The sequence below is a fragment of the Marinoscillum pacificum genome (assembly GCF_024714495.1).
Classification (GTDB): domain Bacteria; phylum Bacteroidota; class Bacteroidia; order Cytophagales; family Cyclobacteriaceae; genus Marinoscillum; species Marinoscillum pacificum.
Map to the genome: position 1 here is coordinate 1 of NZ_JAMZMJ010000015.1, position 57,671 is coordinate 57,671.

The 57,671-nt window shown below is 38.9% G+C and carries 29 protein-coding genes (1 of these 29 running past the window's edge); 17 read left to right on the plus strand and 12 right to left on the minus strand.

Annotation, left to right across the window (positions count from 1 at the left end):
- The 3 genes from NXS00_RS22975 to NXS00_RS22985 all read right to left on the minus strand — a co-directional run.
- A partial coding sequence (locus NXS00_RS22975; protein WP_258101631.1) for a lectin-like domain-containing protein occupies nucleotides 1-11,938 on the minus strand: 11,938 nt, incomplete at its 3' end.
- Between the two features lie 339 nt (nucleotides 11,939-12,277).
- Nucleotides 12,278-15,559 carry an FG-GAP-like repeat-containing protein gene (locus NXS00_RS22980; RefSeq protein WP_258101632.1) on the minus strand — a complete coding sequence of 1,094 codons (3,282 nt, stop codon included), beginning with the start codon at nucleotides 15,557-15,559 and terminating at the stop codon, nucleotides 12,278-12,280.
- Between the two features lies 1 nt (nucleotide 15,560).
- Entirely contained in the window at nucleotides 15,561-17,540 is a 1,980-nt protein-coding gene (locus NXS00_RS22985) for a PorP/SprF family type IX secretion system membrane protein (protein WP_258101633.1), read from the minus strand.
- 237 nt (nucleotides 17,541-17,777) lie between these two features.
- Between NXS00_RS22985 and NXS00_RS22990 the strand changes: the two genes are divergently transcribed.
- From NXS00_RS22990 to NXS00_RS23025, 8 genes are all read left to right on the plus strand, one after another.
- Entirely contained in the window at nucleotides 17,778-18,578 is an 801-nt protein-coding gene (locus tag NXS00_RS22990) for an outer membrane beta-barrel protein (protein WP_258101634.1), read from the plus strand.
- 12 nt (nucleotides 18,579-18,590) lie between these two features.
- The gene (locus NXS00_RS22995; RefSeq protein WP_258101635.1) at nucleotides 18,591-19,493 is read left to right on the plus strand and encodes a histone deacetylase family protein; all 903 of its coding nucleotides are present in this window, start codon (nucleotides 18,591-18,593) and stop codon (nucleotides 19,491-19,493) included.
- 221 nt (nucleotides 19,494-19,714) lie between these two features.
- Nucleotides 19,715-22,984: a cyclic nucleotide-binding domain-containing protein gene (locus NXS00_RS23000; protein ID WP_258101636.1), complete on the plus strand. Its 3,270-nt coding sequence runs from the start codon at nucleotides 19,715-19,717 to the stop codon at nucleotides 22,982-22,984.
- A 40-nt stretch (nucleotides 22,985-23,024) separates the two neighbouring features.
- Complete coding sequence (locus tag NXS00_RS23005; RefSeq protein WP_258101637.1) at nucleotides 23,025-24,530, plus strand: DUF4062 domain-containing protein; 1,506 nt, start codon at nucleotides 23,025-23,027, stop codon at nucleotides 24,528-24,530.
- On the plus strand, nucleotides 24,530-27,769 hold the full coding sequence (locus tag NXS00_RS23010; protein ID WP_258101638.1) for a WD40 repeat domain-containing protein: 3,240 nt from the start codon (nucleotides 24,530-24,532) through the stop codon (nucleotides 27,767-27,769). Before NXS00_RS23005 ends, NXS00_RS23010 begins: the two co-directional genes overlap by 1 nt.
- Nucleotides 27,770-27,779: 10 nt before the next feature.
- Nucleotides 27,780-28,886: an outer membrane beta-barrel protein gene (locus NXS00_RS23015; RefSeq protein ID WP_258101639.1), complete on the plus strand. Its 1,107-nt coding sequence runs from the start codon at nucleotides 27,780-27,782 to the stop codon at nucleotides 28,884-28,886.
- A 6-nt stretch (nucleotides 28,887-28,892) separates the two neighbouring features.
- A complete protein-coding gene (locus tag NXS00_RS23020) occupies nucleotides 28,893-30,209 on the plus strand; it encodes a hypothetical protein (protein WP_258101640.1) in 1,317 nt (438 codons plus the stop codon).
- Between the two features lie 104 nt (nucleotides 30,210-30,313).
- On the plus strand, nucleotides 30,314-45,043 hold the full coding sequence (locus NXS00_RS23025) for an Ig-like domain-containing protein (RefSeq protein ID WP_258101641.1): 14,730 nt from the start codon (nucleotides 30,314-30,316) through the stop codon (nucleotides 45,041-45,043).
- A 67-nt stretch (nucleotides 45,044-45,110) separates the two neighbouring features.
- On the opposite strand, the gene NXS00_RS23030 is transcribed toward NXS00_RS23025, so the two are convergent.
- Nucleotides 45,111-45,647, minus strand: a complete 537-nt coding sequence (locus NXS00_RS23030) for a hypothetical protein (RefSeq protein WP_258101642.1) — start codon at nucleotides 45,645-45,647, stop codon at nucleotides 45,111-45,113.
- A 137-nt stretch (nucleotides 45,648-45,784) separates the two neighbouring features.
- A complete protein-coding gene (locus NXS00_RS23035; RefSeq protein WP_258101643.1) occupies nucleotides 45,785-46,000 on the minus strand; it encodes a DUF3820 family protein in 216 nt (71 codons plus the stop codon).
- A 77-nt stretch (nucleotides 46,001-46,077) separates the two neighbouring features.
- Between NXS00_RS23035 and NXS00_RS23040 the strand changes: the two genes are divergently transcribed.
- A complete protein-coding gene (locus tag NXS00_RS23040) occupies nucleotides 46,078-46,872 on the plus strand; it encodes a DUF3108 domain-containing protein (protein ID WP_258101644.1) in 795 nt (264 codons plus the stop codon).
- Here the strand turns inward: NXS00_RS23040 and NXS00_RS23045 are convergent.
- The 3 genes from NXS00_RS23045 to NXS00_RS23055 form a co-directional block, all read right to left on the minus strand.
- Nucleotides 46,864-47,667, minus strand: coding sequence for a PhzF family phenazine biosynthesis protein (locus NXS00_RS23045; protein WP_258101645.1), 804 nt, complete (start codon nucleotides 47,665-47,667; stop codon nucleotides 46,864-46,866). The two genes, NXS00_RS23040 and NXS00_RS23045, sit on opposite strands and share 9 nt — an antisense overlap.
- A 1-nt stretch (nucleotide 47,668) precedes the next feature.
- Nucleotides 47,669-48,196 (minus strand): YdeI/OmpD-associated family protein, encoded by a 528-nt coding sequence (locus NXS00_RS23050; protein ID WP_258101646.1) that lies wholly within the window; start codon nucleotides 48,194-48,196, stop codon nucleotides 47,669-47,671.
- 193 nt (nucleotides 48,197-48,389) lie between these two features.
- Nucleotides 48,390-48,713, minus strand: a complete 324-nt coding sequence (locus tag NXS00_RS23055) for a hypothetical protein (protein WP_258101647.1) — start codon at nucleotides 48,711-48,713, stop codon at nucleotides 48,390-48,392.
- A gap of 61 nt (nucleotides 48,714-48,774) precedes the next feature.
- On the opposite strand from NXS00_RS23055, the gene NXS00_RS23060 reads away from it, so the two are divergent.
- Entirely contained in the window at nucleotides 48,775-49,335 is a 561-nt protein-coding gene (locus tag NXS00_RS23060; RefSeq protein ID WP_258101648.1) for an EF-hand domain-containing protein, read from the plus strand.
- A gap of 5 nt (nucleotides 49,336-49,340) precedes the next feature.
- Here NXS00_RS23060 and NXS00_RS23065 read toward each other — a convergent pair whose 3' ends face one another.
- Nucleotides 49,341-49,679 (minus strand): hypothetical protein, encoded by a 339-nt coding sequence (locus NXS00_RS23065; protein WP_258101649.1) that lies wholly within the window; start codon nucleotides 49,677-49,679, stop codon nucleotides 49,341-49,343.
- A gap of 109 nt (nucleotides 49,680-49,788) precedes the next feature.
- Here NXS00_RS23065 and NXS00_RS23070 point away from each other — a divergent pair, with 109 nt between their 5' ends.
- Nucleotides 49,789-50,640: an SOS response-associated peptidase gene (locus NXS00_RS23070; protein ID WP_258101650.1), complete on the plus strand. Its 852-nt coding sequence runs from the start codon at nucleotides 49,789-49,791 to the stop codon at nucleotides 50,638-50,640.
- Nucleotides 50,641-50,905: 265 nt separating this feature from the next.
- Here NXS00_RS23070 and NXS00_RS23075 read toward each other — a convergent pair whose 3' ends face one another.
- Nucleotides 50,906-51,061, minus strand: coding sequence for a hypothetical protein (locus NXS00_RS23075; protein ID WP_258101651.1), 156 nt, complete (start codon nucleotides 51,059-51,061; stop codon nucleotides 50,906-50,908).
- Nucleotides 51,062-51,182: 121 nt separating this feature from the next.
- Nucleotides 51,183-51,482 carry a DUF3817 domain-containing protein gene (locus tag NXS00_RS23080; protein WP_258101652.1) on the minus strand — a complete coding sequence of 100 codons (300 nt, stop codon included), beginning with the start codon at nucleotides 51,480-51,482 and terminating at the stop codon, nucleotides 51,183-51,185.
- A gap of 118 nt (nucleotides 51,483-51,600) precedes the next feature.
- Here NXS00_RS23080 and NXS00_RS23085 point away from each other — a divergent pair, with 118 nt between their 5' ends.
- Nucleotides 51,601-51,927 (plus strand): ArsR/SmtB family transcription factor, encoded by a 327-nt coding sequence (locus NXS00_RS23085; RefSeq protein ID WP_258101653.1) that lies wholly within the window; start codon nucleotides 51,601-51,603, stop codon nucleotides 51,925-51,927.
- Nucleotides 51,920-52,438 (plus strand): SRPBCC family protein, encoded by a 519-nt coding sequence (locus NXS00_RS23090; RefSeq protein ID WP_258101654.1) that lies wholly within the window; start codon nucleotides 51,920-51,922, stop codon nucleotides 52,436-52,438. Before NXS00_RS23085 ends, NXS00_RS23090 begins: the two co-directional genes overlap by 8 nt.
- Nucleotides 52,439-52,454: 16 nt before the next feature.
- Here NXS00_RS23090 and NXS00_RS23095 read toward each other — a convergent pair whose 3' ends face one another.
- Nucleotides 52,455-52,841 (minus strand): cupin domain-containing protein, encoded by a 387-nt coding sequence (locus NXS00_RS23095; RefSeq protein WP_258101655.1) that lies wholly within the window; start codon nucleotides 52,839-52,841, stop codon nucleotides 52,455-52,457.
- A 311-nt stretch (nucleotides 52,842-53,152) separates the two neighbouring features.
- Here NXS00_RS23095 and NXS00_RS23100 point away from each other — a divergent pair, with 311 nt between their 5' ends.
- The 4 genes in view from NXS00_RS23100 to NXS00_RS23115 are tightly spaced (at most 5 nt apart) and all read left to right on the plus strand, a layout consistent with a single transcriptional unit that may run on beyond the window.
- Nucleotides 53,153-54,172, plus strand: coding sequence for a hypothetical protein (locus NXS00_RS23100; RefSeq protein ID WP_258101656.1), 1,020 nt, complete (start codon nucleotides 53,153-53,155; stop codon nucleotides 54,170-54,172).
- On the plus strand, nucleotides 54,173-55,624 hold the full coding sequence (locus NXS00_RS23105; protein ID WP_258101657.1) for a B12-binding domain-containing radical SAM protein: 1,452 nt from the start codon (nucleotides 54,173-54,175) through the stop codon (nucleotides 55,622-55,624). It begins immediately after the preceding gene.
- Between the two features lie 5 nt (nucleotides 55,625-55,629).
- On the plus strand, nucleotides 55,630-56,421 hold the full coding sequence (locus NXS00_RS23110; protein WP_258101658.1) for a class I SAM-dependent methyltransferase: 792 nt from the start codon (nucleotides 55,630-55,632) through the stop codon (nucleotides 56,419-56,421).
- Nucleotides 56,418-57,671 carry the 5' portion of a B12-binding domain-containing radical SAM protein gene (locus tag NXS00_RS23115; protein ID WP_258101659.1) on the plus strand. 117 nt of this gene lie beyond the right edge of the window, so only the first 1,254 of its 1,371 coding nucleotides appear in the window; the start codon lies at nucleotides 56,418-56,420; its stop codon lies beyond the right edge, outside the window. Before NXS00_RS23110 ends, NXS00_RS23115 begins: the two co-directional genes overlap by 4 nt.

Below are 57,671 nucleotides of genomic sequence, written 5' to 3' on the forward strand. Positions count from 1 at the left end.
CTGTAAGTGCTGTGAATCCAGCTGCCGTAACGATCAAAGTACCATTGTCAGTATTACAGCTAGTATCATCAGTCACATCGAGATCACCAGCAAGGTCAAATGTTGTGAAAGCAGTGTTCACTTGATCTATGATAGAAACAGTTATAGTCGTATCACAGCCATTACCAGCGGTATTGGTGATTTGTACTGTGTAAGATCCTCCAGGGATTTCAGAGAGCACATTGTCGTTGGCAGTGTAAGAAGTAGCAGGATCAGAAGTCGAACTACCATCAAACCAAGCGTAGGAGTAATCAGAGATTGCACCGGCACCGACTAAGTTAACAGTGATTTGCCCGTTGTATTGTCCACCAGCCAGATCAGCATCACAGACTGAGTTGTTAGATGTTCCCGCACCCAATGCAGCCGGAGTGAAGTCAGGTTTAGCTGGAACTTCATCGATGAATAGGGTATAAGGTTGAGTAGCACAACCTGACGTATTATCAACAATTACCACTGTGTAATCATCAGAAGCTAATCCAGTAGCGAAGGTAACCGGACCAGGGCTTGATATATCTAAAGAGTCTGTAGCAGTTTCCAACACAGAAGTACCCACATAGTACTTGATATTGTAGTCATCAGAACCACCGGCACCTGTAAGTGCTGTGAATCCAGCTGCCGTAACGATCAAAGTACCATTGTCAGTATTACAGCTAGTATCATCAGTCACATCGAGATCACCAGCAAGGTCAAATGTTGTGAAAGCAGTGTTCACTTGATCGATGATAGAAACAGTTATTGTCGTATCACAGCCATTACCAGCGGTATTGGTGATTTGTACTGTGTAAGATCCTCCAGGGATTTCAGAGAGCACATTGTCGTTAGCAGTGTAAGAAGTAGCAGGATCAGAAGTCGAACTACCATCAAACCAAGCGTAGGAGTAATCAGAGATTGCACCGGCACCGACTAAGTTAACAGTGATTTGCCCGTTATATTGTCCACCAGCCAGATCAGCATCACAGACTGAGTTGTTAGATGTTCCCGCACCCAATGCAGCCGGAGTGAAGTCAGGTTTAGCTGGAACTTCATCGATGAATAGGGTATAAGGTTGAGTCGCACAACCTGAGGTATTATCAACAATCACTACAGTGTAATCATCAGAAGCTAATCCAGTAGCGAAGGTAACCGGACCAGGGCTTGATATATCTAAAGAGTCTGTAGCAGTTTCCAACACAGAAGTACCCACATAGTACTTGATATTGTAGTCATCAGAACCACCGGCACCTGTAAGTGCAGTGAATCCAGCTGCCGTAACGATTAAAGTACCATTGTCAGCGTTACAGCTAGTATCATCAGTCACATCGAGATCACCAGCAAGGTCAAATGTTGTGAAAGCAGTGTTCACTTGATCGATGATAGAAACAGTTATTGTCGTATCACAGCCATTACCAGCGGTATTGGTGATTTGTACTGTGTAAGATCCTCCAGGGATTTCAGAGAGCACATTGTCGTTAGCAGTGTAAGAAGTAGCAGGATCAGAAGTCGAACTACCATCAAACCAAGCGTAGGAGTAATCAGAGATTGCACCGGCACCGACTAAGTTAACAGTGATTTGCCCGTTGTATTGTCCACCAGCCAGATCAGCATCACAGACTGAGTTGTTAGATGTTCCCGCACCCAATGCAGCCGGAGTGAAGTCAGGTTTAGCTGGAACTTCATCGATGAATAGGGTATAAGGTTGAGTCGCACAACCTGAGGTATTATCAACAATCACTACAGTGTAATCATCAGAAGCTAATCCAGTAGCGAAGGTAACCGGACCAGGGCTTGATATATCTAAAGAGTCTGTAGCAGTTTCCAGTACTGAAGTACCCACATAGTACTTGATATTGTAGTCATCAGAACCACCGGCACCTGTAAGTGCAGTGAATCCAGCTGCCGTAACGATTAAAGTACCATTGTCAGCGTTACAGCTAGTATCATCAGTCACATCGAGATCACCATCCAAATCGAAGTTGGTGAAGTTATCGTTGGTATCACTAATGATTTCTCTTTCTAATGTGGTTTTACATTGGTCAGAGCCTGTAACAACCACGGAATAGATGTCCGGTGGTAAACTAGAAGCGACATTTCCAACAGCATTTATAACTGCGGATCCGTAGATGGTGGTAAGCTCATTACCTGCCGTTGTACTTGTCCCCACATACCATTCATAAGTGTAATCGGAAACATCAGATCCATCATTGGTAGCCACAGTGATTTGACCGTTGTATTCTGAAGCAGGTGATGTTAGAGATGGGTCACAAATGGTATTGTTGTTGGTATTCGTTGCATCTACAATAACGTCAGGACCATCTGTATTGTCTGGTACAACAACTGTAATTTCTTCAGAACTACACCCTGTAAAGTTGTCTTCAATGTAGAAGGTATACTCTCCAGCAGCCAGACTATCAAAGATACCTTCACCATTAGATTCAATAGGAGTACCAAGGTCTGATGATAAGTAACCCGTGAATGTGTATGGATCCATAAAGAACTCTACACCATCTATGAAGTTTCCTACCACCGGGCTACCAGTTGAAGAACTAACTGCCTCGTAAGCAAAACGTGTAAAGAACTGATCAGCAGGAACTACATAGGAGCCTTCATAGATGACCCATCCGTCTTGTGTGCCAGATCCATTAGCAGGCATGTTTCCTGCATCGTTAAACTGTGCCGAACAGAAATTTTCTATGACAGGTAGTAGAGCAATATCCGTTATGTCTGTACTACCTATTTTCAATACCATACAATCTTGATTGCTTCCAGCACTTCTTCTCGCACGGTGCGCAAATCTCCAGGTCATGGTTGTGCCTGGTTGGGTCTCCATATCAAAATAAAGAGCTGAGAAATCGTCAGCATTCAGTTCGGCCCATTGTTCCCCTTCGTAAGCTGAGAAAGTATAGCCATCTGCTGAATACCCATTCTGATATAGTTCGATGACATCAATGTGATCATCTGTAACCCAACCCGGGATGAGGTTTTCGTTGTAATACGCTTGTACAGGGTCATTTTGAGGCCCAGCATAAAATAATCCTCCGGCTCCTGTATTTGGGTTGTTAGTCAAATCCTGCTGTTCGAAACTTCCATTAACGTTTCGGAAATTATAAGATTGTGGATTTCTTAGAGCATTAGAAACATCAATTTCTCCACCTGGGTTAACTGGGTCACACGAGGTTTGAGGAGTAATATCAATATCACCTTCTTCAATCAATAGCGGATTTTCTGAGTCATCAGTGATTGTAAAGTCAACCTCGGCAGAACACCCAGATGCCGTTTCAGTAACAACTACTGTATAATCACCAGGTGTTAAACCTCCCAATTCGTGTAGGTTATCATTCAAATATCTAGCTGAAGACAAAGCAGTACCAGGCAACTCGTTTGCTGCGTCTGTGTTATCACCATAATACCAGGTAAATGTATATCCAGTAAAGGTTCCAGCTCCATCACCATCAGCTATTGCACTACCATTTCCGATGTTACAGCTATTGTTAGGGGTAGGGGAAACTGAAGCACTTGGCTCATCAGGTACATTGTCTACGTAAATTTGAAGATCCTGTGTCAAACATCCTGTGTTATTATCCAAAACTTCAATCATGTAATCTCCAGTACCTAAACCTGTTACCGTATATGGAGCAGTATCATCAGTTGCAAGAGGAGAACCTGAAATGGTTGTTCCTGAATAAACTCTAAGTGTTAAGCTCGATACAGTATTTAATGGAGCTCCCGATACATCAAGAGTAATCGATCCATTTGGTGTTCCTCCACCACAATCCGAGTTAGGTCCGGTGGTAGCTTCAGGAGTATAATTGGTATATGTGGTATTGTCAACATTACCCAGATCGAATTGAAGCTCAACCTCACATGTACTGGTGTTACTTACTAAAACAAGTGTGTAAGTTCCTCCAGGTATGTTTGATAAGATGATTTGTGTTCCACTTGTCGAGATAGCTGTTCCTGATATAGCAGATGTTCCATCATTGGTTAGTTCATCAGAAGCGTCCGTAGAAGCTCCTTCATACCAAGTGAAGGTATAATCACTAGCATTTCCAGCACCAACATTTACGATTAGCTCACCATCATATGTTCCAGAAATCAGACTTGGATCACAAACAGTATTTTCAGTAGAGTTCGTACCATCGAACGTTGCAGTTGGATAGTCAAAGTTATTTCCAATAGAGAAAGGATGACTATCGAACTCACATCCAGTACTAGTATTTCTTGGAATGAAACTGTAGTTGCCAAAATCCAATCCACTTACACCATCTAAAGTGGTTGTTGTCTCTGTTGTAATGAAGTTTCCACCATCGTCATAGAGGTCATACTCGTAATTAGCTAAACTCACGGGTGAAGCATCTTCAGTAATATTGGTTACTTCAAAATATCCATTAGGAGTAGTACAATTCGTAATGTCATTTTCTGTACCTGAAACAACTACATCAGGTTTAGTTTCAAGTAAGTTGATTTGAGATGTACTCGAACATCCATCATTTGGATTTAATAGGTCAGTCACTAAAACAGTGTATAAACCAGGTAAAAGTCCTGTTATTTGATCATTTCCACTATTTAAAGATGTATCAGTTTCTAGCAAAGTACCACTACCTACAGTTCCAGAATACCATTTGAACTCATAAGAGCCACCATCGGCACTAACAACGGTCGCAGTTAATTCGCCATCACCTGAACCACCACTACATGCTGATGGTTGCACATCAATTGTTATTTCAGGATCTACAGCAGAGACATCATTTCCGACAGTGAAAGTTTCTGTGTCAGATACACAACCAGTTACACTGTGAGTTACAGTCAATGTGTAATCTCCAGGTCCAACGTTACAGATGAATGGATCATTGCCACCAACAGGGTTATTGCTTTCATCCACCCAGCTAAAATTGTATTCTCCAAAGTTTGGTTGTAAGAAAACTGCTTGGTTATTATTGGAACCTCCAGTAGAGGATGTGAAACCAGCAATAACCATAGTTTCACCCCCAAAGACATTATTGACAATATCTCCTGTGTATGTAAATCGGTTACTTCCTTCTACCCATAATTCTATTGTTTGAGTAGCACCTGGGAGAATAATGATTGAGACATCCAAGGTGTCCCCATCTTCTACATTTGTTTTTGAAGCATGAATTTGAGGTAAGGAAGTCATAGCCATTCCCAACTCAGTTTCATTTACAGCACCATCAAAGAATAGGTTAGTGTGATCATAACTAGGATCGATACTACCGTTATCGTAAGTATCAAACTCTATAGAAACGGCTGGTTCAATATTGTCAAATTTTTCAGCACCGGACCTGTTTTGGAAATTTCCAACACCTAAGTCCTGTCCAACTTGTCCTCTTGCTGTGTAGCCTCTTGGGTCTCTATGCATGGTGAAAGCGATACCATCAGCACCATCGGCATCTTTGCTTCCTAATAATATTCTGAAGTCAAGTCGTACTGGTTGAGTTAAATCGATGGAGTCACCAAGCCAGATTCTTCCGAATTGGTTATTTGTTTCAGTTGTTAATTGGAAACCATTGGTACCTACTTCAGTAGCATCATTCAAAACTTCCGTATTACATGAGGAGAATGCTTGCCAAATTTCGTCATTTGCTCTACCATTCAATACAGCACCATTCAAGTCAATTGCCGCAACAACAGATCCATTATAGTCTGAACTACAAGTAGTATTGTCATTGACTTCAGAATCAGCTCTAACAATAATTGGGTTTGCAGGAATATTGTCAACAAAGTACGTGTAAGTGTTTGAACACCCATTAGCAATACTTGTTACCCGAACCGTATAGTTAAGGTCTCCTTCCAACTCAAAAGCAGTTGCTTCTGTGCTACTTGTAACTGTATTACTTGATAATTGTGTGCCACTTACACCTGTTCCAATGAACCATTCATAAGTGTAGTCATTGGCAGCACCTACAGTAGGCGCCACCCTAATTTCACCATCATATGCACCAGCTAATGCTTCATCACAAACATGATTGTCTTCTAGCCCAATAAGATTAAGTACCGGTAATACAGGAGAATATGGCACTGTTACTGTTAGAGGATTTGAAGAACACCCGTTAGGTGCTTGAACCACTACAGTATACTGGCCATTAGTGATGCTCGAAATGTGATCTGTGTCTTCTCCTGAAGGTGTTGTTCCATTGGAAGTGCCATCGTTTGTAATGTCTTGACCACTAGTATCTCCACCTTCATACCATGTGAAAGTGTAGCCTTCAGCAACAGGGTCAGCAACTGAATTCCCATCAAAAGTGACATCAACTAGAACAGCTCCTGTAGGGCCGGCAGAGCCTGTGATGTCACATGAAGTGTTCGGAGTTATTGTGTTAGTTGCAAGAGATGGAAGAATCGGGTCCGTACCAATGGTGATTGACTCAATCACACTACACCCGGTAATGTCGTCTGTTATACGGACATAATACGTCGTTCCACCAGCAAGTACAGGATCGGTTTCATTTTGATTTCCACTGGTATTAGTTGATGAAGCAATAGGGGAGGTCGTGAAGTCAGTAGAACTTGTAGACCATTCAAAGGTAAAGTCTGTTACGGTTGTGTCTGAATTAATTAAGACTGCTGCATCAGCTATACCGTTTGCACCAGATGCGCCACAGCCATTCTGAGGAGCAACTTCACGAATAACCACATCATGATATTCAGGATCATCAACGATAGTGCGTGTTGCTGGCGCTGATGGACATCCTGTAGAGTCCAAGGTAACAACTACCGTGTATTGACCATCAACTGATGGACTGGTTGCAGATAGACCGGTTAACTCAAACGATGTTTCTGATGCTATTAAACTGTCAGGATGGGCAACACTTCCTCTATACCATGCATAAGTGTAATTGCTGGTGTCGCTAGGCATTGTTACTTGAATGAAGCCATCACCTCCAACACAATTGGTGTTGTTAACTTTAAGAATACTTGAAATCACTGGAGCCACTGTATTCTGACCTACATTGACGTCTTCGATGGCAAGACATGTTAACTCATTGTTGTATACTTCAATTCTATAATTTCCAGCATCTAATCCTGTAAAAGTATGTCCAACACTACCGTCATTCACAGTCACATCACTTCCTATTTGAGTGGTTGAATTATGACCATCATAAATTCTGTAGGTATAACCTGTTGCAGGCTCAGCACCGTTACTAGAACTCGTAACTGCGATTGTACCATTACCAACGCCAGAACATCCAGTACTTTCTGTAATGGAAGTCGTAATATTCGGATTATCTGGTATGTACGCCAGGCTAAGTGATGCGGGGCTGGTAAAACAATCAGTACCATCTTGCTTCGCAATTACAGTATAGAATCCTTCTGGTAGACTTGAAAATATACCTGTAGTATTTTGAGCAATTAGACTATCTGTTGAATAACCTAAATACAAATAGTACTCATAAGTTTCTGAGATTGGATCCACTTTACCAATTAGGTTAATTTCTCCATTTGGATTGTTTGGATCACAACTTGTGTTATTCACCATGTCTGTAATAGGACAAGTGATTCCAGATTCACCCACATAGACTTCACCTGCAGCACCTCCTGGAGGTAAGTCAACAAATCCATTAACTACTAGCGCATCGTTGCTAACATCTTGAACCACATCCCCATCTAATGCTGGGCTATTAGGCATGTTGTTAAAGTCGTAGTAGATAACCAGATCATCTTCGTTTCCAGTTAATTCTGAACACATGGTGGCTATTACTTCTGAAGAACTAAGGGCTCTATTGTAAATACGGAATTCATCAATTTTTCCTTCGAATTTCTTAGATCCTAGATTTCCATCACGGCCTAAATACATCGTTGTACCAGGATTGATGATTCCATCTCCAGTACCAACATATTGAGTAGTTCCAAGCAATACACCATTGGCATAAATAGCCATATCTCCTGGGATTCCATCACCGTTAACATCTCCTTCAGACCATGTTCCGGTTACCTGAGTCCAGCCTGTTGGCTTATAGGCAGTGTTGATTCTACCTCTACTTCCATCATTTTCAGTTTTCAATACAAAGGCCAAACCATCGTGGTTATCAGACCAGAGTAATACCTGAGATTCTCCAAGACCACCACTTGAGAAGATTCTGTGGTCATCAGCATAGTTTTCATTAGACAACTCTACCCAGTAGGATACAGTGAACTCATGCCAGCCAGCAATTGTCTGAGGGATCCCGATAAATCCTTTATCTTCTATGTCAGCTGCATCGCCTGCTTCTACTGGTACAATAAAGTTGAAAGCTGGTTCTTGATAATCATCTTCTAAATCGAAGGTGATTAATTTAGTACAACCGCCTTGCTTAGCTCTTACTGTATAGGTTCCTCCAGGTAAGTTACTTGCAGTTGATCCATCAGAAGAGATGGTTACACCATTAATTGCACCTGGTAATTTGTTGTTTGAAACAACTCCTGAACCAGCCCACCATTCAATAGTATATCCTGAAACGCTTCCGTTTCCATCTCCATCTACTACAGCTATACCATTGGCATTGGAACATGAGGTGTTGGCCGTCAATGACTGGACAGTTGGGTTTGGTTGGCCTGAATTATCTTCTACAGTAACAACCACCGGTGATGAAATACAGTTGGTTGAATTGTCACGAACTCGAACAGTATAATCCCCAACATCAAGACCTGTTACCGTAGCGGTAGTATAGTCAGGAGTTGGTTTGATACTCGCTCCTTCATACCACATAAAGGAATAGCCTGTTGTTGTTCCACCGAAATCTGCAGAAACAGATCCAGTGCCACCACAAGTGGTGATGTGAGTAACATTTGTGTTGATATCATTTATGTCTGGAGTAATTGCATCTGAAGTCACAGTACCAGAGTTCGCAGATTCACAACCGGTGAGGTTGTCGTAAATGGTAACATAATAATCACCACCTTCAAGGTTTAATAATGTGTCACCAGTACCAATTACAATTCCGCCTGGATCTGAAGCAAAGTTCCAGGTAAAGCTGTAACCATCTTCTTCGAATAAGCTATCCGCAGGGTTTCCGCTTCCATCTACTGTAGTGTAAGCAAATGCTCCGATTTCTCCATCAGGAGATGCACAACTCTGCACCTCAGATATTTCATATACCCAAACATCGAAGGTCGGAGTTGCCGAGTCAATCGTAATCTCTAAAGTGTCAGAATAACAATTGGATGGAGGATAAAAGCCAACCACAGTATACGTTCCCGCATCCATAGTTGAGAAGGTACTTCCACTGTTTAAGACGGTAGAGAAGTCATTCTGATTGTACCAATAGAATTCATATCCATCAGCATCTGTAAATGTCTTGGTTACATCAGGAGCTGTTCCTGTTACTCTTACGTTATCAAAGCCCATTACCTCATCGTTGTTGTTGGTAAGAATTTTGGCTTTTAATACTAAAGTGGATCCGTTAAGACCAGATGCTGTAGCCTGAACAAAACTAAAGTCGCCGTATTGATCTCCATCGGATAACAACACATCACTTCCACCGTCAAGGCTGTACCAAAAACGAATTCTATCTCTTAGGTCAGAATCCAGACCATCACAGTTATCAGTTGATAGTAAATCGACAGAAATGGCGATGTTCGTGTGGTTACTGATGTCTATGCTTTCAGAAATCCAATCAACTGGCCCAGCTTCTAAGCTTGCTCCGGTATTGTCACCAATGAATGCTTGGTCACCAAAAGTGGTTCCAACGCCATAAAAGTCAGGAGTGAAGCCTAATGTATTCGTAGAACTCCATTCAGTGGTTCCAGAGGCATCGCTTGTAGCACCTACCGATTGTGAAGCAAAATCTTCAATCCAAATATTTTCAATTCCTCCAAAAACGGTTCCGTCAAAATATGCTTCAGCTTGTCCATTATTAGGTTTCGAAGGATCACACTTCTCATTGTCACTAACTTTATTCACCGTAAGGCTGAAAGGATTGTAAGTGACAGGTATTGAACTAATATTGTTGGTAAAATTACATTCGAGGACACCTGCTCGATCTCCAACGACAACCGGTGGAGTGGATCCAAAATCATTTAATGAAACGTATAAATCAAAAGCCCCTCCTGATCCTAAAACTTCCAAAGTAACAGACTGAGATGCTCCAACTGCTAAATTTGTTAGTTCATAAATTTGTGTATTTAACTGTGTTGATCCATCAACTGTAGGATCACCATCATAGAATGTAATTGGTAAATCACCGGAAATATTAATGTCACCAGTGTTAGATAATGTGAATGTTACATCCAGAGATGTGCCCGGACAGTCTGTAACTGTGGCATTTGTAATGTTCACAAGATTCAGATCAGGCTGTTCGTAATTTGGCACACCTGTCGCGTCAATCACAGGAGATTGACTCAAGAAATTGTTATATGGTGTTGAGCCAGAGCTAAAAGTAGCAGTTTGACTAATTTGTGTAGCAGGGATGCTAAGGTCATCATTAACATTTACATTGTAATATCCATGCTGGTTCCAAACCGGTCTGGATGGTTGCCATATATCACCATCAGCTTCATAGACTCTTACATGGGAGTATTGGGTATTCGTCCAGTTGCTTCCACTGATGCTTGTAGAATTGCTAAATGTACAGGTAACACAGATTTCAGTAAGGCCATCGCCATCCACATCAGCAACAACAGGGTATTCTTCAGATGTTCTAGAAACACAAGCTTGTTTTTGTGTGGAAATGGTAGGTGAATTTGGAGATCCAGAAGGAGTAGAAACAACGAACATTGATGTCTCGTCACGTACAATTACTTCACTGGATCCGTCGCCATTAAAGTCAAAAAGGGTACACCCTGTGAACCCTGAAGTACTCTCTTGTACACCAACTGACCATTGAAAATCCATATTTTCATCGAGCGCATAGAGTTGCGCTCCTGACACGAAGACGGCATTCATCTGTCCGTCATTGTCAATATCTCCGATACTTATTCTGCCGACACCTCTGTCCCAGTTGTTGCCAGGGTCCTGGTAGTAATTCACAGCATCATTAGTGACATCCCACATGAACACAGTGGTTTGTGGATTTCCACCAGCATTTTCGATTGCTCCGGATAAAATAACATCGACAGAACCATCCAGGTTATAGTCTCCCGCAGACACGGTAGTTCTGTAATACCTAAATGAATAATCAGATTCACCTAGCCCGTTAAGGATGGTGTTTAAGTCTTTTTGTAATGTTAGAACTCCTGAGGAGGTATTTACTGCATAGACTTTACTGCCTGTTACCAGCTCTAAACCACTACAATCCGCACAGAAAGCATCTGGTAATATATCGACAGCTAGTGTCCCGAAAGCTACTTCGTAATACCAATCGAAACTTCCACCCGTACCTTGCACGATAAGGGCACCAGTTCGCGCATTTCTTATTTCGTTTCTATAGTATAATTCAGGAACTCCATCCTGATCAAAATCAGCTAAACCAGGTATTCCGGGTCCATAGGTTTTGCTAGCGTCTTGTGACCATTGTAAAGTACCTGTACAGTCATATGCATTAATTTTAAAGCTATTTGCTAAATCAGATCTATCAAACTCTGTTACAAATACCCAAGCACATTCATTCCCCATAACATCACCTATTACGGGTTGGTAGAATGGATCAAAAGGAACATCAATGGTGGTAAGAGTAGCTCCTGTAGAACCATTTAAAATGTAGACCTTTCTTTGTAGCCAGTTTACTGTAACGACATCTGGTATTCCATTCCCGTCCATATCACCGATCATAGGAGATCCATAGCTATCAGCAGTTTGATTACTGGAGCTCCATTGGAGTAACATGTTATAAGATGGATTGGCCGTTGGTGTTTCGTTGCACACCATGTCGGTCCTGGAGTTTTCCACTTGGCCAAATGATGATAGCGCAAGACAAAGTGAAAAAATAGTTGATGTTAAAATCCTAACCCGGTAACTTTTCATATCTGTTGAGGTGATAAATCTATCCATACATACCATTTAGACGGTACAAGTAACCCTGTTGGCAATCTACATAAACAGGTAGAAAACCAAAACATTTAATCGACGAAGCAAAGTTAATAAAAACATATTTTCATAATTATATCATTAAAAAATATAACTATTTCAATATGTAAATCTTAAATAAATCAAATCCGACCTTTGAATTATAATAAATCTAATGTTGGATTTTCGACGAATAAACTGTTCTTGTCTATTATTTTCTTTAAAACGGACCTTTAAAAATATTTAAAAAAAAATGCTGGCTGGTGCTATATTGACTGAATCATCCTTTTTGTTTAGTCACTGGGTGCCTATCAGGTTTAACGATTAACGAGCTAAAACAATAGTGCCTGAAGTATTATAGGATGAATCGTCACATTTGAAAACAAAGTAGTAGATACCGGCAGGAGCTGCCACGCTTCCGTTATCTAAATTACCGTTCCAAACGCAATTTTCGGTGAAGGGGGAGTCCCCTTTAAAAACAATGCTTCCTTTTTCATCATAGATGTAAATAGTACAACCTTGTATATCTGAGGAATTCAAGATTTCCCAACAATCATAGATGTTATCTCCGTTTGGAGAAAAAGATTTGCGGGCGATGACTCCCGGAGCTATGATGGTTAAGTCGGATGTGATGGAGCAGCCGGCTTCATCGGTTCCCGATACAACTATTGTGGAGAACCTGTTACGTGGAAATACCGTCACTGAAGATCCTGTAGTGCTGCTTAAAAGATCTTCTGGTGACCAGGTGAAGTCTGATCCATTATCAACGTTCACAAGAATACTTGACGTGTTATCAGCTAACTCTAGCGTGTCATTAACTACCGTGCCCTCAGGGGACGAAAAAACAAATCCTGAATTGTCAAAATTTGAAACGGTGACAGTTGTTCCAGAAACAGTACAACCTATGTCAGTAATGACGTCTATCGTAACGGTGACTTCATCTTGATTGTCCAGAGTAGTTACATCAGCACTATTAGCTGTAATGTCCTCAGTATTGAATGTCCAGTTCACCGTTTGGTATGAATTAGGTAGTGTTAGCGTTAAACCATCTTCAGGGCATTTTTGAGTAGAAGCAGGATTTGGACTGATATCTGCAATGATATCCGCAGCTGAAGGTGGATCTGAAATGATAATGTCTTTAGTGGTCACACTGGTACATGTAGTCAAATCTGAATATCCCACAGTTAATGAAACAGTGTAAGTTCCAGCGGTGCTGTAGGTATGAGAAGTACTATTGCCTGTTTCCGAACCCCCATCTCCAAACTCCCAGTTATACTCAAGTTCCACTCCGGTTTGTCCAGTACTAGCTGATGCATCAAAACTGACAGAGAAGTTGGTGCAAGATTCATCTACACTGCTAAATGACGCAGTTGGTAGTACATAACTTGTGATAGATGTAGCTGAGGCGGTATAGGAACAGCCAGTTGTTTCAGATATGATATCAACGGTGTAATCACCTGTTTCACTTACTGAAATGGAGTTCAAGTCAGTACCAATATTTGTGGTTCCTTGTTTCCATTGATAGCTATATCCAGCGTAATCAGGAACTTGTAGCGTTGTAGTTGAAGTTTCACAGATTACATCAGATCCAGTATTGATAATGGAAATAACTGGGGGTTGATCAACAGAAATATTCGTAGTGGCAGCATTGCTGAAACATCCTCCTGCTGATTTCACTCGAAGTGTATATGCTCCAGCATTGTTAACAGAAGCATTAGAAATTGTTATCTCTTGGGAAGTTGCAGTAGTTCCGTCAGGATACGTCCACAGATACTCTTCAGAGCTATCTGGTCCAGATAAAGTGAAATCAGATCCTCCACAGATAATTCCTGTGTTTGAATTAGTTATGGCCGGAGCAGAAGGTGGAGTTCCTCCAGTTAAGGTGTAGGCTTCTGACTTGCTGGTAGAGCAGCTGCCGTCATTGGTAGCTATTCCAACTGTGATAGTTGCTGAATTTCCAGAGTTTACAATGAAAGTTGCCTCATTTCCAGATTGGTTTTGCAGTGTTACATCACCTGTAAAGCTCCAATTGTAAGTGGCATTTATTGAATTGGTTGCTTCCAATGTGAATGGAGAACCCGTACAGAAAGTGATGTCTGTTGGAGATATCGTTGGACTGATACAATTTCTATTAGTTATGATTGAAAGGAACCCGAAAGCAGAAAACTCGCTTCTGTGTGTGAATCCTAAGTCAGGTTTTGCATCGTTGTTATAATCAGCAATCTCTACATTTCTTGTGTTGAAATCAGTGCTAATCGATTTAAGTTCGAATGAAGGAGTATCTCCACCTAAGTTTTCCAAAATATTAAGTGAATTGGTAGTGGAAGTTACAGCAATGTCAGCAAGGCCATTCCCATCTAAATCACCAGCTGCTAAACCAAAAGGACTAGCAATAGAAGTGGTAATGACAGCAGAAGAAGGGAAATTGAAATTTCCTAATGATCCTCTGTTCAATGCGATAACCACTGAGTTCGAGTTTGTGGCAATTATATCTGGAAGATTATCATTGTTAACATCTGCAGCTAAGACGTTCCTCCAGGAAGATACTGGTGACAATGCAACTGGTTCAGCAAAATTGATGTTCCCTACAGTACTTTGGTTCTTAATAGCGTAAATACGCGAACTAGATACAACATATGGAGCTGTTACAATGTCTGGTAATTGATCTCCATCTAAATCAGCTACGTCAATAGCGCCTGTTTTTGACGCTCCGGTCACGGTTAGTGAAATTGGTGAAGTTCTGTTAAAACTAATAGCTCCTGTACTAGTGTTTTGGTAAATAAAAATTTCATTTTCACCGTCTTTAGTATCACTTATGATCAACTCAGGTTTACCATCCAGATCCATGTCTGCTATTTTGAATGTTCTAGGTGTTCTGGTTCCTGTTTCTGTTACAGGAAGTGTGAATGTAGGTAGGGGAGAAAAGGAGATTGTTCCTCCGGAGCTTGTGTTTTGGTAAATGAAGATTTGCTTATTCACATTTTCTACCGATGTGAAAACTAAATCAGGAAGGCCGTCTCCATTCAAGTCACTACATTCTGTAGCTACTGTATTAATTGGCTTCAAATTATTATCAATATTATTGATTCCCGTTACCTGCACAAAGGACGTAGTATTAATCGTAGATACATTTTGATAAACACTAACATTGGTGGAATTATTATTAGCTATTGCTACATCTAACAACCCATCGTCATTAAAATCACAATTACATATATCGTAGGATTCCTGTTGTCCGGTATTGATGTCTATTCGAGTATCTAATGCAGTTAAATCAAATGTAGAACCACCAAAACTCATGGTGAAAAATTGACTAGATGTACCTCTCAGACCATTGGAAAGGTTTGTAACCACTACTGGGCCATAAGTAGAAGTTGCAGGAACTGTTGCTCTGATTTCTGTTGCTGAAGTAGAAACAATTGTTGCTTTTCCAGAACCAAAATTTACTTGAAGATTCGTGGCAGTGGTTGGGAAGTTAGCCCCACTAATTACGATCGTTTCACCTACAGTAGCAGAGGACTTGTCAAATCCATTCACAATCGGTTTTTGTGCGAGTGTGTAATGCGCTGTGAATCCTAAAATTAATAGTACAATTAAATTTCTCATCTTAATCATTCACCTTTAAAACCCACACTTCAGATAGTCCTGGTTTAGACTTAACTCTGTTCTTTTCTGCATTCGCTTCAGATAAACTGCTAGATTGATAAATTACTACGTAATAATATCCTCTTGCAGATAGATAGCCTACATTGTTACTCTTTCTGTATCCTTTTTGGAACAATTCATCACTTAAATCTTCAGCATTCTGGAAGTTTTCGAATACACCTGCTACTACATAGTTGCCAGCAGGAAGTTCAAGCATGTGAGTTCCACGTTTAACTTCAAGATGTGTATTGGACTGAGCTAGCTCTTCGTTGGTTCTGAAATCATCAGTAAGTGTAGGGTCGCCTTTCTCTACTTCTGTCACTTCAGGTTCCTCCTGAACAATCACCGGATCTTGTTTGACCTCAGGCTTGGTTTCTTCTGGTTTTGTCTCAGGCTCCGGTTGAATTACTACCGTTTCTTCTGGTTCTTCCTTAATTGGTTCCTGAACTTCCTCATTAACTATAGGTGCTGTTTCTTTTGGCGTTGATTTAATGGAAATAACAGCATTTTCCATCGACATAGCTGTAGAAGGATTATGATCCAGGGCATCAGCTTCTTCTTCAGTTAATATCTCATCCCAAATGATCAACGTTTCTTTTTGATTGCCATCAATAGTTCGGGTCCATTTGATCCCAGCTTCTTTACTGCCATCAGGTTTTGTTCTTATTAGCGGCTCTTCGTTAGGATTAGCAATCTCATAGGTTTCTTCGCCTGCTCCTGGTGGAGGAGGAGGTAACCAGGAGAAGACTACTTCTTTTTCACCGTCTTCATTGATCCTGTCAAACTTGATTCCACGTTCCACTTCACCAAATTGATTGATTCGTTCTACGGGATCGTTTTCTTGTTCATAGTTCCAATGAGTATCCGGTTTTTCCTCAGTCTTAGCACCAGCAATTAAGCCAAGAGCATCCTCATCTTCTTTGGATTCTTGAGCAACTTTTCTGCTTTGTTGAAGCGCTTGTAATTGTTTCTGACGTTCTAGTTCAGCTTGTTTTGCTCGTTCCTCTGCTGATAATCTATGACTCTTAATGAAAGAAGATACATGCTCGGCGTGTTCTTTTCTTGTGCCAATGTGGTAACCAATATGAATTTCATGTGTTGGACCTAAAAGGGATGCTGTATTTGGGCTGCCGTATTCGTATGCATATCCAATACCTATTTTTTCATAAAGTTTAGCTCCAATAAGGCCAATGAATCCTGCGTCTTGACGATAGGTAGCACCAACCCAAACAATGTGCAGTAAATGTAGAATAACTGCCCCTTCGTATTGGTTGGGCAAAAACTTATTGTATCTATATAATATGTGTGGCTCAATAGCAATGTTGTCATTGAGGTGGCCACGGTAGTTCATTTTGAATAGAATATTGTCTTGTGGTTTTGGTGTTACCTGAAACCCTTCTTCATTAGTAATTACATCATAGCTGAAAAGCTTGGGCAGAGATACACCAATATTAAAGTGGCCAAAATGATAAGCAACTCCCACATCACCAATCATGAAGGCTGTATTGGGATTTAGATTATTAAATGCAGGATCATTTGGCTCAGCATAATCATAGTCGATTGTATTGGTGCCTGCGCCTAACGACATACCAAATCGGAAGAAATGTTCACGGTCAATGCTTACCAGATAACCTGCAGATACTTTTCCTGAACTTAAATTGTAAGGGCCAGCTTGTCTGGAATAAGCCATGGCTCCAACTGCTAAACCACCTTTAAGAGGGACGTGGAAGTTAGCATTGTAGATACTAGGGGCACCAGGCACTCCGGCAAATTGTTGCTTATAAGTTACGAATGCTACCGCATGACCTTCTACTCCAGCATACGCCGGATTGTAGACATACGGGTTCATGAAGAATTGATTGTATACAACAGGAAGTTGTTGTGCACTAGAAACGGTAAGGTTAAGCGCAAAACATAAAAAGGCCCAAATATATTTTTTCATACACTGTTTGTCTAAATGAATTGTGCTGACTTCTCGAATTCTTTCACGAAGAATGGGTCAATTCTTTAAACTAGAGCTAAAATATTAAATAAATATTGAATTTATCTTAATAGAGGTCTAAAACTGTCCCTTAATCTACATTGTTGGATAAATTGGATGATTTATGGTTTTTTTGGTACTCTACTTTTGAATCTGCAGTTGCACTGATTATTATTACATAAATTTTAAATTCACAGAATGAAATTTCTTTTGAAGTCTTTGTTTGTTATCACATTCGGCATCTTGTCATTGAGTGCAAGTGCTCAGTTCTGGTTTGGGCCGAAAGGGGGCATCAATAGAAACGATTTTATTTATCAATCAGAGTCTTATTTAGATACATTCACAGTTAATCCAACGTACAGCTTTGAAATTGGAGGAACAATGATTTATCAAGCCAATGATATGTTCTCCGTCCAGACAGAATTGTATTACGAAAGAGAGAAAAGAAATGTGTCTGGTAAGCAGGAGGTAGGTGTTGGGTCTACTAGTCAGACAAAAAATTCGTTTTTATCAGCTCCGGCTTTGTTTAGAGTGAGTTTAGATTATGGTGCTACACATTACTATGTAAGTGGTGGTCCAAAGGTTCAAATGTGGCTTGGTGGCAAAGGAGAGATTGTAGATGGAGACGGGGAATTTGTTGAACCGGAGAAAGTATGGGATCGTCTTGTTTTTAAACAATCTAAAAGTAACACTGCCGGTGGAGTATATGCTGTCCCTGAAGGAAATAGGATTCAATACGCTTTAGTAGCTGGGGGTGGAGTCTATTTCGATCTCTATTTTGGAGGTAGATTATTGATAGATTGTAAATACACATTCGGGCATTCGAATATGGGATTTAATGATAATCAAGATTTTAAATTCATTGATTATACTGAGAATTTCAGATATCGCTCCAATACCCTTTCAATTACCATGGCTTACCTTTTTGAGTATGATATGAAAGGTGCTAAAAAAGGCATGAGTACTATCAAAGCTAGTAATAAGAAAAAGAAGAAATAAGTTCTAATTTGAATGTTCAAGGTTGCTTGGTCTTCTTTTTACAATCATCCATTACCTGAAGGCCATAGATTTCCAATGATCAAGTATGATTTGATCAAGGAGCAACTAATACTCGAAGGAACATTAAATGAGCTCGATTTTTTCGAACCAATTCCTGTTTCAGATGAGCTAATCTGTAGAACACACGATAAGACTTATCTGAAAAACCTTAAAAATCTCACTTTATCTAACAAGGAAATTCGAAAAACAGGTTTCCCCTTAAGTCTGGACCTTGTAAAAAGGGAAATTCTTATTGCCGGTGGCACTGTAATGTGCTGTGATTTTGCTCTGGATGGCGGCGTTTCTATGAACGTGGCAGGAGGAACACATCATGCTTATCATGACTATGGGGAAGGTTTTTGTTTGTTGAATGATCAGGCAATTGCAGCTAATTACCTGCTGAATGCAGGCAAGGCGAAGAAAATTTTAATCGTTGATTTGGATGTTCATCAAGGGAACGGAACGGCCATCTTATTTGCTGATAATCCCAATGTAATTACTCTAAGTTTTCATGGAGCTAAGAATTATCCTTTTAAAAAGGAAGTCTCAGATTATGATGTTGCATTTGATGATGACGTAGGTGATGAGATATACCTTGAATTGTTAGAAGTAACATTGATGAATATTTATCATAAGGAATCTCCAGACTTCATTTTTTATCAAAGTGGTGTAGATGCTTTGATGGAGGATAAACTTGGTAGACTGAGTATGACTGTGCAAGGGTTGAAGGCCAGAGATGAAATGGTTCTTGGTTTTTGTTATAGATACGGTTTACCTGTTGTTGTGTGTATGGGAGGTGGTTATTCTAATAGTCTTTATCAAATTGTGGAAGCCCATTCGAATACCTTTCGGGTTGCTGCGGAGCTATATTGCTGATCTAAAAATTTTACAATTGTACCACATACGGTTGAAGATCGATTCGTCTAAGAAAATCGCGGTTTTGTCTATTATTTACTCTTATTGGTCTTACATTGAAAGAATTTATCTAATTTTGACTCCTAGCCCTAGACAAGACATACTTGAAAAAATTAAATTTCAAGGTTGAATACGATTGATATAATCGGTATTTTACAAATAGTTTTAAATTTTGCGCAACTGTGATCAAGTCTTTTCTAGCCTTTCTAGGTGGTGAACCTGGTGAGGAAAAACCCATGCTGTTATTGCTAGGTATGGGCTTCTTTATGGGGATTTTCCTGGCTACTTACCAAATCGGGTCCGAAACGCTATTTTTGGATGTTCTTGGTGAGGAATATCTTGACGTAGCCTTTTTCACAGCTGGAGGTCTTGGCATTATATCTACACTACTATTCGTTTATCTTCAGAGACGGATTAGTTATTCAACTCTCATTGTATCTAATTTGTTTTTAATTTTTGCATTCATGGCTCTAATGCGCGGAGCATTTGAATGGACAAATTATCAGGCATCTGAAGAAAAGTCCTTCGAAATTCTTCCTTTTATCATGTTTGTAATGATGGGGCCGATCACAGCCATCATTATATTAGGATTTTGGGGAGTTTTTGGTAGAATCTTTGATTTAAGAGCATCTAAGCGAATTATTGGAGGTATTGATACAGGAGCACTAACATCTACTATCATAGCGTTCTTTTCTATTCCGTTTATCACCAACTTGCCAATATTCAATGCTACTTATGATCTCTTATTTGTTTCAGCAATAGCATCCTTCGGTGTATTGTTTTTTACAATTTGGATTATCAAAGCTTTTAATATTGATAAGGTTACCAAGGTTGATGAAACAGAAGTTAAGCCACAAGAGATTAGTTTCTTTGACTTGATTAAAGACCCATATTTGCGATTAATGTCGCTCTTCCTAATCTTCTCGATGGGGGCGAGCAAGTTCGTGGATTACTCGTTTTATTCGGCCACAGAAATCATGTATCCTGATGAGAAGGAATTAGCAGATTTCCTTTCATTCTTTAGTGCAACAGTGATGTTGATGTCTTTCTTTATTCAAAGTTTCATCAACGATATTATAATTGGTCGTTTTGGATTGAAGGTAGCCTTAATGACAATGCCTCTAATCTTAATACTATTTACCATAGGGGGTATAGCTGCAGGACATTATTATGGATATGAGGTGAAGTCTCAAGAGTTCATCTTTTTCTTCATGTTTACGGTTTGTGCAAAAGCATTTACTGCTTCCCTAAAAGATGCTTTGGAGAGTCCAGCTTTTAAGTTGTTTTTCCTTCCCATAGATATTAAAATCAGGTTTGATATTCAAACTCGTATTGAAGGGGTAGTCAATGAAATGGCGACATTGGTTGCAGGTGCAACACAAATAGCGTTAGGCCTATTGGTGTTCTTTAAATTGATCCATTATTCATACTTCGTACTGGGCTTAGCGGGAATGGTCGTTTTCTTATCAGGAAAGTTATTTGCTCAATATAAAATCACTCTAAAAAAGAAACTTGAGGAGCAGAAATCGCTGCTTTCTGAGGAAGAAACCAAGAATGAGAATACCACCTCTGCTGTATTGAATAGAGAATCAGAACGAAGAGATCCAGAGAAAATCATTAATGCCCTCAGAATCTTCGAAAAGCTAGAACCTATTCAATTTGAATTTAGGTTGTTAGATCTTTTAAATTCCAGATATGCACCAGTTAGAAAGTACGCCTATGAAAAATTGGAAAGTAAACTGGTATTTGAGGCACTGGAAATTATTAAGAAGGATTTCAAAACTGAAGGTGATGAAGATGTCTTGGTTGCAGCAAATAGTTGTATAGCAACTTTGGAAAAAGCTGCTCAGTTTGATGTGAATGATGTTTCTATCCGTCAACTAGTTCGTTCCACAGAGGCCAGAGATCGTATATACGGTGCTAGAATGCTTGTGGTAGCTCGCGAGGATAAATATTTAGCGTATGTGTTAGAGTTGCTTCGTGATATCAATTCAGAAGTGCGCATTGCTGCTATGATCACAGCAGGTAAAATTCGAAGACCTGAGCTTTGGCCAATTCTAGTAGAAAACCTTCACCTCCCATCTTATGCTAATGCAGCAATGTCAGCTCTTGAGCATGTAGGTGAAGCAGCTTTTCATGCAATTGATACTTCATTCTACAAAACAGGACAACATCACTCAAGCATGTTGCGGATAGCTCAGCTTTTGGGTAGGATAGGAGGTAAAAGCGGAAATGACTTGCTATGGAAAAAAGTTGAGTTTCCGAATAAGAGAATTGTTTCAGAAATCTTACTTGGTTTAAGCTTTAATGGCTTTGAAGCCAGGGACTTTCAAGCTGCTAGAATAAAGATTGCAATTGAGTCTGAAGTGTCTGATATCGCATGGAATATCAAGGCTCTATTGGATATTCCAGAAGAAAACGAAGTTGACCTGATGATTAGAGAATCATTCTCCGAAGAAGATCAGAAAAACTATAATAATATTTTCATGCTGCTCAGCATGATTTACGATCCTCAGAATGTTGCTCTAGTGCGTGAAAATATACTAATGGGTTCAACAGATAGTATCACATTTGCAGTTGAGATGCTTGATATTTTTGTGGAGGAAGAGTTAAAGCCGAAGTTAATTCCAGTATTAGACGAGCTGAAGGTTGACGAAAGACTGGCTAGATTATTAAACTATTTCCCACCAGAAGATTTCGAATCCTATTATGATTTATTACTTCAAATTATAAATAGAGATTATAACCGAATTGATAGATATACCAAGGCCTTGGCTATGTATCGAATTGCATCCATTGATGAAGCTGAAATATCCGATGATTTAATAGCCAATTTGTTTAATCCAGATGTCTTGTTGAAACAAACGGCTGCATTTACAATGTATCGTTTGAATCAAGAAGCCTATCATTATCATACCAAGAGGTTACAACCCTATCAGAAAAAGGAACTGGATAAAGCCATTTTGCCGCCAGTATTTAGAGAAGAGGGTGAAGACTACCATCAAAAATTACTTTTGATTGAGCGGGTTCTATTGTTGAAGGAGGTTCCCGAATTTAAGAAGGTTCCTGGTGAGTTGATAACTTACATCGCTGAGGTATTGGATGAAATTATAGTACAGGAAGGTACCACATTGGTAGATAGTGATGATACTGGTTCCATTCCTTGTTATATAGTATTGGAAGGAGTTGTAGATATATATCAGAACGATCAGAAAGTAGAAGAGCGATCTCGCGCTGGACTGGTAGGTCATGAAAACTTGTTAGGTGATAATCATTTTGATTATGTTGGATTAACAAGAGGTGCTTGCACATTGCTCGTTCTAAGAAAAGAAGAACTGATGGATTTGATGTCAAGGCATGTTGAAATTATGGAAGCCTACCTTGATATATTGAATAGAGAAGTTGGTGAGGAAGAGGAAGAGTCTGTTTCTGATGTTTTATTAAGTTTTTAAAGCTTTAGAGCTTGAAGATATTGCCTAATCTAAAATTGAAATGAAGTTTAACAAGGAGATACATTTATATTTCTCAGAGCTGGACAATGAACCATTAGAAGGTGTTATGAAGGGTTGGGTAACCAATTTTCATAAATTTCTGAGTACGTTGTTATCTCAAATTTCACGTGATACCGTTTCAGTGAAATTGATTTCAGAAGAGAATATAGATTCTACTTCAATAGATGATACCGCAGTAGTAATTGCTATTTGTACCCCTGCGTTTACTGCAAGTCCTGAACTTACAGCTACATTAAATACATATGCAAAAAAGCTGAAAGGGAATAACTTGCTTTTAAGTGAAGGAATCGCTAGGATTTTTAAAGTTCATAAATCACCATTCAGTGAAGATGAGGCACTTCCTGAGTTAGAAGATGTAATTTCCTATGATTATTTCATGATTGACCCTTTGAGTGGTGATGCTCAGGAGTTTAGAAGGTTTTTTGGTAATGACGCTGAGCGATCCTACTGGATGAAATTGGTAGATATGGCGTATGATATCAATCAAGTTCTTCAAGACAGTTCTACAGGGACTAAAACTGTTCAGGAGGAAGATATTCCAAGAGAAAAAACTGTTTATTTGGCAAGTACGGGGGTTGATATGGTGATTCAACGTGACATCATCAAAAGAGAACTTCTTAGACACGGTTATAAAGTATTGCCTCAGCATACGCTGCCAAAAGAAATTGGTCAATTGGAGACTCAGGTAGCTGAAGATTTACATAAATGCCGGTTGTCCATTCATTTAATTGGTGAGGATTACGGATATAAACCTAAAGGCTCTGAAATTTCGGTTGTAGATATTCAGAACAGAATTGCTTCAAACCATACTTATGATATGGTTGATTATAATAAAACAGCTGATGAGGAGAAAGCTTTCAGTAGATTGATTTGGGTATCTCCAGATTTGAAGAATGTAACTGAAAGACAGAAAATTTTCATTGAAGATCTTAAGAGTGACGCGGCGGCCCTGGAAGAAGCTGAGGTTTTGCAGATACCACTTCAGGAATTGAAAAGCATCATTCGTGAGGAACTGGTGACCGGCGGACGTTTTAAACGAGAGCATCGTGAAATCGCTGGTTATGACAAAGAGCACAATTCTGGGGCTAAAATGATTTATTTAATCCAGGATAAAAGTGATATCAGAGATGCTAAACAGCTTAGAGAGTTTCTAGAAAATGCTGGATACAAAGTCGTTTTCCCAAGTTACAGTGGGGATTTGGTTGATATTAGATATATCCATCAGGAAAACCTAAGACGTTGCGATGCATCAATCATTTATTTTGGAAATGCAAAAGAAGCGTGGATCAAAACCAAACTTCAAGATTTATTGAAAGCACCGGGGTTTGGCCGAGATAAGAAACTACTTGCAAAAGCGGTATACTTCGATGGGCCTAAACCTGTAGACCTGGATCATTTCGAAAGAAATAATGCCATGATTCTTGGCAACAATGGAGGTTTTAAACCTGAACACCTCAAACCATTTCTAACCAAACTAGAAAAGTAATGAGTGAAGAAAATCAAAATATAACCGAGCATCAGGATATCGTTGATATCTCTGAGTTGATTAATCCATTTCCAGGGTTACGTCCATTTGGAGTAGAGGAGAGTCACTTATTTTTTGGTCGTGAAGGTCAAAGTGATGAAGTATTAATCAAATTGGCTGAAAATAGGTTTGCAGCGATTCTAGGAGCATCTGGTTCTGGTAAATCTTCATTCATGTACTGCGGTTTAGTACCGAGTTTACTTGGCGGTTTCATGACCGATGCTGGCTCCAACTGGAGAGTTGTTGTCGCAAGGCCTGGAGGTGGACCAATTGATAATCTAGCTGAAGCATTATTAATTAAGGACAGAACGTTTTCTGATTTGTCTGATGAGGACAAGTTGATCAGAAAAACGATCATTGGTACCGTATTAAGAAGTAGCTCCCTTGGTTTGGTCGAGGTAGTAAAGCAACTTAAAACGGAAAAAGGTCAAAACGTTCTGGTAGTTATTGACCAGTTTGAAGAGCTTTTCCGTTTCAGAAAACTGGAAGCTGCAACTTCTGATATGGACGAATCATCAGCATTCGTCAACTTGTTGTTGGAGGCAATTCATCAATACGATGAGCCGATCTATGTGGCATTGACCATGCGATCTGATTTTATTGGAGAATGCGCGAAATTCCCGGATCTAACACAAATGATTAATGATTCTCACTATTTGATTCCACAGATGACAAGGGATCAAAAGAGAATGGCTGTAGAAGGTCCGGTTGCCGTTGGTGGAGGTAAAATTGCTCCACGTTTGACACAGCAGCTATTAAATGACGTAGGAGATAATCCAGATCAACTACCAATTCTACAGCATGCTTTGATGCGTACCTGGTCTAACTGGGTTGATACAAGAAAGATTGGAGAGTTGATGGACTTAAGGCATTACAATGCCATTGGTACTCTCCGTGAAGCTTTATCTCAACACGCAAATGAAGCTTATGACTCACTGAACAAGCGTGAGAAGGAAATATGTGAAGTGATGTTCAAGTCACTTACAGAAAGAGGTAATGAAAACCAAGGTATCCGTCGTCCTACGAAGTTGTCCACAATAGCAAATATTGCTGGAGTAACTGAAGATGAAGTAATACGGGTAGTAGATAAGTTCAGAGAGCCCGGGAGGTCATTGTTGATGCCTCCATATGGTGTCCAAATCAATTCTGATACGGTAATAGATATTTCTCATGAAAGTTTGATGAGAATTTGGGACCGTCTGAAAAGGTGGCTCGATGAAGAATCAAAAGCTTCGGAAATGTATATGAAGCTTTCTGAAGCAGCTGAGCGTTTTCAGGAGGGTAAGGCATCGCTTTGGAAAATGCCGGATTTACAGTTGGCGATTAACTGGAGAGAAGAGAACAGACCAACGTTGGTTTGGGGGCAGCGATATAACCCTGCTTTTGAGCGAACCATGGTATTCTTGGAGACCTCCGAGAAGGCTCACATTACGGAACAAAAGAACAAAGAATTCCTTCAGAAACGTCAGGTACGCAGAATGCGGGTTACCGCGGTGGTACTAGGCTTGGCAACTTTGGTTTGTATATTCTTTGTGGTGTTAGCACAAATTAAGAGTAGCGATGCACAGAAAAATGCTGAGAGAGCACAAGAAGAGACAGAAAGAGCAAATAGGTTGTCCGATGAAGCCATTAAGGAAGCAGCAAGAGCAACTAGGGAAGAAGAAAAGGCCAATGATGCATTGAAAGTAGCTCAGGAAGCTAATAAAACGGCCGAAGAACAAAGGAAAAAGGCGGAGGCAAGTGCGGCTTATGCAACCATTCAAGCTCAAAAAGCGAAGGAAGCGCAACAAGTAGCGGAATCAGAAAAAGAAGCAGCGAATTTGGCGAGAGATTCAGCTGAAGTGGCCCGACAAGATGCAATCCGTGCAAAGGAGCGAGCAGATAATTTAAGAATGCAGTCCATTGCACAATCCATGGCGATCAAAGCTAATGGAATATCCGACAGAGAGTTAAGAGCTGTCGTTGCGAAACAAGCATATGATTACTTCCAGGAATATGGCGACCCAAATAAACCATACAACGGTGATATTTATGCGGGTATTTTCAATGGTTTAAGTGGTGTGTTGGATTATTACACTGTTGATGAAGATGGTGAACGAATTTATCGCTCAAATGGGGATTCTGTCCTTCATCAATACCATGGTCATTTACCTTATACCAATCAGTTTGGTCAGGAGAAAACAGTTGCGGTGAGATCCGTTGCGTTTTCACAAGACGGAGATAGAATGTATTCGGCAGGAAGTGACGGTAGGTTGTTGATGTGGGATATGAGCAATGAGAAACGCACGTATAAGGAAATTTATAATCAGAGTCAGGTGAACCGTGTAGTAAATATCAGTCCAAACGAGCGTTATCTGGCTTTGGGTACTAGCGATAATCACATCATCGTCGTTGATTTAAAAAATCTAGAAAGTGTACCGAAGAAAATAGAAGGGCACCTTGGTGGGACCATTTTTGATCTAGTCTTTTTAGACGATAATGAAACGTTTATTTCCACAGGAGCGGATAACAGAATATTACTTCATAGCATGAGTCAAACAGCTCCTAAGTTAATAACCCAGGCAAGGGCAATGTCTCTTGCGCTTTCTCCAGACAATAAAACGTTGGCTGCGGGTACTGATGAAGGTGAGGTGCTAATTTTTGACTTAGAAAGTGAAGACTTTAATGTTAGAACCATATATAGAAGGTCCAATGATGAAGTGAATCCTGTTCATGGCTTAGACTTTAGTCACTCAGGTAATTTCCTTGCCTTTGGCGATGAAAATGGAGATGTATATATCTGGGATTTAGTGAATAAGAAAAAATGGGGACCAACATTATCCGGGTTTACTTCTGCCATTACTGATGTAGTATTCAGTCCAGATGATAATTTGCTTGTTGCCACTAGTAGAGATAAAACTGCAAGGATGTGGAATGTCACATCAACCAATATTTATGATCTTCCAACCATTTTTGATGAACATGATGATTGGGTATGGAGTGCAGATTTTGATCCTGATGGTTCCAGGTTTGTGACTGGCTCCAAAGATGGTATCATTAGAGTTTTTGATGTCTTACCGCATAAATACGCGGATAGAATCTGTGGACTTGTTAGACATAATATGTCGAATACACAGTGGCGACAATATGTAGGAGATCCTAATGAGATAGAGTACGAATATACTTGCGAGGGACTCGAAAAGTCACCTGAAGATCAATAATCACCATTTTATGAAGAATTTATTAGCTATACTTTTGATGGTATTGAGTTGGAGTGCATATAGTCAAAATTGTACTCAGAAGCTAAATCAAGCAGAAGATGATTATGAAGCTGGAAGGTTGCTGGGAATTCCTGATCAAATCTCTACTTGTATTTTAAACAAAAGCTTTTCTACAGAGGAAGAAATTAGAGCAAGAAAGTTATTAACCCTGGTCTATATTTTTACTGACCAGGAAGCTCAAGCTGAGCAAGCGATGATCAATTTATTAAAAGAGGATCCAGAGCATAGATTAGATCCGCAAGTTGATCCAGCTGAATTGTTTTTCTTATATGACCAATTTAGAACGGAACCAATTTTTAGGATTTCGTTTAAGGGTGGCTTAAATACAAGTTACGTTTCTCAAATTGAAGAGTATGCTACCAACAATACGTTGGTTCATGATAATTTTTACAATGGCTCTACTACAGATGGGAACGATTCTTATCAAATTCCAGGAGATACCACAAGTACTGATTATGATGCTTTAAGCGGGCGTAATTATAATATTTGGGCAGAGATTCTCTTCCAAAGGAAAGTATATGAAGATGTTGACGTGAGTGCAGGGTTCCAATATAGAATGTCCTCATATAATAGTGATTCGTATGTGAATCAACTTAACCTTAATAATCGAGTTACCAATTCTCAAGTCTATTTGAGAATGCCAATACAGGGGAGTTATACCTTATGGTCCACAAATAGAGATAGAATATTACTTCCATATGGGTTTTTGGGAGGTTCTCTAGATTATTTGGTGCAAGCCACTGCTTCAGGAGCCAGAGCAGGAGGAACCGCTTATAATACGAGTACTGAAATTAACCTTATTGAGACAAATCAAGTAAATAGATTCAATTATTCTCTAACGGCTGGTTTAGGAGTTAAAATTCGATTTAAAACGCATTTTTTCACAGTGGAAGGCAGGTATGACACAGGGAGAAGAAATTACATTAACGGTTCTGAGAGATATACTAATCAAGAGTATACGTTTGATATTGGATACGTTGAACCCGCTTTATCTATGAACTTTATCTCTGTATCTCTTGGATATACCATGTCAATCTATCATCCAAAGAAATTTTAATATTCTATGAAGAATCAATACCTTATTATAATATTTATTCTCTTAGGATTTGTTGGTTGTGTTCCAAATGATTCCGATGGACCAAGACCATCAGACGTTTTTGTTAAGTTTTATGGATTAGGCTCTAATGAAGCAATTGATATAGTCCGTACAAGTACTGGTGAAATAATTGTGCTTGCTCAAAACACAGTAAATGGTGTTTCTGATTTCTATTTATTAAAAACAGATGAAGGAGGTAATGAAATTGCTTCTAGGATTATTGATTTGGCAGATGGTTCTGATGATCACCCAAAGCGTTTAAAGCCTATTGGTGAAGATGAGTTTATAATCGTAGGTTATATTCAATCAGAAGATGAGGAAACGGGTATTGATCATTTTACAGGTGTATGGGCCAAAATTAACAGTGATCTCGAAATTATCAGCAATGGTTCTCCAGGTGGAAATGGCTTCAATTTCATGGATAGCCTTATAGCCGTAGATATTGTTAAAACATCTGATGCAGCTGAAACATTCGTTTTACTTGGTCATTCTTCAGTAGCAACTAGACGTTACGCAGGGGATCAAACACCTGCAGGTGAATTCCAAATTTATATGGGCAAAGTAGATGATCAGGATAGTGTCTATTGGCAGAAAAGTCATGGATATTCAGGAAATGAGAGCGCATTGAGCATATTTGAATTAGAAAATAGGGGTTTTCTTGTCGTGGGTTCTACGAGAGCTGTTTTAGACGAATATACAGGTACTAATCTTTACATTTTTGAAACCAATGAATTTGGTACTGCTGATGAGGGTGCTCTCGTTACAGGTATTCCTGGAGCTGATCCCACGGGTGATGATATCCCTTACACTGTGAAAAAATCTTCACTGGGTTATTCTATTGTCGGCTCCACAGAAGATGCAGCAACAGGGGCTTCACGAGGTTTCCATTTGGCTGTTTCTCCTAGTGGACAGTTAATTGATAACAGTGTAAGTGTTTTATATAACGATTTTGGTTTTGAATGTGTAGCTACAACCTTCTCTCGTACGCTAAACAATGAGTTGATGGTCTTGGGTTATATGGAAAATTTTCTCATTAATCAAGGCGAAGGTGGAGGATCCACCACAAAGAATGAAGAGATATTAGTCATGCGTGTTTCCCCAATATTAGGTCGTTTAGAAGGTTTTGATCAGAATTACGGGACCACTGTAGGTAGTGATCAGGCTGTTGGTGCTATTACTTTGCCTGATGGAGATGTGTTGGTTGCCGCTACGATTGACTTTGGAAGTGGTACTACAATGGTCGGCCTTCTTCGTCTAAATGCTAACGGAGAGCTAAGAGATTAAGAGATTAATAGAAATAATGATGAGGGAAAATTGTTTCTTCATCGTTATAGAATTATTTAAAGATAAAATTGAATAACATCGGTTTTCAACTAACCACCGCTGATATGAGAAGAATTATACTTTCAATTGGTTTGATTATTGGATTTTTGTCTGTTAAGGCACAGGCACCTACCTTGACATTCCCTGCTTCAGGAAGCGTAAATGAAGATACCGATTTCATTTTCTCAGGAGCTGATACGTTAATAGTAAATGATGTGGATGCAGATGAGAATATTATTACTGTAGATGTTTCAGTTTCTAATGGTGCATTCACCCTGTCAACACTTTCGGGAATTACTACTAACTCAGGTTCAAATGGTTCTAACGCATATAATTTTTCCGGATCGTTAAACAATGTTGGTGCCGCATTAGGAAATGCATACTTTTCACCAACAGGAAATTACAATGGTGCTGCCAGTGTAACTTTTGGCCTGACTGGTGATACCGATGGAGTGGGAATTGGCGGAACTGTATCTCTTACTGTTACAGCTATCAATGATGCTCCTACACTTACTGGAAGTGTTACATTAACAAGTGTTAGTGAAGATAATAACGACCCTACAGGAGATTTGATATTAGCGATCATTACAGGTTTCAATACAGATTATGCAGATGAAGATGCTGGAGCATTAGAAGGGTTAGCGATAGTAGGTATCGATAACTCAAACGGAGCATGGGAGTATTCAGTAAACACTGGCACTGATTGGACTGCATTCAGCACACATGGAACAATCTCCAACACCAATGCGGTGTTATTGTCCGATGCAGCCACCAACCTTATTCGTTTTGTACCTAATGCAGATTACAATGGAGGCTCCGGAAATATTACTTTTCAGGCGTGGGATCAAACCAGTGGAAGTTCAGGAGACAACAGTGTTGATGTCAGTACCAATGGAGGAACGACCGCATTTAGTAACGGAACCGGAACCGGTAGTTTGACTATTTCATCAGTAAATGATGCTCCTACACTTACAGGAAGTGTTACATTGACAGGTGTTAGTGAAGATGATAACGACCCTACAGGAGATTTAATATCAGGGATCATTACAAGTTTCAATACAGATTATGCAGATGTAGATGCAGGAGCATTAGAGGGGTTAGCTGTTGTGGGCATTGATGATACGGATGGAACATGGGAATATACGGTGAACAGCGGAACTGTTTGGACAGCATTCAGTACTCATGGAACAATCTCCAACACCAATGCGGTATTATTGTCCGATGCAGCCACCAACCTGATTCGTTTTGTTCCGGATGGAGATTACAATGGAGGCTCAGGAAACATTACTTTTCAGGCGTGGGATCAAACCAGTGGAAGTTCAGGAGACAATAGTGTTGATGTCAGTACCAATGGAGGAACGACCGCATTTAGTAACGGAACTGGAACCGGTAGTTTGACTATTTCATCAGTAAATGATGCTCCTACACTTACAGGAAGTGTTACATTAACAGGTGTTAGTGAAGATGATAACGACCCTACAGGAGATTTAATATCAGGGATCATTACAAGTTTCAATACAGATTATGCAGATGTAGATGCAGGAGCATTAGAGGGGTTAGCTGTTGTGGGCATTGATGATACGGATGGAACATGGGAATATACGGTGAACAGCGGAACTGTTTGGACAGCATTCAGTACTCATGGAACAATCTCCAACACCAATGCGGTATTATTGTCCGATGCAGCCACCAACCTGATTCGTTTTGTTCCGGATGGAGATTACAATGGAGGCTCAGGAAACATTACTTTTCAGGCGTGGGATCAAACCAGTGGAAGTTCAGGGGACAATAGTGTTGATGTCAGTACCAATGGAGGAACGACCGCATTTAGTAATGGAACTGGAACCGGTAGTTTGATTATTTCATCAGTAAATGATGCGCCAACACTGACAGGAAGTGTTACATTAACAAGTGTTAATGAAAATGATACGGATCCGACAGGAGATTTGATATCAGGCATCATTACAAGTTTCAATACAGATTATTCTGATGTAGATGCGGGAGCATTAGAGGGGTTAGCCGTGGTAGGCATTGATGATACGGATGGGACATGGGAATATTCGGTGAACAGCGGAACTGTTTGGACAGCATTCAGCACACATGGGACAATCTCCAACACCAATGCGGTATTATTGTCAGATGCAGCTACAAACCTTATTCGTTTTGTTCCGGACGCAAGTTACAACGGAGGCTCAGGAAACATTACTTTTCAGGCGTGGGATCAAACTAGTGGAAGTTCAGGAGACAATAGTGTTGATGTGAGTACCAATGGAGGAACGACCGCATTTAGTAACGGAACCGGAACTGGTAGTTTGACTATTTCATCAGTAAATGATGCTCCTACACTGACAGGAAGTGTTACATTAACAGGAATCAACGAAGATAATACAGATCCAACAGGAGATTTGATATCAGGGATCATTACAAGTTTCAATACAGATTATGCAGATGTAGATGCAGGAGCATTAGAAGGGTTAGCTGTTGTGGGCATTGATGATACGGATGGGACGTGGGAATATTCGGTGAACAGCGGAACTGTTTGGACAGCATTCAGTACTCATGGAACAATATCTAATACCAATGCGGTTCTATTGTCTGATGCAGCTACCAACCTGATTCGTTTTGTTCCGGATGGAGATTACAATGGAGGCTCTGGAAATATTACATTCAGGGCATGGGATCGAACCAGTGGAAGTTCAGGAGACAATGGTGTTGATGTAAGTTCCAATGGAGGAACTACCGCATTTAGTACTGGTACAGGTACTGGAAGTTTATCAGTTAGTGCTGTAAACGATGATCCAACTAATTCAGGATCTGCTGCCACATCTCCACAAACGGTTTTGGAAGACCAGGCTTCAACTATTGATTTATCGAATATCGTAATTGCCGATGTGGATGCTGGAACGGGAACACTTGATTTACGTATAGTTGCTGCCAATGCAGGCGAAGTGATTACAGGAGCAGCTGGTACAGGTATTACTTTTACTGGTAATGGTTCAGATGATGTGCTAATATCTGGCAACCTGACCAATTTAAATAACTATTTAGCTGGGTCAAATATTAGTTTCACAACTGAATCTAATGTTAATGGAACCAGTATTTCAACTTTAACACTAAGTATTGATGATAATGGCAATACTGGGACTGGCGGTGGCTCCTCACAAGCTTTAGGAACTATATCTATTAACTCAACACCAGTAAATGATAAGCCAACGATGCCTGCATTGTCGGATCAAACTGGTAATTCTGGTGTTAGTGGCTTTATTACAAATTTTATAAGCCCTGGAGACGTTACGTTGGGACCTTCAGATGAAGAAACCGGAGGAGCAAATGAGCAAGCCATTTCAACATTCAATGTTACCGTATCTAGTGATATCAATGGGGTTATATCCGGAACGCCATCAATTGTATTCAATGGATCTGCTTATGATCTCAGCTGGGTAGCCAATAATAACGTATCCGGTACAGCTACAATCAGTGTAACTGTCACAGATGATGGAGGAACAGCAAATTCTGGTGTAGCCACTTCAGATCCTGAACTATTTGATATTACTATTTCTGACAATCAAGGCCCTATTGCTACCCCTTCTCCTGCGAATGGTAGCAGTGGAGTTTTATTTTCCTCACATACAAATTCAGTTTTCATCACTTTCGATGAAACTACTATCGCTAATGCTGGAAGATACTTACGACTTTCTCAGAATGGGAGTTTGGTTGAGACTGTAGAAGTAACGGACCCTGAAAAAGTACAAGTGTCCGGTGGAAATGTCTACACCTTTACTTTTGACAAAGTATTCGTAAAGGATTCTTCTTATACGATTAGTATTGATGCAGGGGCATTTGAAGATGGAATTGGAAATTCTTTCAACACATTTGCATGGTCCTGGACGATGCAAATTTCTGGAGGAGATTTTGATTATGCTGATATAGCTAAGACCTTTCCGTCAAACGGGGCGACTGAGGTTTCTCCAAACTTAACAACTTTGCAATTCATTTTTAATGAACCAGTTAGGCTTCAAGATAATGATGATAATGTTGATGTAATTATATCTTACCCTAACCCAAATGTTGGACCTCCTACAATTAGTGCAACTTTTAATACAGATTATGATGAAGGTTCAGATCCTGGGTTCAGTGTTGTGCAAACAGCTTCAATAACTTCGAGCCCTGCAGGAGGTGAAGCTGCAGGAACTGTTTGGTATCTCGACTTTTCTTCCCAGGTGACTCTTTTAGCTAGTACAACATATACCATCACAATTGAAGAAGCTGCATTTGAAGATTTTGGAAATCCAACGGGAGATGGTAACGACAATGATTTCCGAGAAGGAAGTGGTGATTATGTTTTTACATTTACAACTTCTTCTGATGGAACCCCTCCAGTTTTTGATGGAACTAATAGCAGTCCAGCAGATGCAGCCACAGTAGATTTGTCCAGTGATGTTAATTCTCTAACCATGCGTTTATTCGAACTAACGAATGGCGTGGAGAAAGGCACCGGAACAATAGATTTATATGTAAACCCAGGAAGCCCTCAATTGATCGAGAGTATTAATGTTTTATCATCTGATGTGGTTATCAATGATGTTGGTTCTGGTAATTATGATGTTACAATAGATCTTACGAATCGACTATCTGGAAGTCTTGATTATTTTGTTCAGGCTTCCGCAGGATCATTTGAAGATGGAACAGGAAATGAATTTGTAGGTATAACTAACTCTACCGATTGGCAGTTCACCACCGATACGGAAAACAATCCACCCTTAGAAATTTCAGCTAACAGATATCCATTAGACAATGCCAGTAATGTGGATATTTCGGATGATTTTACTATGGAGTTTGATGAGCCGGTTTTTGCTGGGACTTCCGGTGAAATAAGATTGCTACTTGCAGCAAGTAATACTGTTATTGAAACGCTTTCAATGCCAACAGACGCTTCTCAAATAACTAGTAATGGTAATACAATTTCTATTGATTGGACCAATGACCTTTCTGGCTTTACTACCTATTTCGTTCAAGTTGAAAGCGGTGCTTTAATGGATAGTTCTAAAAATGCTTTTGCCGGATTTACATCCAGTCAGAGTTGGAATTTTGTAACCGAAAGTGGTACAGATGTAACTGGGCCGGTGGTATTGAATACTTCTCCTGTTAATGGAGCTACAGATGTAGATGTTTCATCAAATGTTGTATTAACTTTTAATGAAGCGATAAGCGCAAATTCTTCAGGAAATATTATTTTAAATTACAGTTCTGCAACAGATGATGTGATTCCGGCAAGTCACTCAGGTATTTCCATCGTTAACAATATTGTAACAATCCCTGATTCTCTATTAAATATTCCATTTGGAGATGCGGATGTGGATATTGAGTTGGATGCTAATGCATTTTTAGACGGGGAAGGTGTTGGAAATCTCGCTCTTGGTGCAGGTAATTTCACTTTTGCTACCGAATCCGACAACCAGTCGCCGGCAATTTTAAGTTTAACTCCTGCAGATGATGCTACTGGAGTTGTTGTAACTGGAGCACCAATTTCAACTTTAGACATTACGTTTGATGAAGTTGTCAACGTTCAAACTGGAAGCGTGAGAATTCTGTTAGCAAGCGATCTTTCAGTAGTGGGTTCTGTTGCTGAGACCGCTATTTCAGGAGGTGGATCTACTAACATTTCTATTGATATTTCAAGTATTAACTCCGCATTGAGAGAGGATAGGGAGTATTATGTTTTTATTCCTAATGGATTGTTTACGGATGCTTTTGGTAATGATTTCCCTGCATTTGGAGGCGCAACAGGCGATTGGTCATTCACAAGTGAGTCTGATGTAACTCCTCCAACAGTTTCAATCACTCGAGATGCTTCTACAACTGGGTCTGTAACTGGCGGTACATCCGATGATCCTGTAAGCTTTACTTTGACTTTTAGTGAAGAAATAGATCTAGCATCATTCAGTAAGAGTGATATTCAGGTTACTTTAACTGATGTAGCAATTGATGGAAATGGAACATCAAATACTGCTAATCAATTTTCTGGATCATCTGTCACATTATCTACAAGTGATAATATAACTTGGAGTTTAAGTTTTAATACAATTACCACTACAGGAGTTGAAAATGGAACCATTGCTATTAGCCTTCTTGATGGTTCTTTCACAGATTCAAATGGTGTGGCATTTGATGCTGCTGGGGAAACTAATGCAGGGCCAATTACAATTGATTTAACTGCACCGTTAACGAATTCAGTTTCGATCAGTTCAAACAGAGGCTCAGGTTCAGGAGCATTAGTAGGAGATATAATCACTTTGGAGTTTGAAGTAAACGAAACACTTTTGAAGGACCCAGTGGTCACATTTAAAAGTGGAGGTGGTGTAATAAACGACAATGTGATTATTGACGATACCAATGCACCAACGTATACAGCGACCTATACAGTGAGTACGTTGGATAATTCTGGTATTGTTTCATTTACAATTGACTTTACGGATTTAGCAGGGAATGATGCAGTAAGAGTCACATCAGTATCAGATCTGACAAGTGTTAATGTTGATGCTGAAGCTCCAGAAGTATTGTCTATAGACTTGACACCGTTGACTGTAGGGACAGTAAATGGTACTAGTCAGAATAATTTGACTTATACGATTGTATTTTCTGAAGCGATTGACCCAGCAACTTTCTCTATTGCTGATGATATTGTTTTGACAGGAGATGGGGGAGTTTCAGTAACTTCTACTAGCTTGACCTCAGGGGATCAAATAACCTGGACACTTACATTATCAGGAATTACAGGAAATGGTACCTTCAGTTTTAATATCATCAATAATGGAACAGGAACTAATATAACGGATGGTGTTGGTAATACCATACCTGATGAATCAGGAGCAACACCAAATGTCATAGCATCTACGGAGGAAACAGTTGTTTTTGATAATAACTTCCCGATTATAAATACTCTAACACCGTCTGCTCCAAGTGCAGGGACAGTTTCAAATACCAATTCAGATATATTGAGTTACACCATAGTGTTTAGTAAGCCAATAGATCCTAGTACCTTCACATTAGATCAAATACGTCTGCGTTCTACAGGTACTGTTACGATTAATGGGATTAATCCAAATACTTTACTGGCAAGTGATATAGGGTTTGAGGCAGGGGCTCTTAATGAAAATGTAATAGAACTTACAAATAGTGGAAATAATAGAAACTATACCTTATCAATAGGTAATAGCGATGGCTTCGTTGCCGGTGATGGTAATTTAGGAATTACACTTATTGGATCTCAAATTCAAGATGCTGCTGATAACTATTTAGGTGGTGGAACAGGTTCAAACCAGCTTTCTACACCAGATTTTGTAATTGATAATACAGTTCCAGAATTTACGGCTATAGAATTGTTAAGTAATAATGTAGATAACCAACATGCCACAAATGGAGATGTTGTAACACTTAAACTCTCTGCAAACGACAGATTAAGTGCAATTCCATCAATTAGTTTCTTCAGTAATGATGTTGCCGTCCAGGGTACCGTATCTGTAGTCGATGATGCCCCAGGAACATTGACTGATTTTACAGCCACCTATACTGTCGATGGAATAGGAAGCGCCGGTGTAGATAGAGATGCGGATGGATTAGTTGGTTTTAATATTGCGTTTGCAGATGATGCGGGCAACAGTGGTGTAACTATTAATCAAACAGCTTCTTCATCAGAAACTACCGATGGTAGCGAGATTGAGGTAGATACAAATGTGCCAACGGTTACGTTTTCTGATGGTTTAGCAGATCCTTCTAATTTAAACCCTTTTACTATTAATGCTAATTTTGATGAAGTGGTTACAGGGCTCACCGTGAGTGATTTCACTGTAAGTAATGGTGCCATAACGAATATCACCGGCACTAATCCAAGTTTTACCCTGGAGATAACACCGTCAAGTCCACTTGATAATCAGATTACCATTCATTTGAATGCATCTGCAGTGATCGATGATGCCGGAAATACAAATATTCAATCCGCTGATCACATTATTGACTTTGATGATATAGCTCCTGTAATTACTGCTTCAGCGTCTGTTCAAGGTAGAGATTTGACACTGTTAGCACAACTGAACGAACCTGGTACGTTGTACTATGTTGTTGTCGCTGATGGAGTAACCGTAAATAGTAGTGAGGTTAAAAATGTATCAGGAAATGCTGCTGGTGCAGTGGCTAGTGGAAGTATTGTTTTTACTTCTGGTGGAGTAAATGTAACCGAACTAATATCGCTGGATGCTGATCAGACTGATTATCGCTTATACTTGGTCTCTGAAGATAATGTGGATGCATTGAACCTGCTGACTACACCACAATTAATAAGTATCACTTCTGGAGGAGTAAGTATCACAGCACCATCATTATCTAATATCTGTATTGATGGAGATTATTTTTCATTAGGTGATATAGTAATAACAGAAACCATAGCAACTGATTTTAGAAGTTCTATTTCTCAAAGGACTCTTTTGTTAGAACTGCCAGATAATTTTGAATTCAATTCATTGGTGGGGTCAGCATCTGTTAATGCAACTTCAGATATCACCATTGTGAGTACGTCATATAATTCCTCTTCAACTGCTGTCACAATTCGCTATAGTGTATCTGGAACTGCCAATCTAGATGTCATGACAATTACTGGATTGGAAGTAAAAGTATTGAGTAATGGTGATGGCAATATTCAGGATGATAATGTTACTAACGCCCAAATTGTAAGAGGTGGCGGATCTGGTGATATTTACCTTGCAAATGAAGAGCACTCTCCTGTATTTGCATCACTAACTACTATAGCTCCATATAATGCCCCAGTTGTAGTAACATCTATTACTGGTTTAGAAACACAGCCATATATTATTGAAACAGATAGTGTAATCTTTGGAGACTTTCTGGGCGATAGTGTCGTTGTGTATGAATATGATGCATTTGACGATAGTAGATCACCGATGACTATCGGTGCTTTGACAGCAGGTAATGAAATCAGGGTATATAATAATGAAGATTTAGATGTTTCAAATCTTGTTTTAAGTGAAAATACGGTGGCGAATAGAGTGGTCACAGTGGCAGACTTAGGGCTAACTCAAAATGATGTTGGAGTAAATACCTTCTGGATTACCGTAACAGATGGAAGTGCTTGTGAAAGTGCTCCAGCTGTATTCTCGGTTGCTATTATTCGTCATGAGAACTCATCCAATACCACGGCTTTTTCTAATGAAGATCAACTTGGAACTACACTTAGATATACTTACCCAACAGGGAATATAGCTTTTCTAGATGGTGATGGGTTAACGAGTTTTAATTCGAATAGTGATTTCTCAAGTCCAGTACAGAATGGCTATTCTGCAAGGTATATACCAGCAGCTGCTGGTGCTGGTACTGATACTGTGAAATTTACTTTGACCAATAGCAAAGGACAATCAGCGAATTATTGGGTCAAGTTTTTGGTTTATCCAACGGAAAGGGTATTTGAAGATACTGATATTGGAGATTTAGGTTTATGTGCCGATGAGCTTGAAAGAGATGTAACTATATATTCTGTAGCGAATATTGATTTTGCTGATACAGGTGATGATGCAGACCCAGACTTTCACGCGATTAGAATTTATGAATATTCGGTAACAACAGGTCGTGGTAATCAGGTTAGTTCAGACCTTCTTTTGAATGTGGCAGATACCCTCACTGTAACTACACCTACATCTAGAACTGGATGGACGATAGATTTGGATGCAGCATTGGCTCACATGACTGCTACTGAGTTTAGTAAGACCTATGAAGTAGTTATGTTTATTGCGGATGAATCAACTGGCAATGTTTCAGAGTTAGCTTCGGAAGAGTTTACTATTTATAAAAACCCAGAAGTTTCCATAGCTAATGTCAATGATTACTATTGTGAAGATGACGAAAGCTTTAACATTCAAGTACTAATTAGTTCATTTGATCAATTCAATCAAACTATTAGTATTTCGGCACAGGGTTACTATTTACTGAAGTACAACGAAAGTGATCTCGATTATACAGATACAGTAAGAAACTATACTTCTCCGGCAACGGCTGTTTTAAACCCTCAAAATCTGAATGGAAATGTCCAGGATTACTTAAACGAGGATGAAACAGGAAGGTATAAAATTGTTTACACAACTGCGGCAAGCCCATCGGTAGCAGGATGTATCTCATATGCTGAAAAAGAGTTTGAATTGTTAAGCAAGCCAGATAAGCCTACATTGACCAATGATCTGACCAATATTGGTGGTTTGGTTGAGACTGATGGAGATGGTTTAGTGGATGATTATGTGCTAGAGTTTGTACAGGGAAATGTGGTGCCAAATATAGTGGCTGATATTACAACAGGAGATTCGATCATTTGGTACAACGATGCCTTAGGGTCGTCAGCATTGAGCTCTCAAGGTCCTGAAGGAAGTACTATTACCGCAGAAACACTATTCGGAACTACAACGCCTAACGCCTCCAATAGAACGATATATTTTGCACAACGCACTTCGGTTGGTATTGATGGATCTAGTTTTGAAGGGTGTGAATCTGACTTAAGAAAAGTACAAATAATTATCAGGGCTATACCAGGGAGCGTTGTAGTAAATACAGCTGCAATTACCGCCGACACTACAAATGCGACGAACTTAGGAACACAAGTTGTTTCAGAAGCAGGTGTAGAAGGTACTGGATATATTTATGAGTATTGTGCTGCTGAAGGTACCAATGCTGTTTTGGAAGATTTGATTATCACTTCTGGGCTAAATACTGATGTTAATAATCCTGGTGAATCCTATTTTACTTTATATGATGCTGACGGATTAACTGAGCTGTTGCAATTTACAGACCCGACTTTATCAGGAACAGTTGCGCCGACTTTGGAGTCTGTACTGTCATATACGCCTGTGGCAACAACGTCCACAGGCTCTTCTAAGTCATTCTATATCTCAAGAACAGATTTTGATAATGATCCATCTAATGATGGGGTAGAATTCAATGGATGTGAAAGTGATCTTAGGAAATTTACGATAGCTGTATATCCAGTTCCTTCTGCACCACTTGATGATGATTTTAGGGGAGGAGAGAATGCAGCAAGTCGTCAAGCATCAGAAACAGGAAATGAAATTACATACTACATGTGTTATGGTGATCAGTCGACCTTCTCTCAGCTTGAGGCTCCAAATACAGCTGGTGCAGCATTCACATGGTATGTAGATGATGGGACTGGTACTGCTCCCGGAGCTGCATTAAATGCTGCTGCATTCAATGATCGATTAATTACTCTGGAAGAATTAGAAGACCAACTGGTATTTGATGATTCTGTTAGTGGAGAGTATGTTTATTGGTTGACTCAGACAACCAATGATAATGCTGCTACTGATTTTTACGGCTGTGAAAGTGAGCCTACCAAGGTTACAGTTGTTGTTTATCCGGATCCAAGTACTCTTCAATTCGATGTTAATAGTTCTCGAAGTTTAGAGGTTAGTTATTGCGAAGGTGATTTGGGTGATGTCTCTTTTGATCTTGTTGGTAACCCTAATTCTACATTTAGGTATTATGAAGCTAACTCATCTGGGCAGCCTACAAGTGCTGCAACTGCACTATTTGGTGGAGCTGTAGATGAAGATGGATTAGTTAATGTTACTACTTCTTCGCTTCTCTTGTCTAATGCAACTCAAGGTCGATATCATTTCTTAATATCTCAGATAAATGATATTGCTCCTAATGACTCTGATTTTACAGGGTGTGAATCAGAAATTAGTGACATGGCCTTTTTGACAGTTAATGTTTATGACATACCAAATGCACCAAGAGTAGTAGGTGATTCCAAAAGAACTATCTTCTTTAATGAAGACTCAGTCATTGCCAATGGAATTACAGTAACGGCAGAACCATCTTCGATAGTGAGATGGTACAGAGATGAAGATGCTGACGGCCTGGTAGATGGCGATCCAATATTTAGAGGAGTAACGGCCTCATCATCAGATTTAGGACTAGATGGGGTCAATGGAGCGTCAGTTGAAAGGTTTATAGTTACACAGGTAGCTGATAGTGCTGCAGGAGCGTCCTTTGTAGGGTGTGAGAGTAATGGATTATTTATAAATATTTTGCAAATTCCTGATATGCCAGTTACTACTGATCCAAGCTCTTTCTGTGAAGATGAAGTTATACCTACTAATGTTAGTATATCTTATTATGGCTTAAGTCAAGAGGAGGGATTGAGTCAGTTTAATTGGTACGATGGTGCTAATGATATAAATACATTCGCAACTACTCAGCCTACATCCCCAGATCAAAGCAACACTTTTGTAAGAGATTGGGCCAGGTATATTGAATTAAATGATCCAGAAGGTCTCGGAATAACTCATACAGTTTATGTTAGTCAGCAAATCGCTGTACCAACTAATTCCCAACAAACTGGAGCTGTAGTGGAGGGGCCACGCTCACCAGTGACAGTTATATTCTATCCAAGACCAGAAATTGGGCAATACAATGACGAAGGTACCATTAGTGCTTTTGAGGTGATTGAGGCATGTAATAATTCACTTGTTACTCTAAATGTAAAGCTTGAAAATGTCCAGGTGGATGATGCTACTTTTAGCTGGCGTGCCGGTCAGACAACCACTAGTGCTTTATCGATTACTCCTGTCTCAATGATTAAACTTGGTGATTATGAAGCGCAGTTTGCTTTAGATCCATCAGGGTTAGGGTTTGGAGATAAGTATTTTGAAGTAAGAGTAGAAGATAACAATAGGCCTGCTGATTTAGGTGGATGTTATGCTGAAGCAGGAATGACTTTTGAAATTGGTACTAGCCCAATTCCTAAGTTAAGATGGGAAGGTATTACTGAAGGAAGACCTACAACGTTAGTATTTGGTGATGATAATACAAATGTTTCAGCAAACTACTGGGTAGATAGTATCCATGTTGATATACCAGGAGCTAACTGGAGCATGGGAGTAAACTTTGATCAAGGAACAGTAAATAGGAATAATTTATTGACTATAGATTCTGTTATCTTCCAAAACTCAGGGGAATATATCATTGACGTCACTTACATTTCTGGATCTGCATGTGTGGGAGAATTAAGCAAAACAATAACTATTCTTGATCATTTTGTGGTTACTGATAATATCACATTTGGTTTTGATGGCTCAGATGATGGTGATTGGTTTGCAGAATATACCGATGGGTTTGAGGAGCGATCATTGGCTTGGGAAATTGGTTCATCAAGTTTTGACGGTAATGACAATGGTAATGGAAGCTTCTGGGTAACAGGTGATGGCGATAAGTACAGTGCAGGTGCTGAGTCATGGGTTTACTCACCATCGTTTGACCTATCAGGAATGACCAATCCAACTGTAGGGTTTTCACATATTCGTGATTTGAATTTTACAGATGGTGTTGTTTTACAACAATCTACTGACGATGGGCGAACTTGGAGACCTGTAGGGTCATTCCAGCAGGTCAGTGAATCACAAGGGTTAGGATCTGGTAAGAACTGGTACAATACCGAACAGATAAGTGGAGCTCCGGGAGATGAAGGTGTCAACTTTAACCCAAGGGCATTTGCCTGGTCGAATAGAGATGATGACCCAGGTTGGGTTGTGACGGCTCATAGGATCACTGAGCTACATCGTTTCGTAAGGTTTAGATTTGCATTAGGTAGTACTCAGGGTGATAAAGTAGAAAATGATAATGTAAGTCCACAAGATGGTTTTGCTTTTGACGATTTCAGTATTTACAATAAAGAGAAGTTTATTCTGATAGAGCAATTCTCTGATTTTTCATCCACGGCTATTAGAGCTGCAGATTCTGTGGTAAGTAGAGTTCAAAATGAAATAGCAACCGATGCAATCTTATTGAATTATTACGTTGGAAATAATGGCATTACTGGAAGGACGAATTCAGATCCTGCAGCTAGATCAACATACTATGGTGTAAATGCAGCTCCTAGGTCAATCGTTTCGGGAACTAATGTTGAAAATGAAGAGGAACTAAGCGAATTGAATGATGTGACGGGATGGAATGTAAATTACTATAACAGTAGAGCACTAGATCAGGCGTTGTTTGATATAGGTGAAATTTTACTAGGTAGTGATCCTTCGTCCATTGATCTTTCAACAACCTTTACCTACTCCGATCAAGGCGATTTCCTTCCAGAAGGTACAGAGTTGTCGTTCAGGTTTGCAATTGTTGAGAAGGAAATAAATGATCCGGAATTAGTAAGTCAGAATGGTGGTAAACCATTAAGAAACGTACTACGCAAAATGTTGCCAAGTACTGGAGGATTTACTTATAAAGGAGTCGTTACACCAGGGCAAACTGTATTCTTCAACGGGAGCTCTACAATTGAAGCAAGTTGGGGAATTTCAGATATTTACGATGTAGATCAGTTGATGGTCATTGCTTTTGTACAGGTTGATAATCTGCCTGATTCTTACACAGGTGCTTTGGTGGAAAACAAATTGATACTTCAAGCTAAGGCCGTTGATGTGACCGGAAAGATAATTCCAGCTGTCACAGGAGTGACGCCAATTTCCAAAGTTGATCAGTTTGCCATTTATCCAAACCCTGCAAATCGTTCCTTTAAGGTTCAGCTAGAAAAGGCTCCTACAACTGATATGGATTGGATCATATATGATCAAGTGGGTAGACAAGTTAGGCTAGGGGCTATTAAGCCAGGAGAGTTGGAAATTGAAATTGATTCTAATGAACTACCAAGTGGAGTTTACTTAATTCACTTCTTTAATGATGAGGTGAAGTGGCTTCCGAAAAGGTTGGTGATTATTCATTGATAAGTTAGCAGAGAAACAAAAAGGGAGTCAAAATTAATTGACTCCCTTTTTTTATAAATAGAAATTCTTACTCTATATGAAGATGGTGAACATGTTTTCTAATAATATCCACCTTCTTGGTAATGTGTTTTATGTATTTATTTAATTCTACTTCTATCAGATAAACTTGACCATCGTAAGAGTTTTCACCTATATCATTTCTCAACTCTTTGGCATTTTTTTCAATTTTTCCTTTTTCGATACACTCTTGGTGAAGGAAATGAATTAACTCTTTCATTGCATAGTGACCTTCAAACTCTTTGATGTCTTCCAGCGTTTTTTCAATCTCTTTATCGTGATTAAATCGTTGAGCCTTGACTAACCTTTGATACAGAACTGAGTCAAAATGATGAATATCATTTAGTAATTCAATCACTTCAAACCTGTAGGATTCATTATCGCAAAAAGTAATTAGCCCTTCATAGGAGCTTAATTTTTCTGCTTCAGTATCCCATCTGTAAGTTAATTTATCAATCGACTGTCCAAGGGTTTCATTAGTAGTTTCCTGTGCTTTACCTATAAAACTAGCACCAATAAGAACTAGTCCAATACCAATCTTTTTCATCGAAATTAATTTTATATCCATTCTATACCTCGCAAAATCTGCACCAAGTTCATTAATACAACGTAAAATTTGAAAAATCCTTTGTTGAGATGCTGAAATATTAGATAGAAGTGAATAAAACTAGGGTGAGCGTTCTGTTAGCTCATTTTTTTGAGTTGGCGAATCAAGTCTTCTAATCCGTTTAGTCTGATTTCATACATTGTGTGTAGAAGCATACCTAGTTTTCCTTCAGGAAAACCTTTTGATTTGTACCATACCAGATAGTGTTCAGGTATATCACAGATTAGTGTTCCTTTGTATTTGCCATATGGCATACGAAAGGTGACAAGACTGGTTAAAATTTGCTTATCCATTTCGGGTAAATTTACGTTTGCGAATTTAGGCCTGGTTTTTGCAAAACACTGTGAAGACTAATTAGTATTTATAACTAATGAAGAAACTTACGACAATAATATTCATTCTGTTTACAACTTTTGGAGTCTACGCTCAAAGTGATGTAGCATTTCCTCTTGGGGAGAAAATTACTTTTAAAGTACAATATGGGTGGTTCACTCTTGGAGAAGCTTCGATGAGCTTAGGTGATGAGTTGGTCTATAAGAATGGGAAGGCACATTATTCCAGTAAAATAGAGGCTGGCACTGTAGGGATGTTTAGTTGGCTTGCGGGAATTGAAAATAACTATCAAGGAATAGTAGCAGTAGATAATTATAAAGTTATTGAATCTGAAAAGCATCTCAATGAACGTGATGGGAAATATGATCAATGGAATGTGTTTGATTATAAGGCTATGAAGACTTACGTGAAGGAAATAAATCCTGATAAGAAAGATATAGTTAAAACATATGAAGTTGACTTAACAACTAATACCTATGATATTCACGGTACTTATATGTATCTCAGAAGTCAGTTGGGGCAAAAGTTTAAAAAGGGCGATTCTCTAATGTTTAAAACATACTGGCATACCAAGTTGTATAATTTTGGAATGGAGTATGGTGGTGAGGAGAAGATTAAGTTTAATGGGGATAAGGTTAAAGTCAAGAAATATTATGGGCTATTTCCTATTTCTAAGACATTCCCAGAAGAAAGAGCAGTCACTGTTTATATTCTTGAGAAGGATGGCTTGGGTATTCCTCTTCTAATTGAAGCACAAATGCGCATCGGAAAGGTCCGATGCGAATTGAAAAATTACGAAATTAAGGGGCAAACCTTAATGGTGTCAGAATGAACAGATTGTTCCCTTATTGATTTTCTGGTAAGCTCCATAGAGTTTTACTTTTTTACCTAAATAGTCAGAGCAAAAGGAACCACCTCTTGAACTAAGTTGCTTACTCTTGAGGTGTTGTTTTTCTAACTTTTTACCCCAATAGGCCACAAGCATCGCGTGAGATGAACCGGTAGCCGGATCTTCTAATTGCTGAACGTGCGGTACAATTGTTCGACTTACAAAATCCAATTCTGGTTGGGTTGAAGCAGCAGTAACTACGTATCCGAATGTTTCCATAGTTCTCAGTAATTCAAAGTTTGGGCGCATGGATGCAACACTGCTTTCTGAATCAGTCAATACAATATTTTTATTATTCGTCTTGTAAAAGCCTAATACAGGAATGCCTAATGCTTCTTTGAGTGCTTCTGGAATTTCTAATTCTTCTGTAACATCAAATGCATCAAGCTCGATGTAGCATTTGTAGTCGTTGTATTTGCCTCCTTTTATTTTTGCTTTAGAAGCTTGGAGGGTTATTTCTTCGCTAGGATCAAAGTTATCATGAATAAAAGCGATAGCTGCCAACGAGCCATGTCCACATAACTGAATTTCGGCATCAGGAGCAAACCAACGTACTTTCCAGGTGTTAGCCTCTTTCCAAAGAAACGTGGTTGCAGGCTGCCAGAAGTCTGCTGCTATGCGCTTCATTCTAGATGCTTCCATTGGAGAGTGCAACCAAACTACACTGCTCGTATTGCCAAAGCATTGTTCTTTTAAGTTGGTGAATACTCTATACGTTTCAAAATCAAATTCCCGCATTCTACTTTAATTTACCTCTCTGGTTATATTCTTTGATTCTTACATTTAGTTGTTTGAAATCAAGCTTACCGCTTGTTTCTAAGAGATGGTCGATGATGGCTAAAGCTTTGTTTATTCGGCTGTCGGTGTTCTTCACTTTACTTACTATGTAGATAAGGTTTCTTTGTTTTCCTGGAGTAAGTAGGTGGAAGTATTCGCTAGCAAGTTTGTCTTGATTCAAAACAGTCTCAAATTCCACGGGCATTTCCATGCCATATTTGGACTCGTCTCTAGCAAGATCTAGAGTGACAGAATCGCCAATTTCTAGTTGAAGTTTTTTTTGTAATTCCTGATTGACCAGTATGTACCAGTATTCTTTAAAAGGCATCAAGCCGCTGGAGATTTTTACACGGTCGTTGATTGTGCAGATTACTCTGCGTTGGTCTCCTTCTATGAACTGATTTGCTATATCAATAGGAATAGGGAAGTGTAGCTGGTACACGCTAGAATTCGTGTCTGTGAATTTATCAAGTGTGGTTTTTACCCGCATATATTCCGTAAATGGATCTCAAAGCTAATAAAACAATCCATCTACACACCGAATTGTTTTGAGCCCGAATAATCTATGGATTTACGTTTATTGAACCGTATTTAATGCGGCTTGGTTTAATTGAAGTGTTTTGAAATTTGCTTGTGTATTGTTGGTTGAAATTGAGGATATTGTAAAATTATAACGATTGCAATTAATTTAAATTTTCGCAAGTTAGGCAGGAGTTGAGGTATCTTTCGTAAATAGAATAGGCTGGTCCAGGCATTCCAAATAGAGTAATGATTTTATCTAACCTTATTCTGTCCGTTCCTAGTTGTAAATATTTTTCATAACCACTTATAAAGAGTTCTTCCGCTTTACCTTCTTTTTGATTGATTTGATTTATTTCGTTATAAAAATGGATTTTTCCAATTTTACCCTCATGACACTTTTTTACCACTTCAGCTTCAAAATCTGGATCTACAGGTAAATATTTATCTTTATATTCCATAAATTTTATCAAATTTGAATTTGCCATGATGATAGAACCAATTTTGGTTAAAAAAGATTTGAAACCAGTTATTAACTCAATATAAATTATGGTATCTGAAGTACAGAAAAAGAAACTAGTTCATTTTTTCGAATTACTGGATTCTCATAAAAACGGCTTTTTGCAATCTGACGATTTTTCTGAGATTGCAGAGAGAATTCGTTTAGGCTTAGGATATGAAGCAGGAGGAGAAAAGCATGTATTTCTTGCAAAGAAGTCAGCTAAATTTTTTCATACGTTGCTCAACGCAATCTCGCACGAAAATAAGCAAGTAATTTCGATGCAGGAGTGGATTGACTTTATAGATACTAAGATAATCCATAACGATGATGAAGAGTATAAAGAAGAGTTTGAAGAGTTCATCATAGGGTTCTTGTTTGACTTGTTTGATGATAACCACGATGGCTATATTTCTACAGATGAATATGTAGACATGTTTGTGGTTTATGGAATAGATATCAAATACTCTGCAAAGGCTTTCTTAAAGCTAGACCTTAATAAAGACGATAAGTTGTCTAGAAATGAACTGTTGCATTCTTTTGAAATGTTCTTATTCTCAGATGATCCAGACCAGCCAGGAAACTGGATATTTGGAAACTGGGAAGATTAAAAGAGTTAAGATTCAAAAGCTTTTCTAAGACGGGGGAATAACTGGAAAATTCTATCTAAAACATAGCTGTTTCTAGCCCCCATTTCAAAGGAGTCCCCATCTTCATCTTTCCATTTGATCATGACCTGTACCTTATGTATTTCAATAGGACGGGTTACTTTTTTTACAATCACATAATCTTGAATGATGCCTTCTTCGTTTTCTTCTGCTTTTTGTGGTAGGCCATGATCGAGCTGTAAGAACTTTGATTTATCCTTGACAAATACCCTTAGGTAGTGATAGGTAGTTTGTCCAAAATACCCTTTTTTGACTCTTACTTTATAGTACCCAGGCTCAATTCTCATTAAACTAAAATAATTAGTAATTACTAATAATAATAGCAAATCTAAAAATCGTGAGAGGAGATTTCCTAATCTTTTCGTTATATTTCGATAAGTAATTTTATGAAGAGCTATGTGCTATGATGTAAGTTATCTGACCAAAAAAACGAAGAAGTACGCCGAGCATATTGGTGAAACTACCTCAGAGATTGATAAACTCGAAAAGCAGCTTGATGTATTCGTGAAGTCGGAGGGGCCAGTCTATCATACAATCGCATTTGATCACCGTAGATTGCCCGTGGTTACGGCAAATGATCCAAAATCATTTCAGTTCTATCAGTGGGGCCTGATGCCACATTTTGTAAAGGATTTGGAGCAATATGCTCAGCGGTATACTGCCAGATATTTGAATTCCAGAATTGAGACTGTTTTTGATAAATCTATGTTTAATCAAAAACTGAGTAGAGATCTTGAAAATCCGTTTTATAAGTCTGCATTGGAGAGAAGGTGTGTCGTGATGTTAGATGGATATTTCGACTGGCATTGGCAAGGAAAGAACTCCTATAACTTTTTCATTCGTAATAAAGATGAACAACCTATGGCTGTAGCGGCGATTTGGAGATCCTGGAAGAGTGAATCAGGTACAGAACAACGAGATACAGTTAGTTTAATTACGACTGATGCTAATCCTTTGTGCAAGAAAGTACATAATAAACCTAAAGGAAGTGAGGGGCCAAGGCAGTTAGCTATTCTAGATGATTCGATGAAACAGGCGTGGCTGGATGTTGATATGAGTCCAGATCAATTGTTGAAGGAGATCAAAGTTTATCCAGAGGGGAGATTAGAAACATTTCCAGTCAAGAAACTTTTTGAGCAACATGGACGATCTAGAATTGCCTTAAATGACGAAGAGTGTGTGAAAGAGGTGAAGTACTCTACTTTGAAGTTTGATCAATCTAATGGAGAACAGTTTAGTTTGTTTTAGAAAATTAAAGCTGGCTGATACCATCCTAGTCTAAAATGATCATTAAGGAGATTCCGAGCATCATTAAACAATCCATCCATATTAAAGCTTTTTTAATATGTCCTCGTTGTTGTTCAGTGAGCCCCAGAATATCTTCTGATCGGCTTTCTAAATTCTCCATACCAAATTAATTTTTAACAAGACTAAGGTCACTAATTAGACCATGGTATGTAAGAGAGAAATGCCTAGATCAGTAATTAGGAGAAATGCTTAACAGTGTAGGTTTTTAACTATGCTGTTGTACAAATGACTGACATTGAGCTTTAGGTCCAGCATAAAGAATGCCCTGACCTTTTTTAATCACTACATAACTGCCCATGTCATCACTAAACTTGACAATAAACTGCGATTTTGATCCGAATAACTGAAGTAATTTGTTCATGGTTTCCTGTCTTTTTAAGCTGATAGTAATAAAGATAGAAAATATTGTACTAAACTTAGCTATTTGCAGATGAAATATTTAATACTTCCGTTGAATTAGGTGATTTACCCGATGAATGCGTCTAGGTATTTTTCGTGTTTCGGAAGATTTTTTTGTCAGCGTAAAATGTTCCAAACGGTATTAGTGAAGCTATCAAGGCAATACAAGCATTCTTAAATTTCCATTCGTAGAAGACGATGCATTGAATACACATAATCGTGTAAGCTATAAATAGTATGCCATGCGCCATACCAACATACATATTTGGTTCTTTGATGTTCATTCCATATTTCAAAGGCATTGTAATAGCGAATAACAAATAGCTAATACCTTCTAAATAAGCAACAATTCTAAAGCGGTCAATGGGAGATGAAATACTCATGAGCAGTTTTTTGTGCGCAAATATAAAAGGCAAACATGTTTATGTACTGTTTAAATACGTGTAACTATTTGGTTACTCAATTGGGATTTCTTATCTTGTAACTAAATGGTTACACATTATGTCTAGAGATGTATTTGTCGGGGTGTCAGACCCAACACGTAGGTCGATTGTTCACATGCTTACTGTCAAGAGCATGCGTCTAAATGATCTTGCTGAAAACTTTGAAATCAGCAGACCAGCGATCTCCAAACATGTGAAAGTCCTTGAAGAATGTGGGGTTATCGCTATTGAGTCAAGAGGGAGAGAACGTATTTGTCAGATAAAACCACAAGCTTTGAAAGAGTTGGCTGACTGGATCAATCAATACAAAGCCTTTTGGAATCAAAGTCTGGATCAGTTGGAGTTCCTTTTAAGTGAAGAATCTAAAAATCAAACTAATGAATAATTACGGTGAATTAATTGATCAAAATACGCTCCAATTTAAGCGGTTATTGTCTGGTAAAATTGAAAGAGTTTGGCAATACCTAACTGACTCGGAACTACGAGGTAAGTGGTTTGCTTCAGGTGCCATTGACCTAAATCCTCAAGGGGCAATGGAGTTAAACTTTCATCATCAGTCGTTATCTAAAGAAAATGATCCTATTCCTGAGAAATATCAGAACATGAAAGATGGCAGTAAGTCTTCGGCTGTTGTTCTTAAAGCTGTGCCACCTTCACTATTGGTCATTGATTGGGAAGGGAAGGTAACCTTTGATCTCGAGCAAATAGCTGAAAATCAGGTGTTATTAACGTTGACTCATGAACGTTTGCAAGACTCTAGAGATTACAAAATTGGTGTCTTTGCTGGGTGGCATACTCATTTGGATATATTGGTTGATGTTGTTGCCGGGGCAGAGCCAAAAGGGTTTTGGAGAGTGCATATGCCTTTGGAAGAGGAATATGCGACAAAACTTTGAGGTTCGAAATTCTTGGTTATTTGTCTTCTTTTAATTGACTATCTCCTGGTGAAATGCGATAGTTGTCTGCTATACTGTCTGGAGTACTCACTTCCATCATTGCACTATTGTCTTCCAGGGCCTCTAGCTGGTGAGGTTGGAGAGGAGGGTTTCTCCAGGTCATTCCTTTTGAAAGTTCTTGACTTCTTTCTTCGCTGGTTTCTGAGTCTATCCAGCGCAGAAGGAATCTGCCGTCGGTGACATACCAACTTTCATCTTTTTCTTTATGGAAATGCATACTGCATTTATTGCCAGCTTTTTCAAAAACCATTAGCTTACCACAATAGAGATTGTTTGTGGCCCAAATGAGTTCGTATCCCCATCCTTTTTCTACTCTACCGGATAATCTTTTCTCTGTGCTCATTTAGAGTGTGTTTTTTGAAAACTTCTTATTGGATTGGCGAGGATAAATAATGTTGGTGTAAAAGTATGAATGGAATATAAGAATCTTTCTCAGAAGATTCAGTTCAGTAAGTGGCTTGAGAAGTAAGGGTGAAAGATGTCTAATTATGTTTTGGCTTTTTAGAGCTCCAAAATCTTCATAAATTCAATAAATCGACTATCTTTAAATCTGTTGCCGAAGTAAATCACCCACAACATTTAGGTTTCACAGGTTGCATATCGCCATTTAATTAAATGGTGTTTTTGTTATTGAATAATTCATAATGAAGAATAATGCATATACCTCTAAAGACGTGGATAATTATACATGTATGCTACAGAGAGATTTTTCAGGCTCCTGTTTTAATAAAAGATTTAAAAAGGTGGGTAAAATCTGAAAACCTATCTGAAATAGATTTGTCTATCTATTCTTTGATCGAGGAAGGAACACTTTATTCTGAAAATGGCTATTTGGTTAGGAGCGGAAATGAGCAGTTCATTAAAAACCAACCCGGCAAATCAGAAACAACCAGGAAATTGTTGGATTCGTTGAAAGGAGTAACTCGATTCTTAGCTAGTATTCCATTCATTAAGTTTGTAGGAATATCAGGCTCAATTGCTGCAGAAAATCCTACTGCTGATAAAGTAGGATTTAATAAAGGGAATATTGATATTGACTTTTACGTCATTACCGCCAGGAATACTCTTTGGATATTTTTAATTTTTGAAAGGATTTTTAATAATCTCTATCATTTAATATTCAGGAAGCATACTTATTGTTTCAATTATTGTACAGAAGAGGATTTTTTAGGGATAACGAATCAAAGTTTCTATACAAGCACTGAATTGAACAACTTATTGAAAATCTGTGGGCCTATGGGTAAAAATGAAGTCCTGATGCAAAATTTGTGGGTAAGCGCTTATTATGACTTAGAAATCAATGTCAGAAGTCGAGTTATTAGAAATGATCGAAAAATATTCAACCTGATTTTAAAATTGCCTAATAAAGCGCTTTATTATACCTATTTTTTACTTAGGTCGCTCAAAAAGTTTGAATTAAGGATTCTGACACTACCTAGATCCGAATTTGATAATTCATATAAATACAACCTTCGAAGAATGTCTAATCCTAATGGTGGGTATGAAATTCAAGTTTCTAGACGTTTCACTGAGTTGCTGAATGAATATTATTCAGATTATTATGACGAAGAACTCATTGCATTTCTCTTTCCCAATTCTTCTCTAGCCAAGAGCTTAGATCCAGAGAATGACAGGATGGTTTACCAAGGCTACATATCTAAATATGCAGATTGAATGAAAAAGGTTTTATTTAGTCACTCATATTTTTATCGGTTTGATGAAAAACAATGGAAAATGGCAGAGCCATATCCTCCATTGATGACGATTACATCCGCCGCATTATTGCGAAATCATGGGTATGACGTTCAATTATTTGATGTAGGACTAAGGCGGTCTGAAGAGGAAATAGAGGCTGTTTTAAATAGCTACAAACCTGATTACTTTGTGATCTTTGATGATGGGTTTAATTACCTGACTAAAATGTGTCTTACTACTATGCGTGAGGCTGCATTTAGAATGCAGAAACTCGCAAGCGATATGGGAATAAAGGTTATCACTTGTAGTTCTGATTCAACAGATCATTTGGAGAAATATCTAGCCAATGGAGCAGATTATGTGCTTAAAGGTGAAGGTGAACTTACTTTATTGGAGTTGTTAGATACTATAGGTTCTCATCGAGATGTTTCTGGAGTTAAGGGTGTTGCCTATCTAGATAATGGTGAAGTGAAATTAACACCACCTCGCGCTGCAAACAGTCGTCTTGATGACCTTCCGATGGCTGCCTGGGATTTGATTAATATTGAGCCCTACAAGAGGGTTTGGTTAGATAAAAAGGATATCTATTATTTAAATATAGCTACTACTAGAGGATGTCCTTATAAGTGCAACTGGTGTGCTAAGCCAATATATGGGCAACGTTACAACGTTCGTTCGGTTACTAAAGTAGTTGATGAAATCGAGTTTCATGTTAAAAATCATCAAGTTGATCATTTTTGGATGTGTGATGATATTTTTGGGTTAAAGCCGGGGTGGGTACAGGCCTTTCGAGATGAATTGAAATCAAGAAACCTTCAAATTAGATATAAGATACAATCAAGAGCTGATTTATTACTTCAAGAGGATAATATTCAAGCATTGGTAGATTCGGGATTGGACGAGGTGTGGATTGGCGCAGAATCTGGGTCTCAAGATATTCTTGATGCTATGGACAAGGGAACAACCATTGAGCAGATTAAGGAAGCCACAAGGTTACTTAAGTCAAAAGCAGTTAAAGTAGCTTATTTTATACAGTTTGGTTATTTAGGAGAGACAAAATCAGATATTCAAAAGACTATTGATCTGGTTTTGGAGATGATGCCAGAGAACTTAGGAGTTTCAGTGTCTTATCCTCTTCCTGGGACCAAGTTTTATGATGTAGTCAAAGAAGATTTAAAGAAGAAGTCTAATTGGGTTGATTCTGATGATTTGGATATGATGTTTCAAAACACCTATCAAAAGGGTTTCTACAAAGTGCTTCATCGCTATTTACATAACAGGTATACCATTAAGAAGAATTTAATACTATTAAAGAAAGTTTTATCGTCTCCTTTAAACTTAAGGTTTTGGCACTTGAGAAAATTGGCTTCTCTTGGATTTAATTTTTCCAAAGCGGGTATTAATTACTTGAAATTATCTAGACTCAGTTGATGGCTATGGCAGATTTTGATGTGGCAGCTATTGGCTATGATGAGGAATTTACCAAAACCAGCATTGGTATTGCTCAAAGACAGCAAGTCTGGACTTATGTGTACGAGCTAATAGCACAAAGAGCAGATGATATGCCCTTGAGGGTTTTGGAATTGAATTGTGGGACAGGGGAAGATGCTCGCTTTTTTGCTTCAAAAGGGTGTCAAGTTGTGGCTACTGATGTTTCAGAAAAGATGCTAGAAGTAGCGCAGTTCAAGAATAGTCAAACAGCTATCTCGTTCGAGGTTCTAGACTTAAATGAGATTCAAAACCTTCAGAGCGAGCCTTTTGATCTGATATTTTCCAATTTTGGAGGTCTGAACTGTATTGCACCAGAAGCAATGGAGAAACTTGGAGTTGAGTTACCCAGGTTATTTAACCCTAAAGGCCATTTTATTGCAGTAGTAATGCCTTCTTTCTGCTTATGGGAGTCAGTATACTATTTGGCTAAGCTGAGTTTGTTCACTGCCTTTAGACGCAGGAAAAAATATGTGATTGCAAATGTCTCTGGACAGCAAGTAAAGACCTATTACTATTCTCCACATGTGTTTGACAGGTTAATTAATCAGGGAGGTAGATTTTTTCGGGAGAAATTGAAGCCGATAGGGTTGTCTGTACCACCTTCATATTTAGAAAATTACTTTCAAAAATATCCTAAAATACTCCAAAACCTTTCTGACGTTGATAATAGAATGGCTAAATATGGTTGGCAAGCATTTGTTTCTGATCATTACCTCATTCAATATGTGCTAAAATGAAAGTATTTCTTACACATGGCTACTTCCTACACGAGGATGAGAAGGAACAACAAATCATGCGACCTTACCCTCCATTAGGTTTGTTGTATATATCAGCATACCTCAAGCAAGCAGGGGTGGATACATTCATTTTCGATAGTACGTTCTCAAATCGTTCCAATTTAAAGAAAGAGCTTAATAATTTTCAACCAGATATTCTGGCATTATACACCAACTTGATGACCAAGGTTACTATTCTTGAATTGATTAAGGAGGTTAAAATTACTTGTCCGGACATTAAAATAATTCTAGGTGGTCCCGATGTTACCTATAATGTGGAAGATTATCTGAAGCACGGAGCGGATGTTTTAGTTATAGGTGAGGGTGAGCAAACCATGTTGGAGCTCACAGATGCAGTTGATAAAGGGCTAGATCTTAATGAAGTTGATGGATTAGCTTTCTTACAGGGTGGGAATGTTATAAAAACAAAGGCAAGACAAAAGCTCAAAGAGCTAAATGAGTTGCCAATACCAGATCGCCATTCCATCGATATTGCAAAGTATCTCGATGTATGGAAAAAACACCATGGGCAAAGCGCCTTAAATGTAAGTACTCAAAGGGGCTGTCCTTACACTTGTAAGTGGTGTAGTACTGCAGTCTATGGACAGAGTTATCGTAGAAGGTCACCACGAAAGGTGGTTGATGAGATTGTAATTCTTCAGAATACTTATAACCCAGATACGATTTGGTTTGTCGATGATGTGTTTACGGTAAGCCATAAATGGCTTGTAGAGTTTGTAGAGGAATTGGAGCGACGAGAAATTAAACTAAAGTTTGAATGTATCAGTCGTGCAGATAGAATGAATGAGGAAGTTATTTCATTGTTAAAGCGTGCAGGCTGTTTCAGGGTATGGATTGGTGCTGAAAGTGGGTCTCAAAGAATAATTGATGCAATGGATCGAAGAGTGTCTGTGAATCAGGTACGTCAAATGATCCAGGAAACTAGAAAGGCTGGAATAGAAGCGGGGACCTTTATCATGTTGGGTTATCCTGGAGAAACAGAAGAGGATATTAAAGAAACTTTGCGCCATTTAAAGGAATCAAACCCGGATCATTTTACCATTACTAAGGCCTATCCTATAAAAGGAACTGCACTATATGAAGAGATTTCATCCATACAGTCTGCAGAGCCAAATTGGGCGACATCAACAGATAGAGATAGAGATTTTAAAAGAACCTATTCTTCTAAATACTATGACTATGCATTAAAG

Excerpts from the sequence above, each read along its gene's own strand:
- NXS00_RS22995 (WP_258101635.1), top strand. The coding sequence starts at position 18,591 with ATGTTCAAGGTTGCTTGGTCTTCTTTTTACAATCATCCATTACCTGAA.
- NXS00_RS23015 (WP_258101639.1), top strand. The coding sequence starts at position 27,780 with ATGAAGAATTTATTAGCTATACTTTTGATGGTATTGAGTTGGAGTGCA.
- NXS00_RS23045 (WP_258101645.1), bottom strand. The coding sequence starts at position 47,667 with ATGCGGGAATTTGATTTTGAAACGTATAGAGTATTCACCAACTTAAAA.
- NXS00_RS23055 (WP_258101647.1), bottom strand. The coding sequence starts at position 48,713 with ATGGCAAATTCAAATTTGATAAAATTTATGGAATATAAAGATAAATAT.
- NXS00_RS23095 (WP_258101655.1), bottom strand. The coding sequence starts at position 52,841 with ATGAGCACAGAGAAAAGATTATCCGGTAGAGTAGAAAAAGGATGGGGA.
- NXS00_RS23100 (WP_258101656.1), top strand. The coding sequence starts at position 53,153 with ATGCATATACCTCTAAAGACGTGGATAATTATACATGTATGCTACAGA.
- NXS00_RS23085 (WP_258101653.1), top strand. The coding sequence starts at position 51,601 with ATGTCTAGAGATGTATTTGTCGGGGTGTCAGACCCAACACGTAGGTCG.
- NXS00_RS23020 (WP_258101640.1), top strand. The coding sequence starts at position 28,893 with ATGAAGAATCAATACCTTATTATAATATTTATTCTCTTAGGATTTGTT.
- NXS00_RS23025 (WP_258101641.1), top strand. The coding sequence starts at position 30,314 with ATGAGAAGAATTATACTTTCAATTGGTTTGATTATTGGATTTTTGTCT.
- NXS00_RS23065 (WP_258101649.1), bottom strand. The coding sequence starts at position 49,679 with ATGAGAATTGAGCCTGGGTACTATAAAGTAAGAGTCAAAAAAGGGTAT.
- NXS00_RS23070 (WP_258101650.1), top strand. The coding sequence starts at position 49,789 with ATGTGCTATGATGTAAGTTATCTGACCAAAAAAACGAAGAAGTACGCC.
- NXS00_RS22985 (WP_258101633.1), bottom strand. The coding sequence starts at position 17,540 with ATGAAAAAATATATTTGGGCCTTTTTATGTTTTGCGCTTAACCTTACC.
- NXS00_RS23110 (WP_258101658.1), top strand. The coding sequence starts at position 55,630 with ATGGCAGATTTTGATGTGGCAGCTATTGGCTATGATGAGGAATTTACC.
- NXS00_RS23030 (WP_258101642.1), bottom strand. The coding sequence starts at position 45,647 with ATGAAAAAGATTGGTATTGGACTAGTTCTTATTGGTGCTAGTTTTATA.
- NXS00_RS23040 (WP_258101644.1), top strand. The coding sequence starts at position 46,078 with ATGAAGAAACTTACGACAATAATATTCATTCTGTTTACAACTTTTGGA.
- NXS00_RS23080 (WP_258101652.1), bottom strand. The coding sequence starts at position 51,482 with ATGAGTATTTCATCTCCCATTGACCGCTTTAGAATTGTTGCTTATTTA.
- NXS00_RS23090 (WP_258101654.1), top strand. The coding sequence starts at position 51,920 with ATGAATAATTACGGTGAATTAATTGATCAAAATACGCTCCAATTTAAG.
- NXS00_RS23075 (WP_258101651.1), bottom strand. The coding sequence starts at position 51,061 with ATGAACAAATTACTTCAGTTATTCGGATCAAAATCGCAGTTTATTGTC.
- NXS00_RS23105 (WP_258101657.1), top strand. The coding sequence starts at position 54,173 with ATGAAAAAGGTTTTATTTAGTCACTCATATTTTTATCGGTTTGATGAA.
- NXS00_RS23010 (WP_258101638.1), top strand. The coding sequence starts at position 24,530 with ATGAGTGAAGAAAATCAAAATATAACCGAGCATCAGGATATCGTTGAT.
- NXS00_RS23060 (WP_258101648.1), top strand. The coding sequence starts at position 48,775 with ATGGTATCTGAAGTACAGAAAAAGAAACTAGTTCATTTTTTCGAATTA.
- NXS00_RS22990 (WP_258101634.1), top strand. The coding sequence starts at position 17,778 with ATGAAATTTCTTTTGAAGTCTTTGTTTGTTATCACATTCGGCATCTTG.
- NXS00_RS23050 (WP_258101646.1), bottom strand. The coding sequence starts at position 48,196 with ATGCGGGTAAAAACCACACTTGATAAATTCACAGACACGAATTCTAGC.
- NXS00_RS22980 (WP_258101632.1), bottom strand. The coding sequence starts at position 15,559 with ATGAGAAATTTAATTGTACTATTAATTTTAGGATTCACAGCGCATTAC.
- NXS00_RS23005 (WP_258101637.1), top strand. The coding sequence starts at position 23,025 with ATGAAGTTTAACAAGGAGATACATTTATATTTCTCAGAGCTGGACAAT.
- NXS00_RS23035 (WP_258101643.1), bottom strand. The coding sequence starts at position 46,000 with ATGGATAAGCAAATTTTAACCAGTCTTGTCACCTTTCGTATGCCATAT.